The sequence below is a fragment of the Candidatus Binatus sp. genome (assembly GCF_030646925.1).
In the GTDB taxonomy this organism is placed as follows: domain Bacteria; phylum Desulfobacterota; class Binatia; order Binatales; family Binataceae; genus Binatus.
In genome coordinates, this window is record NZ_JAUSKL010000089.1 from 57672 (window position 1) to 109465 (window position 51794).

General features: G+C 60.4%; 44 protein-coding genes and 1 pseudogene (1 of these 45 only partly in view). 18 read left to right on the plus strand and 27 right to left on the minus strand.

The genetic code is table 11. The features are described 5' to 3' along the window. A protein-coding gene (nadA, locus tag Q7S58_RS16070; RefSeq protein WP_304828118.1) for a quinolinate synthase NadA crosses the window boundary here: on the minus strand, window positions 1-968 show its 5' portion. The gene continues 58 nt to the left of window position 1, outside the view; 968 of the gene's 1026 nt are visible here — the first part of the coding sequence; the start codon lies at window positions 966-968; the stop codon falls past the left edge of the window. A gap of 255 nt (window positions 969-1223) precedes the next feature. Here nadA and Q7S58_RS16075 point away from each other — a divergent pair, with 255 nt between their 5' ends. Beyond that, window positions 1224-2372 carry an acyl-CoA dehydrogenase family protein gene (locus Q7S58_RS16075; protein ID WP_304827989.1) on the plus strand — a complete coding sequence of 383 codons (1149 nt, stop codon included), beginning with the start codon at window positions 1224-1226 and terminating at the stop codon, window positions 2370-2372. 51 nt (window positions 2373-2423) lie between these two features. On the opposite strand, the gene Q7S58_RS16080 is transcribed toward Q7S58_RS16075, so the two are convergent. From Q7S58_RS16080 to Q7S58_RS16110, 7 genes are all read right to left on the minus strand, one after another. Then, on the minus strand, window positions 2424-3155 hold the full coding sequence (locus tag Q7S58_RS16080) for an alpha/beta fold hydrolase (protein ID WP_304827992.1): 732 nt from the start codon (window positions 3153-3155) through the stop codon (window positions 2424-2426). 51 nt (window positions 3156-3206) lie between these two features. Continuing rightward, window positions 3207-3908: a TenA family transcriptional regulator gene (locus Q7S58_RS16085; RefSeq protein WP_304827995.1), complete on the minus strand. Its 702-nt coding sequence runs from the start codon at window positions 3906-3908 to the stop codon at window positions 3207-3209. A 25-nt stretch (window positions 3909-3933) separates the two neighbouring features. Beyond that, the gene (locus Q7S58_RS16090; protein ID WP_304827999.1) at window positions 3934-5574 is read right to left on the minus strand and encodes a (2,3-dihydroxybenzoyl)adenylate synthase; all 1641 of its coding nucleotides are present in this window, start codon (window positions 5572-5574) and stop codon (window positions 3934-3936) included. An 18-nt stretch (window positions 5575-5592) separates the two neighbouring features. Then, window positions 5593-6255 (minus strand): TetR/AcrR family transcriptional regulator, encoded by a 663-nt coding sequence (locus Q7S58_RS16095; protein WP_304828002.1) that lies wholly within the window; start codon window positions 6253-6255, stop codon window positions 5593-5595. Between the two features lie 38 nt (window positions 6256-6293). After that, window positions 6294-7034, minus strand: coding sequence for a Phenylacetic acid catabolic protein (locus tag Q7S58_RS16100; protein WP_304828005.1), 741 nt, complete (start codon window positions 7032-7034; stop codon window positions 6294-6296). 82 nt (window positions 7035-7116) lie between these two features. Beyond that, window positions 7117-7875: an SDR family NAD(P)-dependent oxidoreductase gene (locus Q7S58_RS16105; RefSeq protein ID WP_304828008.1), complete on the minus strand. Its 759-nt coding sequence runs from the start codon at window positions 7873-7875 to the stop codon at window positions 7117-7119. A 50-nt stretch (window positions 7876-7925) separates the two neighbouring features. Continuing rightward, entirely contained in the window at window positions 7926-8681 is a 756-nt protein-coding gene (locus Q7S58_RS16110) for an SDR family NAD(P)-dependent oxidoreductase (protein WP_304828011.1), read from the minus strand. 155 nt (window positions 8682-8836) lie between these two features. Between Q7S58_RS16110 and Q7S58_RS16115 the strand changes: the two genes are divergently transcribed. Next, on the plus strand, window positions 8837-9637 hold the full coding sequence (locus Q7S58_RS16115) for an SDR family NAD(P)-dependent oxidoreductase (RefSeq protein WP_304828014.1): 801 nt from the start codon (window positions 8837-8839) through the stop codon (window positions 9635-9637). A gap of 14 nt (window positions 9638-9651) precedes the next feature. Here Q7S58_RS16115 and Q7S58_RS16120 read toward each other — a convergent pair whose 3' ends face one another. The 3 genes from Q7S58_RS16120 to Q7S58_RS16130 are packed head-to-tail and all read right to left on the minus strand — an operon-like array spanning window position 9652 to window position 15531. Further along, complete coding sequence (locus Q7S58_RS16120) at window positions 9652-12819, minus strand: error-prone DNA polymerase (RefSeq protein WP_304828017.1); 3168 nt, start codon at window positions 12817-12819, stop codon at window positions 9652-9654. 39 nt (window positions 12820-12858) lie between these two features. Beyond that, complete coding sequence (locus Q7S58_RS16125; RefSeq protein ID WP_304828019.1) at window positions 12859-14598, minus strand: DNA polymerase Y family protein; 1740 nt, start codon at window positions 14596-14598, stop codon at window positions 12859-12861. 15 nt (window positions 14599-14613) lie between these two features. Beyond that, a complete protein-coding gene (locus Q7S58_RS16130) occupies window positions 14614-15531 on the minus strand; it encodes an ATPase domain-containing protein (RefSeq protein ID WP_304828023.1) in 918 nt (305 codons plus the stop codon). A 95-nt stretch (window positions 15532-15626) separates the two neighbouring features. Between Q7S58_RS16130 and Q7S58_RS16135 the strand changes: the two genes are divergently transcribed. Next, the gene (locus Q7S58_RS16135) at window positions 15627-15809 is read left to right on the plus strand and encodes a hypothetical protein (protein ID WP_304828025.1); all 183 of its coding nucleotides are present in this window, start codon (window positions 15627-15629) and stop codon (window positions 15807-15809) included. After that, a complete protein-coding gene (locus tag Q7S58_RS22255) occupies window positions 15806-16153 on the plus strand; it encodes a type II toxin-antitoxin system PemK/MazF family toxin (protein ID WP_370655531.1) in 348 nt (115 codons plus the stop codon). Before Q7S58_RS16135 ends, Q7S58_RS22255 begins: the two co-directional genes overlap by 4 nt. 102 nt (window positions 16154-16255) lie before the next feature. Here Q7S58_RS22255 and Q7S58_RS16140 read toward each other — a convergent pair whose 3' ends face one another. Genes Q7S58_RS16140 through cofG form a run of 6 tightly spaced genes read right to left on the minus strand, consistent with a single transcriptional unit; the run spans window position 16256 to window position 22670 of the window. Further along, a complete protein-coding gene (locus Q7S58_RS16140) occupies window positions 16256-17485 on the minus strand; it encodes an MFS transporter (protein ID WP_304828028.1) in 1230 nt (409 codons plus the stop codon). A gap of 39 nt (window positions 17486-17524) precedes the next feature. Continuing rightward, window positions 17525-18535 carry a polyprenyl synthetase family protein gene (locus tag Q7S58_RS16145; RefSeq protein WP_304828032.1) on the minus strand — a complete coding sequence of 337 codons (1011 nt, stop codon included), beginning with the start codon at window positions 18533-18535 and terminating at the stop codon, window positions 17525-17527. Window positions 18536-18545: 10 nt separating this feature from the next. After that, window positions 18546-19298 (minus strand): coenzyme F420-0:L-glutamate ligase, encoded by a 753-nt coding sequence (cofE, locus tag Q7S58_RS16150; protein ID WP_304828034.1) that lies wholly within the window; start codon window positions 19296-19298, stop codon window positions 18546-18548. A gap of 15 nt (window positions 19299-19313) precedes the next feature. Continuing rightward, window positions 19314-20219, minus strand: coding sequence for a 2-phospho-L-lactate transferase (gene cofD, locus Q7S58_RS16155; protein WP_304828037.1), 906 nt, complete (start codon window positions 20217-20219; stop codon window positions 19314-19316). Continuing rightward, window positions 20206-21459, minus strand: a complete 1254-nt coding sequence (gene cofH / locus Q7S58_RS16160) for a 5-amino-6-(D-ribitylamino)uracil--L-tyrosine 4-hydroxyphenyl transferase CofH (protein ID WP_304828040.1) — start codon at window positions 21457-21459, stop codon at window positions 20206-20208. The genes cofD and cofH overlap by 14 nt, the downstream gene beginning before the upstream one ends. Further along, on the minus strand, window positions 21456-22670 hold the full coding sequence (gene cofG / locus Q7S58_RS16165) for a 7,8-didemethyl-8-hydroxy-5-deazariboflavin synthase CofG (protein ID WP_304828043.1): 1215 nt from the start codon (window positions 22668-22670) through the stop codon (window positions 21456-21458). Before cofG ends, cofH begins: the two co-directional genes overlap by 4 nt. A gap of 195 nt (window positions 22671-22865) precedes the next feature. Here cofG and Q7S58_RS16170 point away from each other — a divergent pair, with 195 nt between their 5' ends. From Q7S58_RS16170 to Q7S58_RS16185, 4 genes are all read left to right on the plus strand, one after another. Beyond that, window positions 22866-23828, plus strand: coding sequence for a DUF1028 domain-containing protein (locus tag Q7S58_RS16170; RefSeq protein ID WP_304828046.1), 963 nt, complete (start codon window positions 22866-22868; stop codon window positions 23826-23828). Window positions 23829-23920: 92 nt separating this feature from the next. Further along, window positions 23921-24964: a thiamine pyrophosphate-dependent dehydrogenase E1 component subunit alpha gene (locus tag Q7S58_RS16175; protein ID WP_304828049.1), complete on the plus strand. Its 1044-nt coding sequence runs from the start codon at window positions 23921-23923 to the stop codon at window positions 24962-24964. Continuing rightward, window positions 24965-25945, plus strand: coding sequence for an alpha-ketoacid dehydrogenase subunit beta (locus Q7S58_RS16180; protein WP_304828051.1), 981 nt, complete (start codon window positions 24965-24967; stop codon window positions 25943-25945). A 21-nt stretch (window positions 25946-25966) separates the two neighbouring features. Then, entirely contained in the window at window positions 25967-27352 is a 1386-nt protein-coding gene (locus tag Q7S58_RS16185; protein ID WP_304828054.1) for a dihydrolipoamide acetyltransferase family protein, read from the plus strand. A 151-nt stretch (window positions 27353-27503) separates the two neighbouring features. On the opposite strand, the gene rpsT is transcribed toward Q7S58_RS16185, so the two are convergent. Then, on the minus strand, window positions 27504-27803 hold the full coding sequence (gene rpsT, locus Q7S58_RS16190) for a 30S ribosomal protein S20 (RefSeq protein ID WP_304828057.1): 300 nt from the start codon (window positions 27801-27803) through the stop codon (window positions 27504-27506). 137 nt (window positions 27804-27940) lie between these two features. Between rpsT and Q7S58_RS16195 the strand changes: the two genes are divergently transcribed. After that, window positions 27941-28207: a hypothetical protein gene (locus Q7S58_RS16195; protein ID WP_304828060.1), complete on the plus strand. Its 267-nt coding sequence runs from the start codon at window positions 27941-27943 to the stop codon at window positions 28205-28207. A gap of 145 nt (window positions 28208-28352) precedes the next feature. On the opposite strand, the gene Q7S58_RS16200 is transcribed toward Q7S58_RS16195, so the two are convergent. After that, entirely contained in the window at window positions 28353-29750 is a 1398-nt protein-coding gene (locus tag Q7S58_RS16200; RefSeq protein WP_304828063.1) for an SIR2 family protein, read from the minus strand. Window positions 29751-30060: 310 nt separating this feature from the next. Further along, window positions 30061-30849: a nucleoside triphosphate pyrophosphohydrolase gene (gene mazG / locus Q7S58_RS16205; RefSeq protein ID WP_304828066.1), complete on the minus strand. Its 789-nt coding sequence runs from the start codon at window positions 30847-30849 to the stop codon at window positions 30061-30063. Window positions 30850-30969: 120 nt separating this feature from the next. Between mazG and Q7S58_RS16210 the strand changes: the two genes are divergently transcribed. Then, a complete protein-coding gene (locus tag Q7S58_RS16210) occupies window positions 30970-31731 on the plus strand; it encodes a cyclase family protein (RefSeq protein ID WP_304828069.1) in 762 nt (253 codons plus the stop codon). 2 nt (window positions 31732-31733) lie between these two features. On the opposite strand, the gene Q7S58_RS16215 is transcribed toward Q7S58_RS16210, so the two are convergent. Further along, window positions 31734-32396, minus strand: a complete 663-nt coding sequence (locus tag Q7S58_RS16215) for an alpha/beta hydrolase (protein WP_304828072.1) — start codon at window positions 32394-32396, stop codon at window positions 31734-31736. Between the two features lie 133 nt (window positions 32397-32529). On the opposite strand from Q7S58_RS16215, the gene Q7S58_RS16220 reads away from it, so the two are divergent. The 3 genes from Q7S58_RS16220 to Q7S58_RS16230 are packed head-to-tail and all read left to right on the plus strand — an operon-like array spanning window position 32530 to window position 38284. Then, entirely contained in the window at window positions 32530-35517 is a 2988-nt protein-coding gene (locus Q7S58_RS16220; RefSeq protein ID WP_304828075.1) for a phospholipid carrier-dependent glycosyltransferase, read from the plus strand. After that, the gene (locus Q7S58_RS16225; protein WP_304828078.1) at window positions 35517-36296 is read left to right on the plus strand and encodes a hypothetical protein; all 780 of its coding nucleotides are present in this window, start codon (window positions 35517-35519) and stop codon (window positions 36294-36296) included. The genes Q7S58_RS16220 and Q7S58_RS16225 overlap by 1 nt, the downstream gene beginning before the upstream one ends. Then, window positions 36293-38284 carry a PA14 domain-containing protein gene (locus Q7S58_RS16230; protein ID WP_304828081.1) on the plus strand — a complete coding sequence of 664 codons (1992 nt, stop codon included), beginning with the start codon at window positions 36293-36295 and terminating at the stop codon, window positions 38282-38284. Before Q7S58_RS16225 ends, Q7S58_RS16230 begins: the two co-directional genes overlap by 4 nt. On the opposite strand, the gene Q7S58_RS16235 is transcribed toward Q7S58_RS16230, so the two are convergent. The 4 genes from Q7S58_RS16235 to Q7S58_RS16250 all read right to left on the minus strand — a co-directional run bounded on the left by Q7S58_RS16235 (window position 38281) and on the right by Q7S58_RS16250 (window position 43078). Next, window positions 38281-39363 (minus strand): zinc-binding dehydrogenase, encoded by a 1083-nt coding sequence (locus tag Q7S58_RS16235; RefSeq protein ID WP_304828084.1) that lies wholly within the window; start codon window positions 39361-39363, stop codon window positions 38281-38283. The genes Q7S58_RS16230 and Q7S58_RS16235 overlap by 4 nt on opposite strands. A 140-nt stretch (window positions 39364-39503) precedes the next feature. After that, window positions 39504-40202 (minus strand): hypothetical protein, encoded by a 699-nt coding sequence (locus Q7S58_RS16240; protein ID WP_304828086.1) that lies wholly within the window; start codon window positions 40200-40202, stop codon window positions 39504-39506. Window positions 40203-40719: 517 nt separating this feature from the next. Then, a complete protein-coding gene (locus tag Q7S58_RS16245) occupies window positions 40720-42408 on the minus strand; it encodes a recombinase family protein (protein WP_304828090.1) in 1689 nt (562 codons plus the stop codon). Then, on the minus strand, window positions 42395-43078 hold the full coding sequence (locus tag Q7S58_RS16250; protein ID WP_304828094.1) for a DUF2924 domain-containing protein: 684 nt from the start codon (window positions 43076-43078) through the stop codon (window positions 42395-42397). Before Q7S58_RS16250 ends, Q7S58_RS16245 begins: the two co-directional genes overlap by 14 nt. 1051 nt (window positions 43079-44129) lie before the next feature. Here Q7S58_RS16250 and Q7S58_RS22260 point away from each other — a divergent pair. Beyond that, window positions 44130-44216, plus strand: a pseudogene (locus Q7S58_RS22260) (ATP-binding protein); the annotation flags it as partial. Between the two features lie 161 nt (window positions 44217-44377). Here Q7S58_RS22260 and Q7S58_RS16255 read toward each other — a convergent pair. Then, window positions 44378-44524, minus strand: coding sequence for a hypothetical protein (locus Q7S58_RS16255; RefSeq protein ID WP_304828097.1), 147 nt, complete (start codon window positions 44522-44524; stop codon window positions 44378-44380). Between the two features lie 328 nt (window positions 44525-44852). Here Q7S58_RS16255 and Q7S58_RS16260 point away from each other — a divergent pair, with 328 nt between their 5' ends. The 3 genes from Q7S58_RS16260 (at window position 44853) to Q7S58_RS16270 (ending at window position 47740) form a co-directional block, all read left to right on the plus strand. Beyond that, entirely contained in the window at window positions 44853-45224 is a 372-nt protein-coding gene (locus Q7S58_RS16260; RefSeq protein WP_304828100.1) for a helix-turn-helix domain-containing protein, read from the plus strand. A gap of 215 nt (window positions 45225-45439) precedes the next feature. Further along, window positions 45440-47086, plus strand: a complete 1647-nt coding sequence (locus Q7S58_RS16265) for a hypothetical protein (protein ID WP_304828103.1) — start codon at window positions 45440-45442, stop codon at window positions 47084-47086. Between the two features lie 165 nt (window positions 47087-47251). Then, the gene (locus Q7S58_RS16270; RefSeq protein WP_304828106.1) at window positions 47252-47740 is read left to right on the plus strand and encodes a hypothetical protein; all 489 of its coding nucleotides are present in this window, start codon (window positions 47252-47254) and stop codon (window positions 47738-47740) included. Window positions 47741-49144: 1404 nt separating this feature from the next. On the opposite strand, the gene Q7S58_RS16275 is transcribed toward Q7S58_RS16270, so the two are convergent. After that, a complete protein-coding gene (locus tag Q7S58_RS16275) occupies window positions 49145-50077 on the minus strand; it encodes a WYL domain-containing protein (RefSeq protein ID WP_304828109.1) in 933 nt (310 codons plus the stop codon). A 140-nt stretch (window positions 50078-50217) separates the two neighbouring features. Between Q7S58_RS16275 and Q7S58_RS16280 the strand changes: the two genes are divergently transcribed. Next, on the plus strand, window positions 50218-51312 hold the full coding sequence (locus tag Q7S58_RS16280; RefSeq protein ID WP_304828112.1) for a patatin-like phospholipase family protein: 1095 nt from the start codon (window positions 50218-50220) through the stop codon (window positions 51310-51312). Window positions 51313-51794 lie beyond the last annotated feature (482 nt).

The following is a 51794-nucleotide window of genomic DNA, read 5'->3' on the forward strand; positions in this document are numbered from 1 at the left end:
TCGCTGAGTTCGATTTCGTAGCGCAGGTGCCTCAGCGAATCGAGCGTGCCCCCGAGCGTGATCATCTTCATGAAGCGGCATAGTTTGCAGGCCTTGTAGAAATGCTTGTCGGGAATTTCCATCAGGAGGCGATCGGAAAGCCCGCATTCGGTGACCACCAGGAATTTGTCGGCGCTGCTCGACTGCGCGTAGCGTACCATCGCGCTGGTCGAAAGCACCGCGTCGGCAAGCTCGAGCACGTCCTTGCGGCATTCAGGATGAGCCAGCACCTTGATTCCCGGAATCGCGCGTTTGACCTTGTTTACCTCTTCGGGCGTGATCTGATGATGAACGTAACAGTTACCATCCCATGAAATAATTCGCTTGCTGGTCTGGCCCTGGACGTAATTCGCGAGGTTCTGATCGGGCACGAACAGGATGTTGCGCGAATCGATTCGCTCAACGATCTTGGCCGCGTTGGCCGACGTGCAGCACGCGTCGGAAAGGGCCTTCACGTCGGCGGTGCAGTTGACGTACGAGACAACTTTGAGATCGGGATAAATCCTGAGGAGTTCATCCTTGCGCTCGGCGAGCGCGTCGGCGGTGACGCTGTCGGCCAGCGAGCATCCGGCGCGCAAATCGGGCAGCAGCACTTTGCGATCGGGGTTGAAGACCTTGGCGGTCTCGGCCATGAAGTGCACGCCGCAAAACACGATCACGTCGGCGTCGCGAACGTCGCGAGCATTGCGCGCCAGTTCGAGCGAATCGCCGATGAAATCCGCGACCTCGAAAATTTCAGGCCGTTGATAGTTATGAGCCAGCATCACGGCGCGGCGCTCGGCCTTGAGATGCTTGATCTCGGCGATCATATCGGCGTAATGCTCGCAAGCTTTCAGGCTGTAGGTGTCGTTGCCCAGCGCCGCAAGTTTTTCGTAGAGCGCGGCGCCGGTGATCGCGATTTGCGACGCTGAGTTCGGTGCGGTTTCCATTTCGTTCACGGTCGTCACCTCTTCGAATCAATCTGTGCACTGCGAAGCCAGTGAAATGAAACTTTGCGTCAATTTGACACTTACTCTAAAGCGGAACGAAGCATCATGCAAGGGTCCGGTCGAACGCTCGGCTGGATCATCCTCATAGAGCGAATTTGCGCCGCGGATTGCCGGGCGCGCTGGCAATCGAGTTCGATGCTCTGATAAATGGCGCTGAGAAAAGAAGTTGGACGCAAAATCAAGGAAATTTGAGTGATGGATGAAGTATCCGATCGTGATGTGGTCGCGGCGGTTCGGCGATTTGTCGAGCGCGACGTAATTCCCGCCGCGTCCGAACTCGAGCATAACGACGAGTATCCGCATCGGATGGTCGCCACGATGCGCGAGTTGGGTCTCTTCGGCGCGACGATTCCCGCCGAGTACGGCGGACTCGGGCTCAGCTTTCAGAGTTACGCGCAAGTGATGGAAGAATTGTCGCGCGGATGGATGAGCCTGGCCGGCGTGATCAACAGCCATCTGATCATGGCGCATGTGATCGCGAATCACGGCACCGAGGAGCAGCGCAAATATTTCCTGCCCGCGATGGCGAGCGGCGAAAAGCGCGGCGGCCTCGCGCTCACCGAACCGCACGCCGGCAGCGACGTGCAATCGATCCGCACCACGGCGAAGCGCAGCGGCGACGACTACGTAGTGAACGGCAGTAAAATGTTCATCACCAACGCGCGTCACGGCACGATGCTCGCGGTCGCGGCGAAGACCAATCCCGAGGCTCTGCCGGCCTACGCGGGAATCAGCATGTTCGCGGTCGAAAAAAGCGAGCGCGGCCCGACCGTCAGCCGCAATCTGAAAAAGCTCGGCTACAAGGGAATCGACACCTGCGAAGTAATCTTCGATGAAGTTCCGGTGCCGGCCACGGCCCTGATCGGCGGCGTCGAAGGGCAGGGCTTCAAGCAGGTGATGAGCGCGCTGGAAGTCGGGCGCATCAACGTGGCGTCGCGCGCGGTCGGCGTCGCGCAGGCGGCGTTCGAGACGGCGATTCGGTACTCGCAGCAGCGGAGCGCGTTCGGCAAACCGATCTGCCAGCATCAGGCGGTGCAGTTGATGCTGGCGGACATGGGCACTCGAATCGAGGCGGCGCGGCTGTTGGTGGCGAACGCCGCGCGCAAGAAGGATGCGGGCGAGCGATGCGACGTCGAGGCGGGGATGGCGAAGCTGTTCGCGTCGGAGGCGTGCGCCAAAATTTCGCTCGACGCGATGCGCGTGCTCGGCGGCTACGGATTCATGGCGGAGTTCCCGGTCGAGCGATTTTATCGCGACGCGCCGCTGATGATGATCGGCGAGGGCACCAACGAAATTCAGGCGCTGGTGATCGCGCGCGGATTGCTGAGCCGGTATCCGGCGTAGAGGAACGATCGCGCGCGCGTCGTCGCCGACGCGATCATTCCACAGTGCTTGCTATCTGCCGATCGCGAGATCGTGCAGCGCCTGCGCGCATTCCGCGGGATGCGTGAACATCACTTCGTGCCCGCTCTTCAGGAACTTCAACGTCGGATTTTTGAGCCGGCTCGAAAAGTGCGGATGCCAATTCGGCGCGCCCGCCACCGGCGTTTGATCGTCTTCGCAAACCAGGTAGCTGCTCGGGATGCCGGTGTCGAAGTATGGTTTCATTGGCACCGGCGAGATCATCGGCGCGACCGGCTGCGGACATACCGCGGTCATCAGGTAATCGATCATCGCGGGCGCCATGTCGCTGGTGAGGCCTTTGAGAAACGCCTCGCCCATCGCTTCGAGCGGAATCGATCGGTCGGGGCGCGCGTTTGCGATTGCCGCGAGCGGTGAGTCGGCCGGATCGGCAAGCGGTTGTCCATCGAGCGCAACCAGCGCGGTGACCCATACGACGCGCTTGATGCGGTTCGGAATCTTTGCCGCGACGCCGGGAATCGTGAGGCCGCCGAGGCTGTGTCCGGCGAGCACGACGTTGTTCAGGTCGTGGCGCTCGATGAATTCAGCGACGCTCCTCACGCAGCCATCGAGCGTCACGGTGGCGCGATCGACCTGGCTCATCCCGTGGCCGGGCAAATCGACTGCATACGCGCGATCGCCGAGTTGCTGTAGCTGATTGATCACCGCAGCCCAGCACCATGCGCCGTGCCACGCGCCATGAACGAGTACGAAAGTCTCTGCCATTTCAAATCTCCATCCTGGCTTCGTCGCCGCGAGCGATCGTTCAGTTCGTCCTTATGCCGCAGGCGGATCGATATCCGACCACAGCCGCCGCATGAATTCGATGTGCGTCTCGACCGCCCACAGCGTTTCCGCCGCGGCGCTCTCGGGAATCGCACGAAAGATCGATCCCGCGCTCGAGTCGCCGTGCTCCTTATCGACCTGGACGTGGACGCTGAAGAACAGCAGCGCCTCGTCGGACATCTGGTAGTGACGCCGCAAGCCGTCGATCACCCGCACGTACGCGTCGGGGTTGAAAAGCTCGGAGCCGAGGCTGATGCCCGCCAGCGTCACGAACCACGGCTTCGATTCGGCGAGCCAGTACATCCAGTGCACCATCGCGGTGGCGTCGGCGCTCATCGTGGCGCCGAGCAGTTGGTTGCGCGGGATGCCGAGCGCCTCGCCGAATTCGAGGTAGAGCTCGGGATGCGACCTGCCGACGCCGGAGACGCGGCCCAACTCCTCTTCGATCAGATTTTCGACGATCGCCTTGCGCGCGGGGAAATTGTCGCACCTCGCGTAGATGAGGCCGAGGATATTGGCGTTGTGCGCCTTGTTGCCGATGAATAGCTGTGTCGCCCAATGGCGCAACTGCGCGTTGGTCAATTCGCCGCGCTCGATCTTTTCAATCGTCGGATGCGAGCGAAGGGTGCGATTGTTGCGCTCGAGCTTTTCAATCAGCGCCTTCAGTTGCCGCGTGCCTTTTTCAACATCCATGACCGTGCTCCTTCGCTGCGTATCTTCACGCGGCCGAACGCTCGCGCGCCAACTTGCGCTCGATATCTGCGCGCAGTTCGGTCTTCTTGATTTTGCCGACGTTGGTCAGCGGTATCGCGCTCGTAATTTCGATTCGCTCCGGCCATTTGAAACGCGCGACGCCGCGAGCCGCCAGAAATTCGCGCATCGCCGCGAGATCGAATCCGCTTCCGTCGTGGAGCATCACGTAGGCGCAAGCGCGCTCGCCGAGGACGGGATCGGGCATCGCGACCACGGCCGCGAGCTCGACCGCCGGATGCGCCAGCAGATGCGCCTCGATCTCCTCGGCGCTGATTTTCTCACCGCCGCGATTGATCAGATCCTTGATGCGTCCCTCGACAACTAAATTGCCCGACGGATGCAACCGCACGAGATCGCCGGTGCGATAAAATCCGTCGTCAGTGAACGCCTCGCGATTGCGCTCGGCCGCGCGGTAGTAGCCGCGAATCGTGTAAGGACCCCGGCACCAGAGTTCGCCGACGTCGCCTGCGGCCGCATCGCTGCCGTCGGGATTAACAATCCTTATTTCGTCGCCCGACGAGAGTGGCCGGCCCTGCATCGTGCACGCGATTTCGTCGGAATCGTCGAGCCCGGTATAGCACACCAATCCTTCCGCCATGCCAAGAACTTGCTGAACGGCGAGATGCGGGAAAGCGCGCCTTAGACTTCGGGCCGTTGGCTCCTGGAGCCGTTGTCCGCCGACCGTAATCACGCGCAACGACGCCAGATCGGAACGCGACAAGTGCGGCAGGTCGAGTAAGGAAATCGCAAGTGTGGGCACGCACGGAAGATGCGTGATGCGTTCGCGGCGAATCGTTTCCGCGAGCTCGGCGGCGTTGGTCGATTGACTGAAAACGGCGGTCGCGCCAATCAGCAGCGCGCCCAGTAAGCCGGGAGCGGCGAGCGGAAAGTTGTGTTCGGCAGGCAACGCGATCAGCAGCCGCGATTCCGCATTCAGATCGCAAACGCGCGCCGCCTCGCGCGCATTGTACAGGTAGTCTGCATGAGTGCGCGGAATCAGCTTGGGCAATCCAGTGGTGCCGCCCGAGAGCAGGAACAGCGCGACGTCGAATGGATCGACAGATAGCTCAGCCTTTGAAGTTGCCGCGTTTGGCGCCGAGGTTCCGCGGAGATGAACGCATCCATCGGCAGGCACGGTCGAAAAGATCGATCGAACGTTCGGCAGCGCGGCCTTGAGATCGAGAGCGAGCGACGCGTAATCGAAGTCGCGATAGCGCGGCGCAATCGCGATCGCTTTTGCTTCCGAGAAAGACAGCAAGTATTCAAGTTCACCGCGCCTGAACGCGGGCAGCGCCATCACCGGAATCGTGCCAATCGCGAGGCAGGCCAGCGTCAGTGATGCGAACTCGGCGCAATTCGGAAGCTGGATCACAATCCGATCGCCGCGCATGATGCCCGAATCCGACAGCAGTCGCGCGATCTGCTGCGTCTCTTCGAATAACTGCGCGTAGGTGAGGGCGCGCGAGGAATCCGTTACTGCAATTGAATCCGGCCACTGCCGCGCCGCCCCGAAGATCGCTTCGGCAATCGTTTCCCGGCGCCAGAATCCAGCGCGGATGTAGCGCTCAGAATAGTCAGGCGGAAATGGCGTGCATCCTTCGAGCATCGATCTCCCGGAGCAACGCTAGCGGGTCGCGATCGAACCCGCGACGATACGGAAACACTCGTCCATGATTCGGCTCCGCTGATCATAATCCCGCGCCGGATCGTACCAGGTGTAAAACCAGTTCATCGCGCCAAATAGTAATGAAGTGAGTATTCGCGCTTGCTCGCGATCGAGCGCTTTGCCGCGCGAGACAGCATAGCTTTCGAGTAATCGGCGGCAGATGCGTGAGTATTCGCGTTTGAGCCGCGCAATCTCAGTCGAGTAGCGGCCGGTGAGCGAGTCGGCCTCGCGCACCAGCACTTTCATCTCGGCCAGATTGCTCATGTGATACTCCAGATGACTGCGAATGAAGATACGGAGGCGCTCCTCTGGATCCTCGCTCTCGGACAATTGATGCTCCGCCGATGCGACCAATTGCTCGAATGCGCGCCGCGAAATCAGGTAGAGCAGTTCCTCTTTGTTGCGCAGATAGTAATAGATGCGGGGAAAAGAGATTCGGGCGCGCGCCGCGATATCGCGAATCGAGGCGAGGCCGAAGCTCTTTTCCGCGAAGACTGCCGCCGCAGAGCGCAGGATGTGGTCGATGTTCGCGTCGTAGCGATCTTCCGGCGCGAGCGCGCGCGGAGTCGGTTTGATTCGGGCAACTCGCTTGGCTGCCGGTACGGGGCTGGCTTTTCTCAACTGTTTACCTTCAGATGTGAGGACAAACGTATAGTCAATTAGCTATAGCGGCGTCCCGCAGTTGGATCGGGAATAGGTATATCGAGTCTAGTCAACAGAGTATTCACTTCTTCGGTGAATTCGTCGCGCATCTGCTCGTTGCTGCGGCGTCTGAGGCCCCATTTGACGTACTCGTACTGGCGCTTGGATCCCGACTGGCCGAACATATCGAGTCCGGCCGGATACCACTTGGCGAGATGCTTGATCAAAAGCTCGCGGCCGCGTTCGCCTTCGCGCTGCAGGTAGCGCCGAACCAGGCGATAGCCGAAAGCGGCATGGCCGAGTTCTTCCTTGTGCACGCGATCGGCGATCTTTGCGAGCGGTTCGTAGCTGCATCCGACCCATTCATGGCCCATGTAAGCGCCCTGGCGATCGGCGAAGAAACTGAAGAGCCCGTATTCGATCCAATCGACGGCCTGGTCGCGCATTTCGAATACGTAAATCGGCATCGGCGACGCCATGAACTGGTCGTCCACGGTCACGCCGAGGTCGCTCAGCAGTTTCATCCAGTAGCTGGCGTGGCGCACCTCGTCGGACCAGAACGCGGCGTACTCGGCCTTGTCTTCCGGCGTCGGCGCGAGCGCGAGCGGCTTCATCAACGTACGTTCCGGTGCGAGCATGTATTCGGATTCGATGCGCGATTGGATCGAGAGCATCCGCACCAGCAGCTTCTTGTACTCGTCGGGCAGTCCGTCCGGACTGGGAAAGCGGATGTCGCTGGCTACTTGTGCGTCGCTCATTTTGAATTCTGCCTCTGCTCGGCGCGGGCGCCGGTTCCAAGAAAATTGCTGTTCTGAACGATAGTTCAGATTCTCGCGGCGATCAACCAACCATCGTCAGTCCGCCACTCACGCTGAGCACCTGCCCGGTGACGAAGTCGGAATCCGAGGAGGCAAAGAACGCGACCGCGCCCGCCAGATCCTGCGGCTGTCCGAGGCGGCGAAACGGTATCCCGCGCGCCATCGACTCGAGCACTTTCTCGCGACCGGCCATCGCGCCCCTGAGCAGCGCGGTTTCGGTCGGGCCCGGGCATACGACGTTGACATTGATTCGGTAGCGGGCGAGTTCGCGCGCCAGCGTTTTGGAAAAACCGATGACGGCGGCTTTGCATCCGGCGTAAACGGCTTCGCCAGTCGAGCCGACGCGCGCGGCATCGGACGAGATCGATACGATTTTGCCGCTCCCGCGCGATTGCATTCGCGGCGCGATCGCGCGGCAGCAATTGAGCGGGCCGAGGTAGTTGATCGCGATTACCTTGTTCCATAGGTCGGGCATGGTTTCGAGAAACGGCTTCACGACGTCCCATCCGGCATTGTTGACGAGCACGTCGATCGGCCCGAGTTCGTTCTCGACGCGATCGGCGGCGGCGACTGCGTCGTCGAATTCGGTGACGTCGAGGCGAACCGCGATGGCAGTTCCTCCGGTCGCGCGAATCTCGGCCGCCGAACGTTCGGCGGCTTCGAATTGAATGTCGGCGAGCGCAACCTTGGCGCCTTCACTTGCGAGGCGCTGCGCAATTGCTAGTCCGATACCCTGCGCCGCGCCGGTAACGATTGCGACTTTGTCATTCAATCTGTTCATGTCTTTCTCAACTTACGGAACTGCTCAACTTCCGGAACCGATCGTCAAACTTAACTCGCGACCCAGCCGCCGTCGATGATGAATGGCGCGCCGGTCGCGAATGGCGCTTCGTCGCTCGCGAGAAAGAGCGCGGTGTGCGCGATCTCATCGGCGTTGCCGACGCGCCCGAACACGCTCGCGCGCTGTATGAAGTTTGGCCGCATGCCGGCGGGACCGCTGATCCGCTCGACCATCGCGGTCTGGATTACGCCGGGGCAAATGCAATTGACCCGGATGTTGTAGCGACCGTACTCGATTGCCGCGACGCGAGTCAGCGCGATCACGCCGGCTTTTGCCGCGCAGTAAGCGGCAGCGCCCTTCAGTCCGACGAGTCCTGCGACGCTGGCGGTGTTGATGATCGCGCCGCCGCCGCGATCGATCATTTTAGGCAGTGCGTACTTCATCCCGAGCCACACGCCGCGCAGATTGATCGCAATCACGCGGTCGAATGCCTCCTCGCTGAGTTGCGCGGTGAAACCCGACTCGCCCTCGATGCCCGCGTTGTTGTAGAGCACGTCGATTCCGCCGAATGTGCGCACGGTTTCATCGATCATCGAGCGCGCGCTTTCCGAATCGGACACGTCGGCGCGCAGCGAGATTGCGGCGCCGCCGGCCGCTTTGATCATTTGCGCGGTCTCAGCCGCGGACGCCTCGTTGACGTCGATTGCGGCGATCTTCGCTCCCTCGCGCGCGAACAATACCGATGCTGCGCGTCCCATCCCGGAACCCGCGCCAGTGATTAGTGCAACTTTGTTTTCGAGTCTCATGGTATCTCCGAAGCGGCAAATTGAATTGAAATCTGTCGGCGCGAAGATAGCGCAATTCGAGCGTGGGCCGTTAGTGCGTTTTACAAATCCGCGTTTGCTTGCTACGCCCAAGCAAAGAACCTGCGCGCGACATCGGGCAGGCAAAGGTGATGATCATGAAATTCGACGGCAAGGCAGGACTCGTAACCGGCGCAGGCTCGGGTATCGGACGTGCAACCGCGATGGGATTCGCGCGGCGCGGCGGTTCAATCGCGGTGGCGGACATCAACGGCGAAAATGCGAACAAGGTCGTAGCGGAAATCAAGGCAGCAGGCGGCAAAGCGATCGCGATCGTCGCCGACGTCACGCGCACCGCGGACATCGACATGATGTTTTCGCGCACCACCGACGCGTTCGGGCGGCTGGATTTTCTGCACAATAATGCATTCGGGATGCCCGCCTCGCAGGCCGTCAATCAAGTCGCGTCGCGCACCGCCGACGTCGATGACGACACATGGAACAAAATGCTCGACGTCGGACTGACGGCGGTGTTTCGCGCGATTAAGCGCGCGATTCCGATAATGCGCGCGCAGGGTGGCGGCGCGATCGTCAATACCGCGTCGATTTCCGGGCTCCGCGCCGATTATGGAATCGCGGCCTACAACGCGGCCAAGGCCGGCGTGATCAATCTGACGCGCGTGGTCGCGATCGAGTACGCACATCAGGGGATTCGCGCAAACTGCATCTGTCCCGGCGCGATCGATACGCCGCTGCTCGCGCCTGCGCTGACGCAGCCAGGCTTTGCCGATCGGATCAAGGCGGCAATACCGATTGGCCGGCTGGGTCGTCCCGAGGAGATGGCGAATGTTGTGCTGTTCCTGGCGTCGGACCTGGCGTCGTTCGTCAACGGCGCTGCGTTCGTTGCGGACGGCGGCCAGACTGCGAAGACCGGCAGTCCGTCGTTCATGCCGGAGTGAGTCGCGCGGCTCAATCAATGAAAATCGTGCGATGGCGGAATCGCGCCCGGCGCCTGGATTTCCTCGAAGCGGCGCGCCCGAATCGCAGTGACGCCATCCACGGTCTGCAATACACCCTCGGCCAGCAGGATTCCGGCGCTGCGCAGCAGCAGCCGATTTTTCTGAAACAGGTCGGGCGTCACGATCAGGTTGGCGATGCCGGTTTCATCCTCGAGCGTGATGAAGAGAAATCCCTTCGCAGTGCCGGGCCGCTGGCGCACGATCACGACGCCGCCGGTTTTCACCCACGATTCGTGCTTGCCGCGCGTAAGATCATCGGCGCTGAGGATCCCGCGCGCTTTCAGGCTCGGCCGCAGATACGCCATCAGATGAGGCCCCGTGGTGTGACCGGTGGCGGCGTAATCGGCGAGCGTTTCCTCGAGCGCCGACATTGTTGAAAGCGGCACCGGCGCAGATTTGGGCTTCACGCCTGCCAGCAAACTTTTCGGATCGCGCTCGACGGCGGCCGCATTCCACATCGCGTCGCGGCGCGTGAGACCGAACGACGCGAACGCGCCCGCGTACGCGAGTGCGTCGATCTCGCGGCGATTTGGACCGACGCGCGCCGTCAGATCGGCGATCGAATCGAACGGACGGCGCGCGCGCTCACTTTCGATCCGCAGACCGATCTCCTCGCGCAGGCCGTTGATATAACGAAGCCCCATCCGCATCGCGAGGATGCCTGCGCGCTCGACCGTGCATTTCCAATTCGAGCGGGTCACGTCGATCGGCAACGCGATCACGCCGCGGCGCTCGGCATCCTTCACCAGCGTCGAGGGATGATAAAAGCCGAGCGGGTAGCAATTGAGCATCGCGGCAAAGAACGCGGCGGGGTGATGAAATTTGAGATACGCGGAGGCATACGCGATCAGCGCGAAACTTGCGGCATGCGATTCCGGGAAACCGTACAGCGCAAATGACGTGATCGATCGCACGATGTCGTCGGCGACGTTGCCCGCGATTTTGTTGCGCGACATCCCGGCGCGGAGCCGCGCCTCGATTTTTTCCATCCGCTCCGCCGATCGCTTGAAGCCCATCGCGCGCCGCAACTCTTCGGCCTCGCCGCCGGTGAATCCGGCCGCGGTCATCGCGATTCGCAGCAACTGCTCCTGAAAAAGCGGGATGCCAAGCGTGCGCCGCAGAATCGGCTCGAGCGACGGATGCGAATACTCGATCGGTGCGCGTCCGTTGCGCCGATCGAGATACGGATGAACCATCTTGCCGACGATCGGACCGGGACGGATTATCGCAACCTCGACCACCAGATCGTAAAAGCGCTCCGGCTTCATGCGCGGCAGCGTCGCCATCTGCGCGCGGCTCTCGACCTGAAAAACTCCCACCGTGTCGGCGCGACGCAGCATCGCATAGACGTCGGGATCGTCGGGCGGCAGATGCGCGAGATCGATCTCGACGCCTTCATGCGTGCGAATCATCGGGATTGCCTGTTCGAGCGCGGCCAGCATCCCGAGTCCGAGCAAATCGATCTTTATAATTCCGAGATCGGCGCAATCGTCCTTGTCCCACTGGATTACGACGCGACCGGGCATCGCCGCCGGCTCGAGCGGAACGAGTTCGTCGAGCGGTTGCGCCGCGATCACGATACCGCCGCTATGCTGTCCAAGATGGCGCGGCAGGCTCTGAATCTTTCGCACCAGTTCGATCAACATCCGGATTCGCGGCGCTTCCGCATCGACACCGCCGCGCTTCAACAACGCGACCAAATCGTCATGCTGATCGCGAAACTCGTACACCTGGTTGAGTTTGGCGAGGCGATCGACCTGAGTCGGCGAGAAGCCGAGCGTCTTGCCGACTTCGCGCACCGCGCTCCGCGTGCGATACGTGATCACGTTCGCGGTCATCGCGGCGCCGCGTTCGCCGTACCTGCGATAGACGTACTGGATTGCCTTCTCGCGCTGGTCGCCGCTCGGCAAATCGAGATCGATATCGGGCCATTCGCCGCGTTCCTCGGAAAGAAAACGCTCGAACAGGAGTTCCATTTTCACTGCGTCGACCGCCGTGATGCCGAGCGCGTAGCAGACGGCGCTGTTGGCCGCCGAGCCGCGCCCCTGCACCATGATTTTGCTTTCGCGGCAGAACTGCACGATATCCCACACGATCAGGAAATAGCCGGCGAGTTTGAGGCGTTCGACGATGCGGAGTTCATGCTCGAGCTGGCGCCGCGTGCGAGCGTCGATCGCGCCGCGCCATCGTTCGCGCGCGCCCGCATAAGTGAGTATTCGCAAGTAGCTATCGGGCGTCTCACCGGGCGGAAGCGGGTAATCGGGAAAGCGATAGCCCATGTCGCAGAGCTGAAAAGCGCATCGCTCGGCAATCGCGCGCGAGGCGGCAATCGCAGTGGGCAAATCGCGGAACAGGGCGGCCATCTCGGCGGGCGATTTCAGATGGCGCTGATTGTTTACCCATAGCGAGCGGCCCGCTTCCTCGAGCGTGGTCTTGAGCCGGATGCAGGTCAGCACGTCGAGCAATTGGCGATCGGCGCCACCGTGGCAAACGTCGTTGGTCGCGACGATCGGAGTTCCGGTCGCGCCGGCGAGTGCGGCAAGCTTGCGATTCAGCCGTTCCTCGCCGGGATCGAGATGCCGCTGCAAATCGATATAGAAGTTTCCGGCGCCGAAAATTCCGCCAAGACGATCGGTGAGACTCCGCGGATCTTCCCCGCGTACAAGCATCCGCGAGAGCGGGCTCATCACGCCGCCAGCAAGACAAATCAGGCCGCTGCCATAACGCTCGAGCTGATCGATCGCGACGCGGCTGTCGCCCTTGGCGGGATACGCTTGCGATGCGGGCGAACCGTCGCGCGCGAGTGCGCCCGGATTCAGCACGCGCATCTTCGAGTCGGTGATCATGCGGCAGAGATTTTTGTAGCGCTCGCGATCGGGCGCCAGAACATAGAGCCGCGAGTTGTCGTCGAGGGTGAGTTCCGCGCCGACGATTTGCCGGATGCCGGCATTTTTCGCGGCGCCATAAAAGCGCGGCGCGCCGTAGAGTCCATCGCGATCACCGAGCGCGATTGCCGGATAGCCAAGTTCGGCGGCGCGCGCGGCCAGATCCTCGGGCGTGCTGGCGCCCTCGAGAAAGCTGAACGCGCTGCGCATGCGGAGCTCGATGTAATCCGTTTTCATGATCGAAATGTTTGGCTGCGGAACAGAATCGGCGCGCGATTAGTCGTAGCTGCCGTCGAGGAACCATTGGTCCGAATTCACATCGCGGAAGACGCGGTAAACGCCGCCGTCTTCGAGCGCGAGTTCGTAGTAATCGCGAATGAAGCCGCGCTCGCGCTCAGCCGCAGACTCGGTACGCGCGTTCTCATCATGAGTTTGTCCCGATGAATTCAGCGCGCTGCCGTTTTCGCTTGTGCAAGATGAAGCGGCGCAAGATGAGCCAGCAAACGATTTCAAATTGTGCGCGGTTACTTCGCGCGGATGCTGTCCAAACGGCGGGCCGCCATTCCTTTTAATCGCGTGCAACGCCTGATTTTGTTGCGGCGCGGCGCACGCGGGCGATTCGCTAGCGCCGTTCTTCCACCATTCGCCGTCACGACGCCATGGCCCCGCGATCGAGATCACGCGCGCACCGAGATTTTCGCCGCGTATGAATTCCGGGATCGCCCGCGTGCACATCACTTCGATCTCGCGCGCCGGACGAATCGTGCGTATCACCAGTTGCGTGACGTTCTTCAGCGGCGCGTCCGCCGGAATTAGCGGCGCGGCTGGCGGCGCGAACGGTTCGACGCGCATCGCTCCGGGCCGATGCGAATTTTCTGCGCTGAGCGCACCGACGTTGCCCGGACCGCAGAGAGCGGTGAGCCGCGCGATTGTGGTCTGCAATTTGTCGGGAGCAGGCGCGGGCGGAATGAACATATCGGTCTGCGCGGGCCGCGGAACTCGTGGCTCGATGTCGATCCGAATCGATTCGACCGCAACTTCGGGCGGCGCAGCTTCGAGGCTTAAATTGATGAGCGTGAGAATCGCGCGCACGTCATTGGAAGACGCGGCAATCGCGATGCGCCGGCTGAAATTACGATGCCCGCTCATCCCGAATGCGAGCGTGATATCGCCCGCCACCAGCCCGCGAATCGCAAGCCGCTCGGTGAGCCGCTCGAGCATCGGGCGCATCACGAATGCCAGCGGCTCGAGGTTCTCGATACCGTAATCCAGCTCTATACTTTCACTGAAAAATTCGGCGCGGCGGCGCGCGACAATCGGCGCCTGATTGCCCCCGCGCGCAAGGCGGACCAACTCGACGCCCTGGCGGCCAAGGCGCGTGCCCACCGCGTCGGGATTGAGGCGCGCCAACTCGCCCAGCCGGCGCATCCCCCAGCGCGCGAGCGTGAGTTCGAGGTCGTCGCCACGCTCCGATTTGCCGAGCGCTAGCATGTCGAGCGGAATCCAATCGAGGAACTCGCGCTCGCGGCCCGCTTCGATAATGCGGACGCCTTTGCATCGCGCCGCCAGATGCGCCAAATCCTTATTCGCCGCAATCCCGATCGCAGCCGCCATCCCGACCCGGCGCACCTGTTTTACCAACTCGGCGGCAATTTCATTTTCATCATTATAGATGCGATGCAGTCCCGCGAGATCGAGCCAGACGCATCCGGGCGCGCCCCCTTCGACCACCGGCGAGATCGATTCGGCGGCATCGAGCAACGCGCTATGCGCCGAGCTTTCGGCCGCGGGCGATCGATGTGCGACGATCAGATCGGATGAGACGGCGCGCGCTTGCGCGATCGTCATCCCGGCGCGGATTCCAGTTTCGCGCGCACGCACCGAGACCGTTTCGAGTTCGGCGTGCGGCGCCAAGCTGCGGCCGATCGCGAGTACGCTGCTTTCGAATGCGGGATTCGAGCGCACCAGCGCCGCGAGCGAAAAATCGGCGACCATGATGCACGCGATACGAGCCATCGGGGATGAAATACCTCAACGACGCTCGCCGCGACTGCCGATTCGCAGCGCCGGTTTTTCCAAAATGGATTTTTCGTCGAGCGGTTTGGTGGACGACGCGGATGCAACGCCCGGTTCGATCGACAACGGCTCGATCGAATCGATCAGTGCGCGGAGCCGCGTGCTATGCCCCGTGCCGCCCATCTTGTTCCGCGCGACCATCGCTACAACCGCGATTCCGTCGAAGGTCACCGGCGCGCCGGGTGCGAGGCGGCTGAACGACGCCGCGGCGCGACTCGTCGAGAGGCTGAGCGCCGAGAACGTCCCGCACATCCGCCACGGCGCGATCGCGATTACGGCGGCGCCGCTGCGCTCGGCTGCGCGTGCGATTCGAAGCGCGGATGATTGCGTGAGCGCGCGCGGCGTATCGCCGAAATCGACCACCACGAGGCCGAAGCCGCCCGCCTCGAGCACGAGTTCCGCGGCTTTGACGATTGCGGATTGGCGGCGCGCGAGCGGTCGCGCGAACCGGCCATAAGATTGCGATACGGGGCCGGCGTCGGGAATCGACGCCCATAGCATCCGGTGCAGTTCCACGCCGGCATCGCGCATGCTTTCAGGATCGAAGGCGCCCGACGCGTCGAGCCATGCGGCGACCTCGCCGCGGCGCGTCGCGAAGCTGGCGAACGAGGCGGCAATCGAGGTCTTGCCGGAGCCAGGTCGGCCGGTGATTTCGCTGATTCGGCCGCGCGGAATTCCGCCCCCTATTAGTGCGTCGAGCGGAGCCAGTCCCGAGCTCAGTCGCCGATCTTTGCGGGTGAGTTCATGCCCCCTGAAAACCCCCGAAAATTCAAGTTGTTGTTGAGATTTCTGAGGTGCGGGAGAGGGCGGTCTGATAGCCTGAATCGACGGCGAAAAATCGTCATTCCAAGTGGTCTGTAAGAGCGCCTGCATTCATCTGTTTTCGCTCTTTCTTCGCCCAATGTCAAACTAAAATTTAACACTTGAGCTTTGCTATCGCTAAGTAAAAAATCGAGTATACTCGGCTCATGCCTCAGGAATTTAAAAAAATTGATGAGGAAAACCAAGTCTCCCGGATGACACCGGAAGAAGAACGAAGACTCGAAGCCTATATCGAAGCATTCATCGGAACAGAACAAGAATCCATTCCGGCTTTCGAGAAGGCGGGAGTCAAATCCTGGCTCAAGGCAGATCCCTCACAAAAGCGGTGAGACGCGGAGAAGTCTACCTCTGCGATCTGTCTTACGGACAGACTGGGCACGAGCAAGACGGCACCCGTCCCGCGATAATTCTTTCCAACGATAAATTTAACAATAATCGCTCCTGGGGAACGGTTATCGTTGTCCCGATCTCGACATCTCCCAGTCAGGCTCAGCGTCAATACGGAATTTTTCTTCCTCAGGGGAGTGGAGGACTACCCCGCGACAGCGTCGCGTTGTGCCATCAAATCACCACAATTGATCGTGACCGCGTGCAAACTCTCTTGGGTTCGCTCGATGCCAAGCTCCTCGGGCAAGTAGAAGCTGAAGTAAAGATTATTCTCTACCTTCCCTAATATCATTCCTCGAGTGCGACGCGGGTGACGCCGTGCAGAAACTCGTCGGCGATGATCGCGTGTGCCATATCAGGCGCCCGAGCAAATCGCGGCGATTCCTCATCAGGTTGATGCTGCGCTCGCGACCCGCCGACGTTTTTCCGCGAGCGACGCCGAGATGGCACTGGCGATTCCGAGAATCGGAATTGCGAACGCCGCGCCCGCAAATATCGCACGCGGAGCAAATACTGCGAATAGCGGCGCGACGAACATCAGGCCGGTCGCGTGCGCGCCGCGATACACCAGCGTGATCACGCCCATCACGCGACCGAGCAAATCGTCGCCGATTTGTTCCTGTGCGGACGCAGTCACCAGGATCAGCGCGGCGCTTTGTCCCATCCCCGCGAGACAGGCGCCGACGACGACCGGGATCAACGTGCTGCTGAACGCGAACAATCCGTATGCGGGCAGATAGAGTATCCACGCCAGCATGCTCATCCGCGTTTTGTTGGCGACTGGATAGCGAGCGAGGAGCGCGCCGCCGCCGACCGAGCCCAATGCATAGCCGACCATCACGATCGAAAAGCCGCCGGCCTCGCGATGGAGCACGGTGCGCACCAATTCCGGCACGCCGGCAATCCAGGTGCCGGCCGAGATCGTCACGCCGAGACCGATCATGATCACGGCGGTCGCCAGCGAAGGCATCGGGCGCAGCGCGGTGAACACTTCGCGAATCCGCGGACGCTCGGCGCTGCGGCTGATGCCGATCGAGTCGCGATAGCCGATGCGGCCAATCAACATCGCCGACAGGAAAAATGAAAGCGAGTTGAGCGCGAAAAAGGTGCTGATCGGCGCAATCGCGAGGAGGCCCGCGGCAGCGGCCCATCCGCCGATCGAGAGCGCGCTGGTGGTCGCGCTGACGAGGCTGTTCGCCTCCTGCACGTTCTCGCGATCGACCAGCGACGGCACCATCGCGTTGTAAGCGGGCGCGAAATATGAAGTCGCGGTCTCGAGCAAAAACGCAGCGACCACGAGTCCCCAGATTGGCAAGCGATTCGACAGGCCCGCGATCGCGACCGGAACCAGAATCGCGCCGCGCGCCAGATCGGCTGCGATCATCAGATTTCTGCGATTCCATCGATCCGCCGCGACTCCGCCGTGAAGACCGAATACCAGCGCCGGGATGCTGTCGGCGAGCCGCACCGCGATCACTCCGAGCGGACCGCCGGTGACCAGCGCCATCCACATCAGCGCGATGTAGTGAAACGAATCGCCAAGTTCGCTGATCGATATTGCGAAGTAGAGCCGCCGGAAATCCTTGCGACGAAGCAGTTGGAGGGCGCGCGGACGCATCGCGCGGGTCACATCAGGGGTGCAACGAGCGCCGGCACTTCAGACTTCGCGCGAGGTTTGGTCGTCGATCAAGGTGGCGAGGCCTTCGCGATAGGGCGATGCCGGCAGGTCGTCCACGATACCGCGCGCGAGCGCGATTTGCTCCGCCACGAGGCGGCGCGCGTCGGCGACGATCTCCGGCGCTCGCAGCAGCTCAAGCGCGCGTTCGAGCACGGCGCCTTCGATCTGCGTGCTGTTCTGGAAGAGTTTGCGCAGCTCTGCGCTGCGCTCAAAGCCGAGCACCACCGGCAGCGACGGGATGCCCGCGCGCAAGTCGGAGCCGACCGGCTTGCCGATTTTCTCCTCGGGCCCAAGGATGTCGAGCATGTCATCGACCATCTGGAACGCGAGGCCCATCGCGGTGCCGAGCTTCGCCATCGCGTTGATCGTGCGCGGCGGCGCGCCGGCGAGATCTGCCGCAACTTTGCCGCCCGCGTAAAACAGCGACGCGGTCTTGCGATCGATCACGCTGATATAATCGTTCAGCGTCGCGGCGACGTTGTGGCGATAGCGGCTCTCCATCACCTCGCCTTCGGTAAGATGGATGCAGGCTTCGGCCGCGGTGCGAATCAGGCGTTCCTCGAAGCGGCTGCAGAGTTCGAAGGCGCGGCAGAACAAATAATCGCCGGCAATCAGCGACGGACCGAAACCGTAACGCGCGAACGCTGAAGGTTTGCCGCGCCGCAACAGGCCGCGATCGATGATGTCGTCGTGCAGCAGCGTCGCGGAGTGGATCAATTCGAGCGCGATCGCCGCATCGATGGCGAAGTCAACTTTCTGATTGCCGCCGCCGCACGCGCGATACACCAGCATGATGAAAGTCGGGCGCAGTCGTTTGCCGCCCGCATCGACGAGGTAATGACAGATCTCCGCAATGATCGACTCGTTGGAATCGAGCAGGCGCACGAGGCGCGCTTCCGCGGCGATCAGATCTGCCTCGACCAGGCGGGCCGGGCTAAGCAGCTCGGGCGTCGATGGGGAATCGAGTTGGGTTGCTTTGGCTCGTTTCACAGGATGCGGGTCAGCGGAATAAATCGGCTTCGGGCGGCCGAATCAACACTTTCGCGCTGCCTTCGTACGGTTCGTATTGATAGCCGCGCACCACGACGGCGGGCGTCGCGCCGGCTTTTTCCATTAGCAGTCCGGCCGCGCACGCGATGTCATCGGCGATTGCGACCACCGTATGATGAAGTTCGCGTCCGCCGAGATCGTTGGTGCCGCGCAGATCGAGCATCGGATTCATCCCCGCGATTCCAAGACATACTTCGGTGAGTCCGTCGCGCCATGGACGGCCGAACGTATCGGTGATCAGCACGGCTACAGTGACGCCGAAGCGTTTGCGTAATTCGTCGCGGAGACCGCGCGCCGACGCGTCAGGATCTTCGGGCAGCAGGATCGCGCGATCGTCCTCGAGGCTGTTCGATTCGTCCACGCCGGCGTTCGCGCAGACCCATCCGGGCCCCGTCTCGACGATAATGACGCCGTGATCGTTGCGCACGATTCGATTGGTCTGCCGCAGCACGACCTCGACCGCGCGCGGATCTTTTTCCCATCGCGCCGCCAGGTTTTTCGCGAAGTCAGACGGCTCGATCTCTTTCAGATCCAACACGCGGCCCTCTGCCTTCGAGACTACCTTCTGGCACACGACAAGGATATCGCCGTGCTCGAGCTTGAGACCGGTCTGCTGCAATCCGTCGGCAATCAACGCGGCGAGATCGTCGCCGGCTTTGATCATCGGGATTCCTTCGACCGCGGTGAGGCTTATCGTGCGCATCGGCGGGATAGCCTACTACACCTCGAGCGCACGCAGAACCGCCGACGCGAGTTCGGCCGCGCGCTCGGGCGTGGTCATGATGGTGTCGGTCGCAATCGCGCGCATCCCGAGGCGTTCGATCGGCTCAATGAATTTTCGGTCAACGTTGTCGATCACGAACAGTCCCACAATGTCGCGATACAACCTGGCGACGCCGAGCGGAGACACTTCCATGCCGAGGCCACGGAGCATCTTGTCAGCCGGGCCTTTGATCGTTTTGCCGCCGACGATTGGACTGATCGCGGCGACGCGGGATTTGGCTTTGCTCATCGCGTCGCGTACGCCGTCGAGTTGCAGAATCGGACCGAGCGACACGAACGGATTCGACGGCGCGAGAATTGTCGCCGCGGAATTTCGGATCGCATCGATCACTTCGCGAGTGGGACGCGCCTGCTCGATTCCGCGCAACTCGATTTTCTCGACGACACCGCGCGCGCGCCGGCGCACGAAATATTCCTGGAAGGGCAGGGCGGCGAGTCCGCGCAGCTTTACGAAGGTCCGCACCGAATCGTCGGTCATCGGCAGAATTTTCGATTTGATTTTGAATGCGCGCGCGACTTCCGCGGTGATTTGCGTGAGGCGCGCGCCCTGCCGCATCCGATCGGTGCGGTACAGATGCGTCGCGAGATCGCGATCGCCAAGGCCGAACCACGGCTTGCCGTAGAAGCGCTCGAGCGCCGGCAGCACGCAGAACGTCTCCTCAATCAGACCCCAGCCCTGTGCAGGATTCACCACGCCCGCCAGCGTGTACGTGACGGTGTCGATATCCGGCGATACGTGCAGCCCGTAAAAGCTTTCGTCGTCGCCAGTATTGACGACCACGGTCAGCCTTTTCGGATCGATTCGCCGAACCAGTCCGCGGATGAACTTAGCTGCACCCACTCCCCCCGCTAGCGTGGTGATCTGCTGCGAGCGGAGGGGACGCGATCGGGCGCGCTCCATTGGGTGCCTTTTTGCCGTAGAGTTTCTGGTAGAGCGTGGTGCGCTCGACCGCGACGCGGCCCATCTCGCGCGCCTTGTCCTCGAACACATCGACCGGGATGAACTCGCCCGAATCGCCGCCGGCCTGCGCCGTGATGCTCTCTTCCATCAGGGTGCCCGAGAAATCGTTGCATCCGGCTTTCAGCGTGAGCGCCGCGAGATCGATTCCGCACTTCACCCACGAGGTCTGCAGATTGTCGATTTGTCCGCGCAGAAACAGCCGCGAGAACGCATACATCTGGAAATCCAGTTGGCCGCGCTCGACCGGCGAGACGAGTCCCTTGCGAAAGAGCACCGTGTTCTGATGGATGAAGCGCAGCGGCACGAATTCGGTGAAGCCGTGCGTTTCTTTCTGGATCGTGCGCAGCAAATCGAGATGATTCACGACGTGCAGCGGACTCTCGACATGGCCATACATCACGGTCGAGGTGGTCGGCACGCCGAGCGAATGCGCAGTCGTGATGATTTCCACCCACGCCGCGACATCGACTTTTTTGTGGCTCAGAATCTCGCGCACGCCGTCATCCAGGATTTCCGCCGCGGTGCCCGGAATCGAGCCGAGACCGTGATCGCGCAGCATCGCGATGTACTCCGGATAGTCCATCCGCACGCGCTTGGCGCCGTACATGATTTCCATCGGCGAGAATGCGTGGATGTGAATCTCGGGAAACGCGCCCTTCATCGCGACCAGCAGATCGCGATACTTGAACGGTGGCATGTCGGGATTGATTCCACCTTGCATGCACACTTCGGTCGCGCCGCGAGCGACGGCGTCGGCCATCTTCTCGATGATCTTCTCGTCCGAATGATCGTACGCGTCGGATTCCCAGCGCTGCCGTTTGAAGCCGCAGAACTGGCATCCCACGAAACAGATGTTCGTAAAGTTGATATTGCGATTTACGACGTACGTAACTTCGTCACCGACATCTTCGGCCCGCGCGAGGTCAGCGCATTTGATCATCGCGCGGAGATCGTCGCCGACCGCGGTGTAGAGCCCGAGGCCTTCCTCCGGTGTCAGTTCCTTTTTCGCACGCGATCGCTCCAACGTTGCGCGAATCGGCGCGGACGCTTTGCCGAGCAGCGTCTCCAGTGGAGTGGCTTCGATCTCGTCGACGTAATTGCGCCAATATTCCAGATTCACGCTTCGCCTCCGACGCTCGATTCCTGAATCGCCCGATGCATCGTGCGCACGCGGCCGGCGATCGCGGGGTCGAGCCACTCATCATTGATGTATTCAGGATAAATTGCGAGCCTTTCGCCCAGCTTGAATCCCGCGCGCGCGCATCGCTCGCCGAGCATCTCGATATGTGGCCACGGCGCTTCGGGATTCACGTAGTCCTTGCTGAGTGGCGAGATGCCGCCCCAATCGTTGATTCCGGCGTTCAGGAACAACTCGATTTGATTCGGCGACAGATTCGGCGGCGCCTGCACGTTCATCGACGGTCCCAGCACCAGCCGCGCAGTCGCGATTGCGCGCGCCATGTCGTATGCGTCGGGCTCGGGCGCGTCGGCCATCGCGATTTCCGGCTTGGCGCGGAAATTCTGGATGATAACTTCCTGGATGTGACCGTGGCGCTCGTGCGTGTCGCGAATCGCGGTCAGACTTTTCGCGCGCTCCGCAATCGTCTCGCCGATACCGAGCAATATACCGGTCGTGAACGGGATCTTGAGCGCGCCGGCTTCGTCGATCATCTTGATGCGCAGAGCAGGATCCTTGTCCGGCGCAGCCTGATGAACTCCGCCGCTCGTCCGCAGCCGCGGCGAAATATTCTCGAGCATCAGGCCCATGCTTGCATTGAGCGGTCGCAGCGCCCGCATCTCAGCGGCGGTCATGAGGCCGGCGTTGGTATGCGGCAGCAATCCCGCGTCGATCGCGATTTCGCACGCGCGCCCGACGTATTCGATCGTCGTGCTGACGCCGAGTCCCGCGAGCGTCTCGCGATACGACTTGAACGCCACTTCGGGCTTGTCGCCGAGGCACATCAGCGCTTCCTTGCATCCAAGCTCAGCGCCGCGGCGCGACCACTGCTCGATTTCCGTGGGCATCATCGTCCACGCGCCGGGGTCGCCGGGATCCTTGCGAAACGTGCAGTAAGTGCATCGATCGCGGCATAGATTCGTCACCGGCAGGAAGACCTTGCGCGAGTAGGTAACGTCGCGTCCTTTGCCACGATCGCGCAGTTCGGCGGCGGCGGACATCAGTGCGTCGAGGTCGCGGTCGGGGCACTCGATCAGCAGGGTCGCATCGTCGTCGCCGAGCCGTTTTCCAGCAAGCGCGCGATCGAGAATTTCGCGAATCGATGCGCCTCTGCTGACGCCGGAGACGCGCGAGATTTGTGCGGACGCCATCATTCGGGTTTATAAGCCATCACCCTGGTGGAGGCAACCCAGTTGCAAATTAAAACTGCGATTTCGCACTCGCGTTAGCGATGCGTTTTCCAGATGATCGAGAGCATCATGTATCGAGCGCGTTCCTCCGGGGTGTGCCGGGGCGGTAACATCGCCTGAGGGTAGCGGAAGTGAACGTCAAGTAGGGGAGGGTGCCGGATGAGTTCGAAAGATGATCGCGTCATGTATCGAGACGCTATCCACGCGAGCGCGGCGCTGGCCCACACCTATTCAATCGTCGCGCGCGACCCCGACAACGGGCAACTCGGCGTCGCGGTCCAGTCGCATTATTTCTCGGTCGGCTCGGTCGTCACGTGGGCAGAAGCCGGGGTCGGCGCGGTGGCGTCGCAGGCGCTCAGCGAGCCCGCATACGGCAAGCTCGGGCTTGACCTGATGCGCGCCGGCAAGTCGGCCCAAGACACTCTGAACGGCCTGCTCGCATCCGATCCGATGAAGGAAATCCGGCAAGTCGCGATGATCGATGCGCGCGGCAATGCCGCCGCGCATACCGGTTCGATCACGATTCCAGAAGCCGGTCACGTCGTCGGCGATGGATTTTCGGTGCAAGCCAACATGATGCTCAAAAGCAGCGTGTGGCCCGCGATGGCCGAGGCGTATCGCGGCGCGAACGGGCCGCTGATCGATAGACTGCTCGCCTCGCTCGATGCCGCGGAGTCCGAGGGTGGCGATATTCGGGGCCGTCAATCAGCGGCGGTTCTGATCGTCGATGGCGCCAACACTGGCCGTTCATGGGACGACACGATTTTTGATTTGCGCGTCGATGACGCAGTGGAGCCATTGATCGAAATTCGCCGCCTCGCCGATGTCCGCAAAGCATACCTGCACCACCGGCTGGCCGACGCGGCAATGGCCGACGGCGATGTCGCGGCGATGGATCGCGAGTACGAAAACGCCGAGCGCCTGATCGGCGACAATCCCGAGATGCGCTACTGGCACGCGGTCGCGCTGTTGAGCCTCGGGCAAATCGAGCCCGGCCTCGCGATGCTCAAGGAGATCGGCGCTCGCGACCGCAACTGGATCGAGCTGACGCTGCGGCTGCCCGCCATGATGCTGCGGCGCGACCCGGCCGTGCTCCAGCGAATCAAGAATCTGCTGACATAACCGTCCCAATCGCGACAATTACGTTTTGCTCGCATCGCGTCCGCTGCGGTACTCTCGATCCGATAGGCAACTATCGCCCTGGAGTACCATCGATGCCCGAACCAACTGCCGTCCGCGGTTCCGCCGAGCTTGCGCCCAAGCTCGAGCACGAGCTGCAACTTTACTACTGGATGAAGCTGATCCGCGCCTTCGAGGAGCGGGTCTCGCGGCTTCATCGACAGAACAAAATCCTCGGCGGCGTTTACTCGGGCGCGGGCCAGGAGGCGATCGTCACCGGCATCTGCGCGCCGCTTGAGCCGGGCGATTTCGTCGCGCCGATCCATCGCGACATGGGCGTGTTCATCATGCGCGGTGTCGAGCCCGGCCGCCTGATGGCGCAATTGATGGGCAAGGAGACCGGACTTTCGCGCGGCAAGGATTCGTTCCTCCACGGCGGTGATTTGGAGCATCTGGTGTTCGGCTCGACCTCGATGCTCGGTTCGTCGCTGCCAGTCGCGGTTGGCGCGGCGCTGAAGTTCAGAATGAAAAAGGAAAAGAACGTGGCCGTCGCGTTTTTCGGCGAAGGCGCAGCGTCGCGCGGCGACGTCCATGAAGCGATGAACTTTGCCGGCGTTCACAAGCTGGCCGTGCTCTTCGTCTGCGAGAACAATCGCTACGCCTACTCGACGCCGCTCGAAAAGCAGATGGCGATCGAAAATGTCGCCGATCGCGCGCCCGCCTACGGCTTCAAGGGTTACGTATGCTCCGGCAACGATCTGCTGGCGGTGCTCGAACTGAGCGAGCGCGTGATTGCCCGTGTCCGCGGGGGCGAAGGGCCTGCACTGATCGAGTGCAAGACTTATCGATATCGCGGGCATAGCGAGCACGACGCCGCGCTCTATCGCGATAAGGAAGAACTGATCGAATGGCAAAGCCGCGATCCGATTCCGCGCTTCGAGTACTACCTTGAAAAGAAAGGCCACGACATCAAGCGGATTCGCGAGCAGGTGGACGAGCGGACGCGCGACGAGGTGCAGCAGGCGGTCGATTTTGCGGAATCGAGCCCGCTGCCGGAACCTCAAGAAGCACTTGAAGATATTTATGCGCCCAGCGGCGCCCCGACGTCGGGCAATCCTTCGACCAACGGTGCGCGCTAGATGGAATCCACCTACATAAAAGCGATCAATTCGGCGCTCCATGAAGAGATGCGCCGCGACGAAAACGTCTTCGTCATGGGCGAGGACGTCGCCGAACTGGGCGGCGCATTCAAAGCAACCGAAGGACTGCTCGAGGCATTCGGCGAAGAGCGCGTGATCGATACGCCCATCTCCGAGGCGCTGATCGTCGGCGCAGGAATTGGCGCGGCGGTGCTCGGGATGCGTCCGGTGGTCGAGATGCAGTTCGCGGATTTCATCTCGTGCGCCTTCGATCAGATCGTGAACATGGCGGCGACGCTGCGTTATCGGCATGGCGGCAAGGCCAGTTGTCCGCTGGTGATTCGAGCACCGTCAGGCGCCGGCGTGCATGGCGCGCTCTTTCATTCGCAGAATCCCGAAGCGTGGTTCACCCGCGTCCCCGGACTAAAAGTTGTCGCGCCCGCCACTGCCTACGACGCCAAAGGAATTCTGAAAAGCGCAATTCGCGACGGCAATCCGATCGTATATTTCGAGCACAAACGGCTCTATCGAAGTATCAAGGAAGATTTGCCCGAGGGCGATTTCACCGTGCCGATCGGCGTCGCCGAACTGCGCAAAGAGGGCGCCGACCTCTCTGTGATCACTTACGGCGGAACGCTCGGCCAATGCATCGATGCGGCGCGAATCGTCGAGAAGGAGGACGGCCTGTCAGTCGAAGTGCTCGATTTGCGCACGCTGCTGCCGCTCGATCGCGACGCGATTCTTGCGACCGCGCGCAAGACCGGCAAGGTGCTGATCGTGCACGAAGATCGCCTGACTGGCGGTATCGGCGGCGAGGTCTCCGCGATCATCACCGAGAACGCTTTCGAGTATCTCGACGGACCCGTGCGGCGCGTCGCGGCCCTGGATGCGCACGTCGCGTTCAGTCCGCCGCTCGAGGAATTCATCCTGCCCAACACCAACAAAATCGTGGACGCAATCCGCAGTCTGGCGGCCTACTGAACTATGGCTATTGACGTAACGATGCCCCAAATGGGCGAGAGCGTCGTCGAAGGCACCGTCACCAAGTGGCTGGTGAAGGAGGGCGACACCGTCGTCGAGGATCAGCCGCTGGTCGAGATTTCGACCGACAAAGTCGATACCGAGATTCCGTCGCCGGGCGCGGGCCGAATCACAAAGATCGTCGCGGAAGAGGGGCAGACGCTACCCGTCGGCGCAAAGCTCGCCGTGATCGAGCAGGCCGTCGCGGAGACCGTCGCCAAGCTCAAGATGGTCCCGCCCAAAGTTGCGGCGCCGCCACCCGCGATGCCCACCGAGAGTCGGCCAGCGCAGCGGGCTCCGGCCTCGATGCGAGAATCGGCGCCCAGCGCGCGCGCCGCGTCAGCCGCGCCGATTCAAGATGAAGGGGAACTCGCCAGCGCAGATTTGCATCGCCGATATTCACCAGTCGTGCTGAAGATGGCCGCGGAGGAGGGAATTGATTTAGGCCGCGTGCCCGGCACCGGCATGGGCGGACGCATCAGCAAACGCGATCTGACGCGCTATCTCGAATCGCTGCGCCAGGGCGGCGCTGCGATTTTAGAACCGCTCCAGCCCGCCAACGGCGCCGCACAAGCCGCTACCGCGCTAACTGCGCCGCCTGCCGTTTCGCAAGCGCCCTCCGGCGCGACGGCGCCCGCGTTTCGCCCGCCGATCTATCAGCCGGTCGAAGGCGACATCGTTGAGCCGTTCACGCGCCGGCGCAAGCTCATCGCCGAGCACATGGTTTTCTCGAAGACTCATTCGCCGCACGTCGGCACCGTAGCTGAGGTCGATGTCACCGCGGCGATGGCGCTGCGCGAGCGGCACAAAAACGAATTCGCGCGCCGCGAAGGTTTTGCGCTCACGTTCTTGCCGCTGGCTGCGGCGGCCACCGTCAAGGCGCTGAAGGAATTTCCGCGCATGAACGCGTCGGTGGTCGGCGATTCGGTCGTGATTCGTAAGGGCATCAATCTCGGCATCGCGATGGATACCGACGAGGGCCTGCTGGTGCCGGTGATAAAGGCGGCCGAGGGGATGTCGGTGGTCGGTATCGCGCGCGCGATGGAAGCACTCCGCCGCAAAATCGCCGACAAAAAAATCAGCGCCGACGATCTCGCCGGCGGCAGCTTCACGCTCTCGAATCCGGGCCGCGAAGGTAATCTCTACGGCTTTGCGATCATCAATCAGCCCCAGGTTGGGATCCTCAGGATGGGCGAAGTGAAGAAGCGGGCCGTCGTTATCGAAGCGGCCGGTGCCGACGCGATCGCGATTCGCACCATGATGTATCTCGCGCTGTCATACGACCATCGCGTCGTTGACGGGGTGCTCGGCAATCGGTTCCTCTACCGCGTCGCGCGCATCATCGAGGAAGCCGACTTCGAAATCTAGGGAAGAAAGATTTAACCGCAGATTGCGCAGATTTCACAGATTCAAAACGAATCTCATACTAAAAAGGGCGGCCTAATCAGCCGCCCTTTTTTCTTATCTGTGTAATCCCTTAATCTGCGGTTAATTCTTTTCGGTGCCTTAACCCTGCGGATTACGCTTCGGTCTTTGCCGCCTGTTTGACGAACTTCCGATGCAGGCTCGCCGACAGCCGCGCGACTTTGCGCCGCACCGTATTGCGATGAATCGTGCCTTTGCTGGCCGCCTTGTATAGAACCTTGGTCGCTTGTTTGAGAGCGTTGCGCGCCGAGGTTTCATCGCTCGACGCGATTGTCTCGGCTGCAGTCTTGGCGAGGGTGCGGGCCCGCGTCTTGACGACGCGATTGCGCTCCGCGCGCTTCAGGCTTTGACGATGACGCTTCTCTGCCGACGGGTGAATTGGAATATGAGGCATAACTAGCCTCATTTATCAGTGCGCGCCCCCCAGAGCAATACAGCCGTCCAAATGATCGCGTACCTGATTCCACTTCGACTTACCAATTAACCAAGGAAGCGATTGATAAACTCTGGCGATGCCTTTACAGTCGCGCCATGAAGCCTGGCCACGCCGCCGCGCTCGCGCTTGTGGGCTGGTATCTGATGCTCGGCGCCCCGCCCGCAAAAGAGGGAGTCCGAAACTATGATGCGCCGATGTCTCAATGGGTGCAGGTGCAAGCCTACGATAGTGCCGCCGATTGTGAAGCCGACCGCACACGGCGATGGTATATGTGCGATCAACAGGGCGATAAAGCCGGCGCTAAATTGTGGTTCGATGCGAAGTGCGTCACAACCGATGATCCACGCCTCAAAGCAAAATAAGCCACTCACGATTTTAAATCCAGACACTCAGCCGTGATTTAGGACATTACCGCGAAATGACTGGCCAGGGCGACCAAAGGAAAAGCCGGCCAAAGCGTCAACAGGGGACGACTGTCGCGTTGATGCAAAATCGCTCTATCTTCCTTCAGCGACGAAAAGTCCTTCCTTGAGAATCAGAAACGCTGAACGGAGCATCATCACCAGAACAGGTGTAAGTGTTGAGTGGGCGCCCCATGCGTTCTCGATAAGACTCGCGCGAGTTCGCGTCGTGAGGTCCAGTGAAGAACTCGCGCGTATCGGCCGGTATCAGTTCAATGACACCTTGTTCGCGAAGCTCAGGGCGAAAAAGACCCGCCGGGCCGATGAGTTGGTTTTCAAGGCGCTTTCTCTCAGCTGCGTTGCCCGCTTCATCTCCTAGCGCCGGATTGACGAAGAATACCTTGCGCAGAGAAATGTTATCTTGAAGACCGGCCGCTAGAAGGTATCTGAAGTGCACATCCGTCGGAGGGACGGAGTAGCCGAGAATGACTAAGTTGGTTGCGGTTTTTAATGCGGCGACCGCCGCGTCCCATACCCCTGCAAAGAAGCCTACAAACATCTTGTGCCAAGTTGGAGGCACGAGAAAGGGCGATACCCCGCGAGCTCGCACAGCATCGTAGTTCTCACAGAGAGACAAGCGCATATAGCCGGGCTTACCCGACAAGCGACGGTTCGGTTTAACGGCTTTACCTTCATCTACCTGGAGTTGCGCCAGCAGCACCCTACGCCCAAGCCGCTCCTGCTGTTCGGGTAGCAAAGCAATCCAATTCACAGAACCATGTAGCTTGAGTAAGGCGACTCCTGCGTTTGCGTACGAGTTTTTGATACGCGCAGCCGATTGGTCAAAAGAAATGGCCTCGATCGGTAGCCCATAATGAAAGGGCAAGTCGAGCTCTTGGAGTGATTGCTCAATCAAATTGTCGTAGTTAAATGTGATGATTGTATCGCGATGGTTGTCTCCGTTGTTGTTGAAATAGCCGCACATTACGCCCATATAGAAATCGTAGGGCGGGCAACTGTGCCATTGACCTTTCCGGACGCCCTTCTTCATATCTTCCTGGATATAGGAGAGAGGCATCCGCCAACTCGCCGGCCTTTTCCAATCGGGCCGATCTAATACGCCAATTTGTAACCTGCTCCATACGTCAGTAGGCTTGGCAGTTTGTCGCGCATACTCGAGCGTCGCAGCGATAGCCAAGGGCATCGAGTCCGCCAACTTTTTGTCGCCACTCGCAGAGGCAAGACTGAACAGCTCCTCGACATTCTCAATATTCAGAGGAACCCGATGAGCCGCCGCAGCCGCGCGGATGCGAAATTCAAGCACCCGCTCAATAGCTTCCTTTTCGGCATTGCGTCCACCTTGCGCTTCTAACCAGGCAGCGGCATCACGCATCCTGTTCATGAAGTCCTTAATAAGCGGAAACCCCGCGTCGGCAGAGAAACCGGCCCCCAAGATATACACGTTGCGGTCGTTATAAGCGCGGATAGGCGGATCGTTGGGCACTTTGCGAACCTCCCCTTGTTTCTGCGTTACAATAGGGCACGATGCCGCGTTGGGTTCTGCTTCGGCAATCATGGATACGGACTAAACCAAAATATTGCGTCCCTGATGACCCAGATTGATACCGCCCGTGTCATTCCGAGCGAAGCGAGGAATCCCGGATCTTTTCTTCGCCGAGAATTGCTCCGGGTTTCACGCCTCGTCGCCTCGCTCACTCGGAATGACACGGAACGGCTCTGCTTACCTTTGTTTTTACGATTCTACTGACAGCGCGTAGCGCGCATCTGTTTCGGACTCCGATTTGCTCCTCTCCTCATCGCGGCTTCTTCAGCTCCTGCCACAGCGATTCGATCGCTTCCGGCGGCATCTGCTTGAGATCGAGCCCGCGCTCGGCGGCGCTCTTCGCCAGCGCGTCGAACCGACCGACGAACTTGTCGCACGCAGCGCGCAATGTCTGCTCCGCATTGCGCCCGACGAAGCGCGGCGCGTTGGCGACCGCGAGCATCAGGTCGCCGATTTCCTCGCCCGCCGCGTCAAGGTTCCCTATGTCGAGCGCGTGCTCGATCTCCGCGATTTCCTCGCGCACTTTGGCGAGCACCTCGCGCAAGTTTGCCCAGTCCATCCCGGCCCGCCGCGCCTTCTCGCCGAGCTTTTCCGCACGCATCAATGCCGGCAGGGCGCGACCGACATGAGCGATACTCTTCGCGTCCTGCGTCTTCTTCTCACGCTCGCTTTGCTTGATACGCTCCCAATTCTCGATCACCTGATCGACGGTGTCGGCGCGCGTATCGCCATAGACGTGCGGATGGCGTCTTACGAGTTTCTTCGAGGCATCTTCGAGCACGCCGGCCAAATCGAATTGATTCTGCTCCGCCAGAATGATGCCGACGAACAGGCTCTGCACGATCAGATCGCCCAGTTCTTCGGCGACCTCTGGCGAATCGCCGCGCGCGATCGCGTCGGAAACTTCGTACGCCTCCTCGATCAGATGGCGCGGCGTGTCGGCGAGCTTCTGTTCGCGATCCCACGGGCATCGCTCCCGCAGTTCCGTCACGACGGTCAGTAATTTCGCGAACGCCGAGGCCGCATCGTTATCGCTCATGCGCGCGATCTTAGCATGCGATTTTCCCGAGTCCGATCATGCAGCGCTCTTCGATTAGCGATAGCCAAGCGCATAGCCACCGCACTAAGATCGCGGCAAACGCACCTCTGGAGTGTCGCGATGAAGATAATCGATATCGGCGTTCCACTCGACGCGGCCCCCTACGCGCCCTGGACCTACCGCTTCAAGCGCGTCACGCACGAGGAAGGCGCCCGCGCGATGCTGCGTTTGTGGAAGGGCTCCGACGTCGGCGATTACCCTGAGTCGATGGCCTTGAGCTGGGAGACCATCACGCTCACCGGCCACGCCGGCAATCACCTCGACGCGCCGTGGCATTTCGGACCGCTCTGCGAGGGCAAGCCAGCGCGCACGATCGATCAGATTCCGCTCGAATGGTGCTACAGCGACGGCGTGCGCTTCGATTTCCGCCATCGCCAGGGCGAGGACATCACCGTCGAGGATTTGCAAAACGAACTCGCGCGCATCGATTACAAACTGAAGCCGCTCGATATCGTGCTGCTGTGGACCGGCGCCGATCAATTTATCGACGATATCGATGAATACGTGCGGCGTCAGGCCGGTCTTTCGATCGCGGGACAGAACTTTCTGCTCGATCAGGGCGTGAAGCTGATCGGCATCGATGCGATTGCGATGGACGTATCGTTCGCCACGATGAATCGCGCGTTTCGCGAGGGCCAGCCCGATCCATTCTTCCCCGCGCATTTCGTCGGCCGCAAACGCGAGCATCTGCACATGGAGAAACTCGCGAACCTCGGCGCAATTCCGCGGCCGTTCGGATTCAAGGTAAGCGCGTTGCCGATCAAAATCACCGGCGGCAGCGCGGGATGGGTGCGCCCGGTCGCGATTCTCGAAGATGACTAAGGCTACGCGCTGATTACCGGTTCGAGCACCTTCGTCGTCAGAAATTCAGACAAGTCGGTAAGCGTCTCGGCCGTGATTTCGTGGCCGCAATCGTATTCGCGAAACGTCACCGGCATGTTCAACGATTGAAGCGTCTCGACCGACGCGCGTGCGCGAGTGATTTCGATCATGTCGTCGGCGCGGCCGTGCTGGACCAGCGTCGGCAGCCGCTCGAGCGATTCGGGCTCGCGCGCTTCGTCCTTCAGCTCCGGCGGAAACATCGTCGCGATTCCCACCAGCGCCGCGAACTTCGACGGATTCCGCACCGCCAGCCGATACGCCATCATGCCGCCCTGGCTGAAGCCGAGTATCACCAGCTTCTTCCGATCGACCGGATATTTCTGCAGCGCCACATTCAGGAACTCGGTTGCGGCGCGCCCCGCATCTTCGATCGCCTCGCGATCCGGCGGCCCGCCCATCCGGATCGGAAACCATGCGTAGCCGCGCGTCGGGCCAATCGGCACTTCCATCGGGCCCTGCGGACAAATCACCATGAAGCGGCCGTCCGCGATATACGGTGCGAGGCCGAGCAGGTCGAGCGCGTTGGCGCCGAACCCATGCATCGCGATTAGCGTCGGATGCGGGCCTTCGCCCGCGGGTTCATAGACGGCATGAATCAGTCGCATCGATTCGGCCTCCCGTAATTGGCGCATCATAGTCACCCTCGATGCCGCATCGCCAGCATGCACCGAAATGTGAAACGCCCGATGCGCCGACTGTTCATCGCGCTCGCGATAACAGCTATCTTATCCGCGCGCGATGGTGAAACTCCTGAACCGGCTTGGCGAACGATTGGCGGCGCGAGCGTTGATGCCCACCCTGGGCGTTGTCGCGCTCGCCACATTTTCGATCGCCGCCGCGGCGCCGCACAGCACCGCGAGCGGAAAGTTCATCGGACTCATCGCCGGCGCGATGCTCCTCGCGCTCGTCTGTTACGCGCTCTTCGACTACCTGCGGCCGCTGATCGACGATCGCGAATCGGGCTTGCTGATCGCTCTTCTAATCCTGGTCGCGATCGCGATCGTGAAGCTGGCCGTGATGCCGTTCTTTCCCGGCTTCGGCCCCGACGTCGGCAGTTACCAATCGTGGGCCAGCCAAATCGCCGACCAAGGGCCCGCGCAAACGTACCAGGAAGGTTACTTTCTCGACTATCCGCCCGGCTATCTGTACGCGCTTTGGGTCGCCGGCCTGGTTGGAAGTGCGATCGGTGCGACCGGCGACTTCTACCGCGTGATCGTCGAGAGTCCCGCGATTCTCGCCGACCTCGCGCTCGCCGTCCTGATGTTCGCGTTCGTGCGCCGCAGCCATCGGTTCATCGTCGCGCTGGTTGCGATGCTGATGGTCGCGCTGAATCCAGCCTTGCTCTACGACACCGTCATCTGGGGCCAGAGCGATTCGGTGCTGACCTTCGTGACGCTGCTGAGTATCGTCGCGATTCTCGGCGAGCAATACGAAATCGCCTTCGGACTCGTCGCGATCTCGATCCTCGTAAAGCCGCAAGGCCTGATGATCCTGCCGGTGCTCGGCTGGTGGACGATGCTGAAAACCGACGTCGCGACCTGGCTGCGCTCGGGTGTCGCGCTGATCGCCGTCGCGATCATCGGCATCGCGCCATTCCAGATCGGCCACGAGTGGAACTGGATTCTCAAGCTCTACACTTCGACCGCCGCCTATTATCACGAGACCTCGGTCAACGCGTTCAACCTGATGGCGCTTATCGGCGGCTTGCGCGCGGGCGACGACGGCACGATCGGCGGCATCACGTATTTCGCGCTCGGCATGAGCATGCTGGTTCCGCTGTATGTGTACATCGCGTGGATTCTGTGGCGCGGATGCACGCCGAAGCGGCTGATCTTCGCGTGCTTCATCGCGATTTTCGGCTTCTTCATGGTCGCGCCGCGGATGCATGAGCGCTACTTGTATCCCGCGCTCGCGCTCGCGGTTCCGCTGGCTCTGGAGGCGCCCGAGATGCTCGCGGTGTTCGTCGTCCTGAGCGCAACGTGCCTGTTCAATCTCGCCTATATTCTGCACACGCTCGAGACGGTTGTATTCCTCGACGGGCACGATGGACTCGCAATGGCGGCGTCGGCGTTCAATTTGGCGGTGCTCGCAATCTCGGTTTATTTCGGCGCGACCGGACTCGACCGCAACGCACCTGATCGCATCGAGCGTCCCGAACGCGCCGAACCCATCGATGCCGATGAAGTTCTGGAGTCGCGCGAAGCGAGCCATCCGATTGCATCGCGTAATCTGCCGGAAGCTTTCACCTGGGATCGCGTCAAAAGTTGGCTGGCCACCAGTCGCGCTCACGCTGGTCCGGAAGAGGAGGTACACGCGCCGCCCTGGATTGCCTACGACACCCTGATCATTTCCGCGCTGCTAATCGCCGCGGCGATTACGCGCTTCTGGCATCTCGGGCATCCCGCCGACATCGTCTTCGATGAAGTTCATTTCGTCGCGCAGGGCCGGCACTATCTGCACGGCGAATCGTTCCTCGATCCGCATCCGCCGCTCGCGAAACTGGTCATCGCCGCGGGCATCTGGCTGTTCGGCGATCATCCGTGGAGTTGGCGCGTCGGCAACGCGACCATCGGCACCGCCTTGGTCGGCATCACGTATCTGCTCGGGCGCAGGATGACCGGATCGCGCCTCGCCGGTGCGATTGCCGGTTCCTTGATTCTGCTCGACGGATTGTTCCTCGTCGATTCGCGCGTCGCGGTGATCGATATTGTCTATCTCACCTGTGCCGCGGTCGCGTACCTGATGCTGTTCAAGTTCGCGCAGTCGAACGATCTCAAGGAACGCCGCGTCGTGCTGATTTGGCTCGGCCTTGCGCTCGGGCTCTGCCTGTCGAGCAAACTCTACATTCCTGCGATCACATTTCTGCTCGTGATGGGATTCCTCGTGTATATCATGATGCGCCGCGGGCCCGGCCCTACTCCGATTCCGCCGGCCAGCCAGCGCCGCACGGTCGCCGCGGTCGCGATCGTCAGCGCCGTCGCCTCGATGGCGTATCTCGTGATTTTCATGCCGCACTACTACCTCGGATGGTGGGGTGGCATCTCCGATCTGTTCGACTACTTCAAGGAAATCGTCTGGTACGAGGACAGCGTCAAGCTCGCGACGCATCCGTACTCGTCGAAGTGGTGGAGTTGGCCGCTGATGCTTCGTCCGATCGCGTACTGGCAGGATTTTCCCAAGACCGGCAACGTCTCGACCATCTGGGGCGGCGGCAATCCACTACTATGGTGGGGCGCGCTTACCGGCATCACGATCACCGCGGTCAAAGCACTCGAACGTCCCAGCCTGACGCGCTCATTTCTCGTCGTCGGCTATCTCAGCTACCTCGTGATCTGGATTTGGATCGGCCGCACGCTTTTTCTCTATCACTACATGGGCTCGATCTATCTCGGCTACATCGCGCTCGCGATGGTGCTCTCTGATTGCTTCGAGAATCGCGCCGAGTCGTGGGAGCATCTCGCATTGCTGCTCACGATGACGCCGGCGTTCGTCCTCGGCCTCGGCACGACGTTGGGCGCCGTCGCATTCGGTGCGGTGCTGGTCGTGTACGAGGGGTTCACGCTGAAGTCCGGCCACGCCGGCCGGTTCGTCGCGACCGTCTTCATGATCGGCGCGATCATTTTGTTCGTGTATTACTTCCCGGTGTGGATCGGATCGCCCATGAATCGCGACGGCTACTACGAGCGGATGTGGTTGCAGGGTACGGATATCCGAAACTGGATCTGATGAAGCGCACGCCATACTCGCCGCCGCGCGCGATCCGCCGCTCGATTCTGCTCTGCGCGATCTTCGCCGCGCTTGTGATAACGCCTTCGCTATCGCGCGCCGCCGAGAATCTTCTAAAGAATGGCGACTTCTCCACCGGCTCCGGCGATCAACCCGACGTCTGGCGCACCGAGGCGTGGATCAACAAGCCCGAGAGTTTCGAGACGCACTGGACCAATCCGCCGGCCCCCGGCATCAGCGAACTCGAAGTGAATAACATCGAGGCCAACGACGGCCGCTGGATGCAATCGCTGACGCTGGGCCCCGGATGGTACGAACTCAGCGCCGAGGTCCGCACCGAAAACGTCGGCGACAAGGAAACCGGCGCGTCGATCTCGGTGCTCGAGGACGGCGTGATGTCCGCCGACATCCACGGCACCAGCGGATGGCAGCGCGTGTCGCTCTATCTGAGAGTCGGAAAGCAGGGCGCCGATATCGATGTCGGGCTCCGCGTCGGCGGCTTCGGCAGCCTGAACACTGGCAAAGCTTTTTTTAAGAATTCGCGGCTGATCAAGATCGATGCGCCGCCGCCGCAAGCCACGCCGGCCTTCGATCTCACGGAAATTCGCAAGCAGGCGCTGCCGGTGCCGATCGGCAGGCCGTATTCGATGGTGCTGACTTTCATCGGGTTGATTCTCGTCGCGATCGTCGGATGGCGCGTCTTTGGCGAGGAGCAACCCGTCGCACAACCTGCGAGCGACGCGGCGAAAAAACGAACCGAGCGGGCGGCGCGGCGATGAACGCAGCCGAGAAACGTAATCGTCAAATCGAAAACGCGGTCTTCCTGATCCCGTTCGTCTCCTACGCCTACTTTTACCAGGGCTCCGATCAGAGCGTCGCCTGCCGCTTCGATCTGATGCGCTCGATGCTCGAGAAGGGCACGCTCTGGATCGACGATTTCTGCGGTTTCAACACCGCCGACATCATCAAATTCGGCCCGCATATTTATTCCGTCAAAGCGCCGGGCACTTCCTTCACCGCCTTGATTCCGTGGGCCGCGATCAAGCTCGCCTTGACGCCGTTGCAGGCGAATCACGAGGAAATGTTCTGGGCATTCGCGACCTATCTGACGACGCTCGCGACGACCGGCCTCCTCACCGCGCTGATGTGCCTCGTGATGTATCGATTCGCGCGCTTTCTCGGCGCGCCGGAAGGCCGCGCCGCCGGCATCGCGATGATCCTCGGCCTCGGCACGATTGCCTTCCCCTATGCGACGGAACTCACCGGCGAGCCGGTCGCCGCGGTGACTTCATTTTGCGGATTCTACCTGGTTGCGACGTTCACCAAGCGATCGTCGATCGCGCGCGCGTTCTTCGGCGGCTTCCTCGCCGGCTGGGCCGTGCTCAACGACTACCCGGTCTTTCTCGCCGCCGCGGCAATCGGGATTTACGCGCTGTTCAAGTTGCCCGCATGGAAAGATGTGGCCGCATTCTCGGCCGGCGCCGCGATCACCGCGATCGTGTTATTCGCTTACAACTGGGGCGCATTCGGCAGCCCGCTCTTCTTCAGCTACCAGGCCTTCAAACTGCCCGAGAACGCCCAGTTTCCCGAGCAAGCCGTCGGCTTCGTCGGCCTCACCTATCCGAAAATCCGCATCCTGTGGAACGTCCTGCTCGATCCTCAGCGCGGGCTCTTATTTTGCAATCCGGTGTTGCTGCTGACGATTCCGGCGGTCGCATACTTCGCCCGGCAATTGCGATGGCGCGCCGAATTCGCCGTGACGGTCTTTGCTTTCATGGCGTTGATTCTCTTCAACGCCTCCTACGGCGAATCGATCGTATCGTGGGGCGGCGGCACCGCGACTGGTCCGCGCCAGATCGTCGCGGCGATTCCGTTCATGGTATTGACGCTCGCGTTCCTGCCGGCTGCGTCGGACCTCCTGCTCGGCGCGCTGGCCTTCGTCTCGGTTGCGATCATGCTGATGGCGACTGCGACCAATCCGCACTTTCCCTATGAGTACGAAAATCCGGTGCGCGATTTTGCGCTGCAACAATTCATGCGCGGCGATTTCGCCACCAATCGCGACTCGTTTTTCGGCGGCGGTATGCTCTTCGGCGACTCGATCGCTTTCAATCTTGGCACGCTGCTGCGATTGCCCGGCCCGATGCAATTATGGCCGCTCGCGGCGTGGTGGATTATCGGCGCGTTCGATTTCGCCGAGTCGCTCCAACTATGGGGCCGCAAAACGACGCGTCATCTGATCGCGATTGCCGCCTCGATCGGAATCGCCAGCATCTTTCTGCTCTCGATGAGCGCCGCGATTTTGCAGCCTTACGAACTCAGCCGCCCGAACGGATTGCTCGGCCGTTACATGGTCGGCGACAACTGCGCCGATAGCCCGCCGCATATCGTGCGCGTCGATCCGCAACTCGACTTCGTGAATATCGGCCACATGGGTGCGATGCCGTTTCCGTCGTGCACCGTGTGGAAGGGCCAATTGATCGCGCCGACCGCCGGCGACTACCGTTTCGCGATCGACGTTGACGATTCAGGATGGGTCGCGATCGATGGCGTGCAGATCATTCGCGATCCGGGCAACACCAGCAAGCCGCACGAGGAGGGCACTATCCACCTCACCGCGGGACGGCATCTGATCGAGGTCGGCCAGCGCAACCTCGCCGGCGACGCCTACATCCATCTTTTCTGGCAGCCGCCCGGCGCCGGCGGCCCCGAAATTATCCCGTCGAAAGCGTTGATTCCTGAGCGCCTCGATCACGCCGCGCGCTAATCCCGTTCCGGTATCAAGCCCGCCCGCGTGATTTCGCGTCGTTCGCTCTTGTCCAGCGCTTCCGCTGCGCGCGAAAGCGGAAACGTCGCATCGCACATCTCGCGGTACGGAAACCGATCGATATGCGCCGATAGAAAATCGAGCGACTTCTTCAAGTAGTGCGGCGGATAGGTCGCGACGCCGATGATCTCCAGCGATTTGAAAGTGATCAGCGAAGGCGCAAGCTCCACCGTCAGCTTCGGCGATATGTTCCCGACTTCGATCAGCCGCCCGCCGTTGCGCGTGAGGCGAATGCCATCCATGAACGCATTCGGCACGCCCGCGACTTCGAGCACCACGTCGGGCAGACCGTTGCACAACTCGCGGACGCGTTTTTCGCGCGCCTCGAATTCAGCGTGATCGCTCATATCGATCGTATCGTCGGCGCCGAAGCGTTTCGCCTCGCGAAGCCGCAGCTCGACCCCGTCGATCGCGATCACTCGCGCGCCGCGCGCCTTCGCGATCGCCATCGCATGCAGCCCGAGTCCGCCTGCGCCAAGCACCAGCAACGTCTCGCCGTATGCCAGCCGCGCGCGATCGAGGCTCCAGTACACTTGCGACATCGCGCAGTTGGCCGACGACGCGATCGAATCGGGCACGTTGTCCGGCACTCGATAAAAGTGCTGCTCGGGCTTCACGATATAATGCGTCGCGAAGGTGGCGGTGAAATGCGGCGGCTCGTCGGGATGGCGCATGCCCATCCCCTTCGCCGTGCACGCGGCATGATTGCCGGTCACACAATTCACGCATCGATTGCACACCGTGTAGTACACCGGCGCGATGCGGTCGCCGACCTTGACCGGCACGCCCGCCCAGTCGGTCTTCACGCCCGCGCCCAGCGAATCGATATGCCCGCTCATCTCGTGACCGGGCATGATGCCGCGGCGGCCAAATTCTCCCTTCCACATGTGCACTTCGGAACCGCACACATTGGTCTGCGTAACGGTCGCCACGATTCCGCCGGGCTGCGCGGTGGGAACGTCATATTCGTGAAATTCAATCTGATGCGCTGCGGGAATAAATGCGACGCGGCCTTTCATCGTGATGCCTCCGAAGAATTTGTGAATCGCCGCATCGGCGAGTTGGATCGTCGCCTCGGCGAATTGAAGTGATGGCCCGTTTTCTATCCTGCGCGAAAAAAATGTCAAGCGCGTGCGCTTCGACCTCGCGCGACCGTCATTCAACGCGATGCCGGCGGCGCGCCCGGTATCGTCAACGGCGATAGTCCCGGCGCGATCGAAAATCGCGACGCCGCGGGCGATTTGCCGATGGTCGAGCCCGAGCCCCGGTTATCTGATGACGTCGGTAGCGTCGGTCGCGCCGGCGCGATCGCTGCCGCCGTCGGCTCAGACGCCGGCGGAGACTCGCTCGGTTGCGTGAACGTCGGTCGCCGAGTCCGCTTCGCCACTACCAGCAATTGCCGCAGCAGATTCGATTCCTCAGTCCCGCGCGATATGCAATCGACGTCCTTGGTCTGGCGCAGCGGCACCCGCACCGGCGACGCAAACGTCGCGCGCACCTCGACGACGCTTGCTTCCTTGCCGTGCGGCCTCACCAGGAAATTGTACACCGACGACGAATTCGGCTCCGGCTCGGCGGCATACGTTCCGACCACGCTCTTGATCTTGCCGCAATCGGCGTCGCGCAGCGTGAAGCGCGGTCCCACCGCCTCGATAATCCCGTGATTGGAATCCTGCGCCTGAATCCGCATCCCATTTTCCTGGATCATCGAATTGACCGCGTCCCACGCCAAGTCGTACGGCAGCGGAATCACCACCCGCTGCTGCTCGTCGCGCGGCGGCTCGGTCATCGGCGGATAGACGCACGCACCGGCGGCGATCGAAATCGCGAGCGCCGCAATCCGCAGGTAATTCTTCATCGCGGGTCGAACTCTCATTAAACTGCGGTCGCATGATAGCAGAAGGCGCGCACCGAACGCCCAACCAATGCGACGTAGCACTCGGCCGATCCGGGTCCTTGATACCTCGCCCGTTACTTTACGGGAGAGGAGCCCGCCGCTGCGGCGGGTAGGTGAGGGTACCGGATCGCCCGACACAGCACCGTGCGTTCCGGGTGAATGTCGTCAAACGGCCGGGAACTTCAGTTCGTCGCGTCGCTGATGCCGACCTTCAAAGGTGCTCGGGGTTTTGAATCCCCCTCGCTCCGCCACACAGTCTGGCATGTTTCCCTACATTATGGAGGAGTGATGAAATCGGCGCGTGGGGCGCGAATCACGCGCGACCGTGGACCCGGAGAATGCCAACGGCTGCGGCTGAGCGCAAAATGGCGCAAAATTCTCTGTTCGCGATTTCGGCGTGTCCATCCGCGAGCCGGCCTCCATCTTGCTGGAGGCCAGTACGTACTTGGGTAGCGCAAGCTACTCCGCCGCGTAAAGTCTATCGGATGTCCAGAGCCTGGTCCTGCGCGCTCCAGAGCGGGGGCAGTTCGATTCTTTGGGTCATTGCGAGGGTGGTGAGGTCCGCCGGCTGGCGGCCTTCGGCGATCGCCTCGACGATCCTGGGCGCCAGAAACGCCAGCCGCATCACGCGCCGCACGTGACGGCCCGTAAGATGTTCTCGGTTGGCGATCTCGCCGATCGATTGCGCCCGGCCCGCCAGCAGATCGTTGGACCATCGATACGCTCGTGCGGTCGCGTTGAGCAGCGGTAGATCGACACGCGCCGTTGGCGTGGCGTCACCATCAATGATCAGGCGCATCTCAACGCCGCGCCGCCTCATCCGCATCGGGACGAGTCGAGCTAGCGCAAGTTCGTTCGGAGTTGCGGCATCATGCCCTTCATCGGATGGGATCGGCAACTTGATCAATACCTGGATGCCGTTCTGCTTGAGTACGACGCGTTCGATCAGCCGGGTCAGTACTGATGCAGCTTCCGCTTCGGACCGCAGGCTTTGAATCCAGGCTTCGGCGACCTTGAATATCGAGGGCAATCGGCTCGCATCGATGTCGAACTCCTCAATCGCTCCGGCGATTGCCGCTCGATCACCGAGAATCTGCTGAGCCGCGGCATTAACGACCCGCTCAAGCTCCGGTGCAGCTACGCGCCACCCGCGCTGGTCATCTTGTAGCGACCCCCTGACCAATCCGCGCGAGACGTAGTAGCGATAATGGCGCGCGCCTTTTACCGCGCCCTGCACATACAGGGGCTCGCCATTCTCGTCGAACAGTTTGCCCGCGAGCGGGCTGGGCGGCGCCTTGGTCGGTCGTTCGCGATGCGTAGCGGCTTGTTCGCGCAAGTGCTGCTGGACCTTCTCCCACAGCTCCCGGCTCACTATGGGCTGGTGTTGCCCTGGATGGCGTTCCTTCTTGTGACGGATCTCGCCGAGATAGATCGGGTTAGACAGCATCTGGTACAGAGCCCCGCGCGAAAATTGCTGGCCTCCCGATCGCACACCGTTTTTTGACACCCGGACTTTGGAGACGATCTCGCGGCGCTCCAAATCGCCTCTCAGGAGCCGGACGGAACCGAGTTCCAGATATCGTTCATAGATGTGTTTCACCGTCGTGGCTTCGGTCCGATTGACTACCAGCCGGCGATCATGGACGTCGTAGCCCAGTGGTGGTACTCCGCCCATCCACATTCCCTTGCGCTTGGAGGCGGCAATCTTGTCACGGATCCGCTCGCCCGTTACTTCGCGCTCGAATTGCGCGAACGACAGCAGGACGTTGAGCGTAAGTCGGCCCATAGAGGTCGTCGTGTCGAACTGTTGTGTGACTGCGACAAACGAAATGCCATGCGCGTCGAACAATTCGACCATCTTGGCGAAGTCTGCGAGTGAGCGTGTGAGGCGATCCACTTTGTAAACGACCACCACGTCGACCAGTCTCCGCCGGATATCTTCCAACAGGCGCTGAAGCGCGGGACGCTCCATCGTCCCGCCCGAAAGGCCACCATCATCGTAGGCGGTCTTGATGAGCCGCCAGCCCTCGCCCGTCTGGCTCTTGATGAACGCCTCACACGCCTCGCGCTGCGCGTGGAGTGAGTTGAAGTCCTGCTCCAGTCCTTCCTCGGACGATCTGCGGGTGTAGATTGCGCAGCGTCGTGTTCGCGACTTAGCGTGCTCCATCGCGGCTCTCCTCTTGTGATCGCTTGAAGCCGAAAAACAACGGACCCGACCATCGAGTTCCAGTAATCTCGCGCGCGACTTCCGAGAGCGAACGGTAGTGCCTGCCTCGGAAACGAAATCCCTTTTCGAGAACACTTACCTGATGGCTGATACCGCGCCATTCGCGCACCAGCACCGCGCCGGGCTGCACGATGCGAGACGGTGTTGCGGCCAAAGCCGACCCGTTAGCGCCATCATGGGCGAACTCTGCCAGCAGGCGTCGGGTCGAGGGCTTGAGGCCGCCGAAAGCTTTTTCCTGAAGGCGATACGCGATCGCGCGCGTCAGGAAGGACCGGCCGATGTCGCGCGACGGCGCCTTTCCGAACATGGCTCTCCAGCGCTCACGGAGTTCATCAACACCCAGCTTCGACAGGCTCGCGATTTCCGCGGCGAGCGCTTCGCGGCCGATAGCCGGTGCGCGCCGCTTCATGATCGTTTCTCCAAATATTTCGCGACCTTCAGCTCGGCATCCAAGCTCATATATGGTCCTCCACGAGGTGGGATTTGCTGCCCCAAATGACACCACACACATTGCTCGTTTCGTCGCACGGAGCCAGTCATGTGCTGCTCGAGATTTCGGGAAATATCCGCTCTCACCAGGTCGTTTCTGGCGCGATTTCGGCAGTCCCATTCGCCTTCCAATCGCCTCGATCGTGCAGACCGTCGATGCGTAGTAGCGGCTTATCTCTTTCTGCGCGAATGACGTCGGGAAAATTGGAGGAAACCACTCGCTTCAGGCGCCGACCAGAGCAAACATCCCGACGAGCCCTTACGGCTCAAGGAGATTCAGAACAATGGGACACGCGAAACTGCCGAACGGAAGCGGGCATAAGCCAATCGGACACTCTTTGTCATCGGACCGGAAAAAAGCGGACCGGAAAAAGGCTGAGTCCGCACGCCCGCTCCGGAAGGAGATAAGCAGCGAGTCGAAATCAGACAAACTGGTTTGCCGCTATTGCGGGAGCGATGACCTAGCTCCGAGTTTTATCAAGCGGCGCGACCGCCGATGCCGCAAGTGTTTTAGCAAACGGTATGGCTCAGCGGCACAGGCGCCGAAGGCAACGGTCAAGAAGAAGTAAATTCCACCACGACGTGAAATGAGGGACCGGGCTCGAAGGGGCGCGGCCCTTTTTTCGTTTAGGGATTCCTTTGCGGGCGAAGCTGAACGAAATCTGCCCGTGCCGAAAAGCCGCTGAGAGGACTGGCTGTTTGCCCTGAATCGAGCAGAGCGATATTTTCGCCTCTTTTGGCGCCTGCTGGCGTGCGTTGAAAGTCGCCTGAGAGTTCGAAACGACTGCGCTCCGCCACCCAGTCCTCGAGGTTGAGCATTCTCCGCCGGAGTGCGCGAAATTGGCGCGTGTGCGCGGCTTCAGGCAATCAAAGGGGACTGGAGAATCGCCAGTTGCCAGTATCGCCGCGGATGCTGCCCGGTTCCTCTCCGCCCGCCGCACCGGCGGTGCCCTTTGCGTCGATTTCAACCCCTTTTCGCTTTTCTCCTTATGAGAGCGCGAAATACCTGCGTTTTATTCTCTCCGCCCGCCACTTACTCGGTGCGAGTCAGTTCCGATGAGGAAAGGAGCGGCTGGGGATGTTCATAGCGCCGCTCGGTTGGAGCCGCTCCCTATCCGGTCCTGGCATTCTCAACGAAGCGGAGTGCGCGCCGACGACTTGCCCTCTCCGGCACTTGCCAGAAGGGCCACGCGGTCGGCTTCACCACTGCCGCCGCCCTGGTCAACGAACTGCACGAAGCGCGCGATGAAAAGCGTCTGCCTGGTTCTCGTGTTTTGAGAATCGACAGGTAAGCCATTTCCAGCAAGAAACTGCGCCGACCGAGATCGTCGTAGCCTTTGGCAATCTCGTCCAGAGCTCGAACCTGGTAGCCGCGAAGAGTGAGATTCGGGTGCAGACAAACGATGCACCGCGCATCACTCTAAGCCGACACTTGTTCGAGCAACTTCCTGGCGTCCTTGAGATCGGCGGTGTCCAAGCCCTCAGTGAACCAGCCGTAGATATCGCCAAGAATCGTGCGCGCCTCGCGGCCGCGTCCACTATCGCGAAGCACCCGGCTGAGGCTCATCGATGCCCTAAGTTGCCATGATTTAGCGTTTTGCTGCCGCGCTAAAGAAGAATCCCAATTGGATCGAAAGTGAAGGACGCGAGTAAAGCTGCGCTGCGGCGATTCGTAAGGCGCGCGACGGACAAAGACGTGGTGCAGTCGCCGTCGCCCTAGCAGGTTGCGGAAAAACCCGGCGAAAGACGATTTCGGCGAAGAGTAAGCATTACTACGATTGCGAGAGTGCATCTTGGATCAATGTTGTCAGCGGTTAAAAACACTTTTTCCGCAACCTGCTAGGAGTGCAACAAGGTCATTGAAATGTTGAAGGCGTGGCGGAAGCGATTGAGCGGTGCAGAAGCGGAGGTGGTGGAATCAGGCGATGCCATACGATCCTGATAGTGAAAAGATCGTCTATCTCACGCGCGAGAAGCTCGTGAAGCTGCTGGCTGAAGAAGAGACGGAAGCTCTGCTCAAGAAGTATGGAGGAACGCGCGTCCGCGTCCCGCGCGAGGGAACGCCTCCGTTCGACGAGATGGCCGATTTGATTGGCGAGATTTCAACGCGGGCACTTTCTTCGGCACACACCCGCCCGCCGCAAACGCGCACTGGGATCGTCGCGCTCGCAGCTCGGGGTCTCACGCGCAGCGCGATCGCGCATAAGCTCGGATTGACTGAGCGTCACGTGCGGCGCGTTATTTCGGAAGCGAAACGAGGGGCTTGAAGAAGATAGGTTCATAAAATGGCCTTTTCTGGCCGGCAAAATGGTATCGTTACGTTGCTGGCGGTTGCGACGTGTCTTTAGATGATGAACAAGAAGAAGTTTGAACCAAGGGCGGCCGGCCGCAAGAGGGTCTCTCTACGGCGCCGCGACTGTCTACACCCGGGCAGCTTTTTCTCCGCGCTGCGGATCGCTAACTACTTGAGAAGTATCCGAAGATGAGCCTACTGATCACTGTCGCCGCTTTGGTCGTGGCGATATATTCGGCCTCCACAAAAGATCGCCGACTAGACCTCCTCTTCCGAATCGGGCGACTCGATATTTGTGTTTTCTCGCTCGGCTTTGTGGCCGTCATTTACCTTCAATTCTATGAAGTCTTTAAGCTCAACGGTCTGACAGTGGCCTCAACAGCTCGTTACCCAAGGCTGCATGGAATCACTCCTAACGACGCAATGGATCTGGTGATACTGGGCATTCTCGCATGGTTCGCTGTACATATGCCACTCGCCAGGCTTACCAGACGCAAGATCGGACAGTTCCAGCGACTCACCAACGAATTATATTGGACCGAGTCATACACGGAGCTGTTGTCCTTAATGGAACGTCATCAGAAGAGGTTCTTCAAAATCTACCGCTCTGATTTTTTATTGTCTAGTCTGCGACGATATCTGGTTCCCGATCCCTTCTTGGGAGTGCGCATTCATCTCACGTTGGATGCAAACACCGATCTCGTCGCGTTGAAGGGGTCGCTGCGTGCGGAATTGCTGAAGCTTGGGAAGTCGATTCTGGCTGGTTCAGCAAAGGTCCTGCCTAAGTATGAAAGGGAGCAGATCATATCGAGGGAGATTGTCCGCACCATTCTGCTTTCGCCGAAAACAGTCGCCGCAATCGCTCGAACGCGCCCATATTTTGCGATTAACCTTGTTCAGGAACTGCGGGCCGACCGCACGCGTTACGATTTTGTAGATCTCTATTTCACCGCGCTTCTTAGAGACTCATCGAGCGTGCTGTATGACGAATTGGAGAATAATCAGAACGTCGGCCAATTCCGCTACTATCTGAACCCCTCAAATCAACTTCTTTACTTCTTTCTGTCTGATGTACAAAGAGCCCACGACACCTACTTATGGAAACCTGTCGGTGACTATAGTATTTCGCTGTTAGATCATCTCGCACGCGATCCCGGAAACGATACTTATTCCCTCGACATGGGCAACTTTTCCGAGGTGGAGCAGTGGCATTGCCCTCTGTTCGCTTCAATCCGATTTTTCGACATCATGGTGCGCGAAGCCCTCTTCCAAGGGTTCAGCTGGCATATGGGCTTGATTCACTACATTCCTCAAATCGTACGACGATTTGTTCGCAACTACAGACTAGATGACCCGCTGATTCAGCCTGAGTCCGAGTGGCCGAACAGGTATAGTTATCTTATCTATCGAGCTTTCGATGCGATGAGCGATTGGCTCTTGGCCATAGAGAAAGTAGATCCAGCTCAAAACAACGTCGTCTTGCGTTCCGTGGGAACTTACATAGAACCCGACAACATCCCCAAAAGCGCGATACTTGCCATGTGCGAGTCGTTGCGCACCGTAATGGAATCGGAAACGTTACCCGAAAATTTCAAAAGCTATGTGGCGGATATGGTGTTTGAGCTGTACTTTAGACTTCGCTCCTCGAGCATTTCAAGCAGTTATTCGAAGGTACTTAAGCAAGCCCTCGTGTACGGCGGATCTTATCAGCGAACAAAGGACGCCATTTATCGCCGAGCCTTGGCGACGGCCTTTTGGAGACATCGTAACGAGTATAGCATCAAGAATCCCTCCGAGTTTGTGGACGAGCTGGCTGAAGCAATGGAAGCCGATTAAAATGTGCATCAAGCGCCGCCGACACCGCGCTCGCAAATGAAAACTCCTTGACGCTGGAAACGCCACGGAGTAGGGTGCTGTTCATTCGCTCCTGACGGGACGATCTAAACTAACGTGGCGTGAAGCCACCAAACATGAGGCCGGAAGGCCCGAAGGATGACTCCTATGACGGAAGTCGAGACCTCTCTACTTCTCAACAAGTTCAAACAGACCGCCGCCGAGCTGAATCAGGCTTCAAACGAGATCAATTCGATCATCTCGTCCTACGAGGCTCAGTTGGCAGAGGCAAACGCCGGCGTCGAACACTGGCTGGAATCTGAGAGCGACGCGCTTTGTCCTAGCACTCCGGATGAATCCAGTAACGAACCCGGTGTTTTGGTTGAGACGCATAAAGCGCATCAACTCGGGTTCGCAAAACTAAACGTATTTTGGAAGCTGGTGATTCGTCAGGTGAACGCGGAACGGCGCCACTATGCCGGTATAGATGAATATATCGCCCGGCCGATCGAAGGGAGCATGAGCGAGCTTTCGAAGGCTTCTCGCGAGATCCGCATCGCCGCTCTGGGCAAATTTCCTAACCTGATTGAAGAGATGCATCGGGAGGCTGTTTCGGCCTTGGAAACAATTACCCGCGCAAAGCGTCTCGTGCGCTAAAACAACTGCGAAGTCGCAACCCCGTCAGGAGCGACTACCTTTACTTAAGCCCTTTTCTAATAGCCTTCGGCGGCTGACGATCTGACGCCGGGCGGGGCACAGCGCGCGGCAAAGACATCCAGAAAAGCATCTGAAAAAGTGTGATCGAACCAGATCGAAAAACGCGATCGAACCAAATCGCATTCTAAAAGAAGCGAGGAGGTCATCAGGCAGGTCCAAGAACAAGGCGCTACGGCCGAACATGCGGATTCTGATCGCCTGCGGCACGATCGAGAGGTTGCCGGCCCAACAATTCGAGCCGCCGCAGTGCATGGTCGGGTCTTCGCAGGTAACTGTAGACGAAGCCGTTCATATCTACGTGGTCACGACCAGGCCAGCTATCCGGATCGTCATCGAGTGCGTTCGCCGATGCTCCGCTAAGATCCATGAACCCTTCGGTTCCAAATTGCGTGTTCCGTGCGAACACTCCTCCTCTTATCTGCTCGCTCAATGCGAAATATCGCGCTTCTAAAGTCGGCACCATCGATCGAGAGATCGCTACCGATCTCCGTAGCTACTAGACTCACTTGCCCCACCGCGGTAGCCCCACTGAAGTCAACCTTGCGACCGATCTTCGCGTCGTCAGCGGCGAACGTCTCGCCCCGCCGCCGTCAAATCGAGCCCTTGAACAGTCAAGGCCAAGACCGATGTGCGCACCCGCCAGATTAACCTCGCCTTGCGCTGTTAAACCGTTTCGAAGAAACACCACTCCGCCGATACGCGGGGCATTGAGGCTGAGTGCCATACCGGTCGGATTTGCGATGCGTCCTCCATCTAGTTCCAGATTATTCGCGATTTCTGCCCCTCGCAGATTCACACCACCCACGGCATGAAAACCGTGACGCAGATTTACAGCTCGCGCCCGCAGGGAATCGGCATTTATTGCGACGCCCTCGTTTCCATCTGACCGTATTAGGCAACCATCCAGACTCAGAAGCGACAAATCGGAATAGAGAAGGGTAAGTGCTGCAGAGAAGGAACACTGGAAAAAGATAAGGGGAAATCGCACCCTAACCGCGCTGAGATTCAATGCGCCCACCACCTTCGCGCATGCGATCGTGATGCCTCTCGCGTGGACGAGCCCACTAGCTTCGCGGTCAACGCAAAGCCACGTTAGAAGCTCGGCTCGTATCTCTCTTTCACTGCCCCAACTATTTGCCTCCGCGGGCGCATTCTCCGGAGCGCCCGGGCCTCTGCCTTCCGGTCCGCAGTACGCCTGCTCACCCGTAGCGGCCGCATGAACCAGTTTCCGTTCGGCTTCCGCTAATTTTGCGAATGTCTTCGACGCTAGTTGTTCGAGGCTGGGCTTTTTCGTCTCTTCAGCGCCACTCACGAGCCTATGTCCCACATTGCTGGATCGCGTCTTTACTCTGCCCGGACGTATCGATCTTTCTTCCTCGCCGGCCCTTTCTCGTGATCAGAGCGAAGCTCTTTCCGTACTTTCTCCACCTCCGCTCGATTAAGCAGAACCACCTGTTGTCGTTCTGGGGGGACCAGATTCGACGCAAGGTCGAGTCCCAGCTGCCTCTCAACATAGTACGAAAGGCATACGCGGCTGACGACACTTACGACACCGTCGGTCATGCCAAAATCGCGCTCAATCGCGTGGCGCTGAGCTGCCTTCATCTTGGGATGTGGGCCAATTCGGAGGGTAACTTTCGTGTGCCATTCCCGATCCGTAGACGGGTCCACACTATCCGGCTTCGACTCTCCGACTGATAAGAACCGAGCTAAAACGAAGTCGCGAAAATCTTCATGCTCATGGCACCATGCCCGGACGTGCCATCGGAAACCGTCGAATCCGAGCGCATGAGGTCTCAGCCACCGCCACGTAGGGCGGGCGTGACTGAACGACTGATAGTGGACGCGCAGGCTTAACGACTTTCGTATCGCCTCTGTTGCCGAGCGAAGTATTTCCACACCTAGGTGACGATGCACAAGCGGAACAATTTCAAATGGCGGAAGCCAGCCCAACCAAGTCTCTTCCTGCTTCAGTACTTCATCTGCGACTGATCGCAGCTGCGAGAGGTAGTAGCGCGCGGTCGGAGTCGAAACGACCGGCGTGAAGCTTTTCGTCGCGACGTACGTCTTGAGGCTGCCGTCATACCGAATGTTATCGGGCGCAATCGTCTGATATCGAGCAAGGTCCATCGAAGCCTGAGGAGCCGAGATGTCGAATTTCTCCGTCAGGTCAGAGCGATTGAACTGTCCGTCCCAAAATAGGCGGAATTCGATGAACTCCAGACGCTGTTCGACACTCCATCGCATTTCCGTGCTTTCGGCGATCGCCGCCGCCATTTTTGTCACCTCGTCACCTCCTCCATCGTCCCACCTTCCAGCATACTAACTTGACTCAAGTTTCTCAATCCATCTAGTTTCTAGACGTATGAGGTGATATTGTTGGAGCAACGGTGCCGCGAGGCACGGATCGAGACGAGATGCGCGAGAATAAAAGACCCCTTCGGGTCCTCAGTTTGGACGGCGGAGGAATGCGCGGCACATACGCCGCGACCTACTTGGACCGCCTCGCCAGTGGTTTCGCGTTGCGCCGCGGCATCGCGGGAATCGACATCGGCGCTGCTTTTGACCTGATCGTCGGTACGAGCACGGGCGGAATCATCGGATGTGCTCTCGCCGCCGGATTGCAGTTGAACGAGGTGATCGAACTTTACAGGAAGCACGGACGAGCAATTTTCCGGCGCCCCCTGCCGGAAAGGGCAGGTCTCGGCTTGGCCATCGATCTGCTTCGTCGACCGAGAGCTCTTGCCTGCGGTACCGAAGCGCTCCGTTCGGCGCTCACGGCGCGTTTTGATCAGGAAACTCTGGGCGAACTATTTCAGCGCCGCGGGATAGCCGTGGCGATCGCCGCCGTAGAACTCGGGCACCACCGAAGTTGGGTTTTCAAGACGCCGCATCTGCCAAATACTAATCACCGAGACGATAAATATCGGCTTGTCGACGTATGCCTCGCGACGACGGCGGCACCTGTCTACCGTTCCTTGGCGGCGATTGATCATCCTGGCGGACTGCAGGGCAGTTCTGGCCGGGATGTCTTCGCGGATGGCGGGCTCTGGGCCAACAATCCGGTCCTGGTCGGGTTGGTCGATGCACTCGAAATGACGGATAGCGACCGTGCCGTGGAAATTTTTTGCCTGGGAACTTGTCCTCGACCAGCCGGCGAGCCAGCTGATCGCATTGATCTTAATCGCGGACTTGCGCAATGGAAATTCGGTGGAGATGCTGCGTCCCTCGCGATCGACGCGCAGGAATTCGCGTACGACCACATCGCTCGGTTGCTCGCGAAGCATCTCAACCGAAAGTGCGACATTGTTCGCTTCCCTCGCGAGCAAATTCCTGCAGCGCTGATGGAGTTCCTTGGTTTGGATGACACGCGCCCGGAAGCCGTTGCTGCCCTGATAAACCAAGCACGCACCGACGCCAACATGGCCAACAGCCATTGTGGCGACCTCGCGAATCCGCAAGGCCAGCTCATGGCGCGGTTGTTTATGGAAGCACCGCCGCGACCGCCGTGATCCAGTTTTTTATCGTTTGGATGGTGTCACCAGTTCGGATTGCGAGTAGGTGTAGTTGGGTGATCGTGAGAATCATGGTCGGCATAGCAGTAGGCGTGGTTGGCACCCTTCTGGCCTGGAGCACTAAGTCACTCAAAGAGACTGTGAGTCGAAGGCTGGACCGGCAGAAAGTGTACGTGTGGCTCGAGCCGAACACGCGCGACGAACTAGGCGAAAGTCATAGAGACCTACGAACCCTGTCCACGAACGCATCCATCTCTTCGTGGACGAGAAAGGGGATGGAATCTTGGAGCGTGTAGCGCAAGGAGCCGCAGAGCCTTTATGAGAAAAAGGGAATACTCAGGATCTAGCAGGCTGCGGAAAAATGCCGAACAGTCACGAGTTTTTCTGTGCTGATGAGTTGGGGTCGCTACTTGGTTAAGGGTTTGGAGGTCGAAAGTGGCTCATCCGCTGCTGCTGGTGGGTGTTTCAGGTGACGAGGT

Bases quoted from the DNA above. Each gene is read 5' to 3' on its own strand.
- Q7S58_RS16075 (WP_304827989.1), top strand. From the start codon at position 1,224: ATGGATGAAGTATCCGATCGTGATGTGGTCGCGGCGGTTCGGCGATTT.
- Q7S58_RS16080 (WP_304827992.1), bottom strand. From the start codon at position 3,155: ATGGCAGAGACTTTCGTACTCGTTCATGGCGCGTGGCACGGCGCATGG.
- Q7S58_RS16085 (WP_304827995.1), bottom strand. From the start codon at position 3,908: ATGGATGTTGAAAAAGGCACGCGGCAACTGAAGGCGCTGATTGAAAAG.
- Q7S58_RS16090 (WP_304827999.1), bottom strand. From the start codon at position 5,574: ATGCTCGAAGGATGCACGCCATTTCCGCCTGACTATTCTGAGCGCTAC.
- Q7S58_RS16100 (WP_304828005.1), bottom strand. From the start codon at position 7,034: ATGAGCGACGCACAAGTAGCCAGCGACATCCGCTTTCCCAGTCCGGAC.
- Q7S58_RS16105 (WP_304828008.1), bottom strand. From the start codon at position 7,875: ATGAACAGATTGAATGACAAAGTCGCAATCGTTACCGGCGCGGCGCAG.
- Q7S58_RS16110 (WP_304828011.1), bottom strand. From the start codon at position 8,681: ATGAGACTCGAAAACAAAGTTGCACTAATCACTGGCGCGGGTTCCGGG.
- Q7S58_RS16115 (WP_304828014.1), top strand. From the start codon at position 8,837: ATGAAATTCGACGGCAAGGCAGGACTCGTAACCGGCGCAGGCTCGGGT.
- Q7S58_RS16120 (WP_304828017.1), bottom strand. From the start codon at position 12,819: ATGAAAACGGATTACATCGAGCTCCGCATGCGCAGCGCGTTCAGCTTT.
- Q7S58_RS16125 (WP_304828019.1), bottom strand. From the start codon at position 14,598: ATGGCTCGTATCGCGTGCATCATGGTCGCCGATTTTTCGCTCGCGGCG.
- Q7S58_RS16130 (WP_304828023.1), bottom strand. From the start codon at position 15,531: ATGCAGGCGCTCTTACAGACCACTTGGAATGACGATTTTTCGCCGTCG.
- Q7S58_RS16135 (WP_304828025.1), top strand. From the start codon at position 15,627: ATGCCTCAGGAATTTAAAAAAATTGATGAGGAAAACCAAGTCTCCCGG.
- Q7S58_RS16140 (WP_304828028.1), bottom strand. From the start codon at position 17,485: ATGCGTCCGCGCGCCCTCCAACTGCTTCGTCGCAAGGATTTCCGGCGG.
- cofE (WP_304828034.1), bottom strand. From the start codon at position 19,298: ATGCGCACGATAAGCCTCACCGCGGTCGAAGGAATCCCGATGATCAAA.
- cofG (WP_304828043.1), bottom strand. From the start codon at position 22,670: ATGATGGCGTCCGCACAAATCTCGCGCGTCTCCGGCGTCAGCAGAGGC.
- Q7S58_RS16170 (WP_304828046.1), top strand. From the start codon at position 22,866: ATGAGTTCGAAAGATGATCGCGTCATGTATCGAGACGCTATCCACGCG.
- Q7S58_RS16175 (WP_304828049.1), top strand. From the start codon at position 23,921: ATGCCCGAACCAACTGCCGTCCGCGGTTCCGCCGAGCTTGCGCCCAAG.
- Q7S58_RS16180 (WP_304828051.1), top strand. From the start codon at position 24,965: ATGGAATCCACCTACATAAAAGCGATCAATTCGGCGCTCCATGAAGAG.
- Q7S58_RS16185 (WP_304828054.1), top strand. From the start codon at position 25,967: ATGCCCCAAATGGGCGAGAGCGTCGTCGAAGGCACCGTCACCAAGTGG.
- rpsT (WP_304828057.1), bottom strand. From the start codon at position 27,803: ATGCCTCATATTCCAATTCACCCGTCGGCAGAGAAGCGTCATCGTCAA.
- Q7S58_RS16195 (WP_304828060.1), top strand. From the start codon at position 27,941: ATGAAGCCTGGCCACGCCGCCGCGCTCGCGCTTGTGGGCTGGTATCTG.
- mazG (WP_304828066.1), bottom strand. From the start codon at position 30,849: ATGAGCGATAACGATGCGGCCTCGGCGTTCGCGAAATTACTGACCGTC.
- Q7S58_RS16210 (WP_304828069.1), top strand. From the start codon at position 30,970: ATGAAGATAATCGATATCGGCGTTCCACTCGACGCGGCCCCCTACGCG.
- Q7S58_RS16215 (WP_304828072.1), bottom strand. From the start codon at position 32,396: ATGCGACTGATTCATGCCGTCTATGAACCCGCGGGCGAAGGCCCGCAT.
- Q7S58_RS16220 (WP_304828075.1), top strand. From the start codon at position 32,530: ATGGTGAAACTCCTGAACCGGCTTGGCGAACGATTGGCGGCGCGAGCG.
- Q7S58_RS16225 (WP_304828078.1), top strand. From the start codon at position 35,517: ATGAAGCGCACGCCATACTCGCCGCCGCGCGCGATCCGCCGCTCGATT.
- Q7S58_RS16230 (WP_304828081.1), top strand. From the start codon at position 36,293: ATGAACGCAGCCGAGAAACGTAATCGTCAAATCGAAAACGCGGTCTTC.
- Q7S58_RS16235 (WP_304828084.1), bottom strand. From the start codon at position 39,363: ATGAAAGGCCGCGTCGCATTTATTCCCGCAGCGCATCAGATTGAATTT.
- Q7S58_RS16240 (WP_304828086.1), bottom strand. From the start codon at position 40,202: ATGAAGAATTACCTGCGGATTGCGGCGCTCGCGATTTCGATCGCCGCC.
- Q7S58_RS16245 (WP_304828090.1), bottom strand. From the start codon at position 42,408: ATGGAGCACGCTAAGTCGCGAACACGACGCTGCGCAATCTACACCCGC.
- Q7S58_RS16250 (WP_304828094.1), bottom strand. From the start codon at position 43,078: ATGGGACTGCCGAAATCGCGCCAGAAACGACCTGGTGAGAGCGGATAT.
- Q7S58_RS16255 (WP_304828097.1), bottom strand. From the start codon at position 44,524: ATGAGCCTCAGCCGGGTGCTTCGCGATAGTGGACGCGGCCGCGAGGCG.
- Q7S58_RS16265 (WP_304828103.1), top strand. From the start codon at position 45,440: ATGAGCCTACTGATCACTGTCGCCGCTTTGGTCGTGGCGATATATTCG.
- Q7S58_RS16270 (WP_304828106.1), top strand. From the start codon at position 47,252: ATGACGGAAGTCGAGACCTCTCTACTTCTCAACAAGTTCAAACAGACC.
- Q7S58_RS16275 (WP_304828109.1), bottom strand. From the start codon at position 50,077: ATGGCGGCGGCGATCGCCGAAAGCACGGAAATGCGATGGAGTGTCGAA.
- Q7S58_RS16280 (WP_304828112.1), top strand. From the start codon at position 50,218: ATGCGCGAGAATAAAAGACCCCTTCGGGTCCTCAGTTTGGACGGCGGA.